Annotated in this window: 47 protein-coding genes and 1 rRNA gene; 24 read left to right on the top strand and 24 right to left on the bottom strand. The window is 50.7% G+C overall.

Going from position 1 to position 57,671, the window contains the following annotated elements:
• The first annotated feature begins 18 nt into the window (after nt 1-18).
• The 3 genes from ACQ4M4_RS12230 to ACQ4M4_RS12220 all read left to right on the top strand — a co-directional run bounded on the left by ACQ4M4_RS12230 (nt 19) and on the right by ACQ4M4_RS12220 (nt 2,794).
• On the top strand, nt 19-1,257 hold the full coding sequence (locus tag ACQ4M4_RS12230) for a GNAT family N-acetyltransferase (protein WP_430684762.1): 1,239 nt from the start codon (nt 19-21) through the stop codon (nt 1,255-1,257).
• 184 nt (nt 1,258-1,441) lie between these two features.
• Complete coding sequence (locus ACQ4M4_RS12225) at nt 1,442-2,287, top strand: hypothetical protein (protein WP_430684761.1); 846 nt, start codon at nt 1,442-1,444, stop codon at nt 2,285-2,287.
• A gap of 315 nt (nt 2,288-2,602) precedes the next feature.
• Nucleotides 2,603-2,794 carry a hypothetical protein gene (locus tag ACQ4M4_RS12220; protein ID WP_430684760.1) on the top strand — a complete coding sequence of 64 codons (192 nt, stop codon included), beginning with the start codon at nt 2,603-2,605 and terminating at the stop codon, nt 2,792-2,794.
• Between the two features lie 101 nt (nt 2,795-2,895).
• Here the strand turns inward: ACQ4M4_RS12220 and ACQ4M4_RS12215 are convergent, their stop codons facing one another.
• From ACQ4M4_RS12215 to ACQ4M4_RS12200, 4 genes are read right to left on the bottom strand one after another with little or no spacing between them, the layout of a single operon-like run.
• On the bottom strand, nt 2,896-3,519 hold the full coding sequence (locus ACQ4M4_RS12215; protein ID WP_430684759.1) for a hypothetical protein: 624 nt from the start codon (nt 3,517-3,519) through the stop codon (nt 2,896-2,898).
• Entirely contained in the window at nt 3,519-4,580 is a 1,062-nt protein-coding gene (locus ACQ4M4_RS12210) for an NACHT domain-containing protein (protein ID WP_430684758.1), read from the bottom strand. Before ACQ4M4_RS12210 ends, ACQ4M4_RS12215 begins: the two co-directional genes overlap by 1 nt.
• Before the next feature lie 31 nt (nt 4,581-4,611).
• Nucleotides 4,612-4,923 (bottom strand): hypothetical protein, encoded by a 312-nt coding sequence (locus ACQ4M4_RS12205; RefSeq protein ID WP_430684757.1) that lies wholly within the window; start codon nt 4,921-4,923, stop codon nt 4,612-4,614.
• A 3-nt stretch (nt 4,924-4,926) separates the two neighbouring features.
• The gene (locus ACQ4M4_RS12200) at nt 4,927-5,337 is read right to left on the bottom strand and encodes a hypothetical protein (RefSeq protein WP_430684756.1); all 411 of its coding nucleotides are present in this window, start codon (nt 5,335-5,337) and stop codon (nt 4,927-4,929) included.
• A 183-nt stretch (nt 5,338-5,520) separates the two neighbouring features.
• Between ACQ4M4_RS12200 and ACQ4M4_RS12195 the strand changes: the two genes are divergently transcribed.
• The 4 genes from ACQ4M4_RS12195 to ACQ4M4_RS12180 all read left to right on the top strand — a co-directional run bounded on the left by ACQ4M4_RS12195 (nt 5,521) and on the right by ACQ4M4_RS12180 (nt 9,563).
• Nucleotides 5,521-6,942: a protein adenylyltransferase SelO gene (locus tag ACQ4M4_RS12195; protein WP_430684755.1), complete on the top strand. Its 1,422-nt coding sequence runs from the start codon at nt 5,521-5,523 to the stop codon at nt 6,940-6,942.
• 74 nt (nt 6,943-7,016) lie between these two features.
• On the top strand, nt 7,017-8,786 hold the full coding sequence (locus tag ACQ4M4_RS12190) for an ArnT family glycosyltransferase (protein WP_430684754.1): 1,770 nt from the start codon (nt 7,017-7,019) through the stop codon (nt 8,784-8,786).
• A gap of 30 nt (nt 8,787-8,816) precedes the next feature.
• Nucleotides 8,817-9,176 carry a heterocyst frequency control protein PatD gene (patD, locus tag ACQ4M4_RS12185; RefSeq protein ID WP_430684753.1) on the top strand — a complete coding sequence of 120 codons (360 nt, stop codon included), beginning with the start codon at nt 8,817-8,819 and terminating at the stop codon, nt 9,174-9,176.
• A 66-nt stretch (nt 9,177-9,242) separates the two neighbouring features.
• The gene (locus ACQ4M4_RS12180; protein WP_430684752.1) at nt 9,243-9,563 is read left to right on the top strand and encodes a hypothetical protein; all 321 of its coding nucleotides are present in this window, start codon (nt 9,243-9,245) and stop codon (nt 9,561-9,563) included.
• Nucleotides 9,564-9,774: 211 nt separating this feature from the next.
• Here the strand turns inward: ACQ4M4_RS12180 and ACQ4M4_RS12175 are convergent, their stop codons facing one another.
• Complete coding sequence (locus tag ACQ4M4_RS12175) at nt 9,775-11,010, bottom strand: amidohydrolase family protein (RefSeq protein WP_430684751.1); 1,236 nt, start codon at nt 11,008-11,010, stop codon at nt 9,775-9,777.
• Nucleotides 11,011-11,610: 600 nt separating this feature from the next.
• Between ACQ4M4_RS12175 and ACQ4M4_RS12170 the strand changes: the two genes are divergently transcribed.
• The gene (locus tag ACQ4M4_RS12170; RefSeq protein WP_430684750.1) at nt 11,611-12,321 is read left to right on the top strand and encodes a hypothetical protein; all 711 of its coding nucleotides are present in this window, start codon (nt 11,611-11,613) and stop codon (nt 12,319-12,321) included.
• Between the two features lie 80 nt (nt 12,322-12,401).
• Here ACQ4M4_RS12170 and ACQ4M4_RS12165 read toward each other — a convergent pair whose 3' ends face one another.
• Nucleotides 12,402-12,587, bottom strand: coding sequence for a hypothetical protein (locus tag ACQ4M4_RS12165; protein WP_430684749.1), 186 nt, complete (start codon nt 12,585-12,587; stop codon nt 12,402-12,404).
• Nucleotides 12,588-12,967: 380 nt separating this feature from the next.
• On the opposite strand from ACQ4M4_RS12165, the gene ACQ4M4_RS12160 reads away from it, so the two are divergent.
• Nucleotides 12,968-13,477, top strand: a complete 510-nt coding sequence (locus tag ACQ4M4_RS12160) for a hypothetical protein (RefSeq protein ID WP_430684748.1) — start codon at nt 12,968-12,970, stop codon at nt 13,475-13,477.
• Nucleotides 13,478-13,545: 68 nt separating this feature from the next.
• Here ACQ4M4_RS12160 and ACQ4M4_RS12155 read toward each other — a convergent pair whose 3' ends face one another.
• The 13 genes from ACQ4M4_RS12155 to ACQ4M4_RS12095 form a co-directional block, all read right to left on the bottom strand.
• Nucleotides 13,546-14,721 (bottom strand): PASTA domain-containing protein, encoded by a 1,176-nt coding sequence (locus ACQ4M4_RS12155; protein WP_430684747.1) that lies wholly within the window; start codon nt 14,719-14,721, stop codon nt 13,546-13,548.
• A gap of 2 nt (nt 14,722-14,723) precedes the next feature.
• Entirely contained in the window at nt 14,724-15,281 is a 558-nt protein-coding gene (locus ACQ4M4_RS12150; protein WP_430684746.1) for a phage tail protein, read from the bottom strand.
• Nucleotides 15,278-17,830, bottom strand: a complete 2,553-nt coding sequence (locus ACQ4M4_RS12145; protein ID WP_430684745.1) for a baseplate J/gp47 family protein — start codon at nt 17,828-17,830, stop codon at nt 15,278-15,280. Before ACQ4M4_RS12145 ends, ACQ4M4_RS12150 begins: the two co-directional genes overlap by 4 nt.
• A gap of 3 nt (nt 17,831-17,833) precedes the next feature.
• On the bottom strand, nt 17,834-18,259 hold the full coding sequence (locus tag ACQ4M4_RS12140) for a GPW/gp25 family protein (RefSeq protein ID WP_430684744.1): 426 nt from the start codon (nt 18,257-18,259) through the stop codon (nt 17,834-17,836).
• The gene (locus ACQ4M4_RS12135; protein WP_430684743.1) at nt 18,256-18,597 is read right to left on the bottom strand and encodes a hypothetical protein; all 342 of its coding nucleotides are present in this window, start codon (nt 18,595-18,597) and stop codon (nt 18,256-18,258) included. Before ACQ4M4_RS12135 ends, ACQ4M4_RS12140 begins: the two co-directional genes overlap by 4 nt.
• 3 nt (nt 18,598-18,600) lie before the next feature.
• Nucleotides 18,601-20,121, bottom strand: coding sequence for a phage baseplate assembly protein V (locus ACQ4M4_RS12130; protein ID WP_430684742.1), 1,521 nt, complete (start codon nt 20,119-20,121; stop codon nt 18,601-18,603).
• 149 nt (nt 20,122-20,270) lie between these two features.
• Nucleotides 20,271-20,975 carry a LysM peptidoglycan-binding domain-containing protein gene (locus ACQ4M4_RS12125; protein WP_430684741.1) on the bottom strand — a complete coding sequence of 235 codons (705 nt, stop codon included), beginning with the start codon at nt 20,973-20,975 and terminating at the stop codon, nt 20,271-20,273.
• Nucleotides 20,976-21,085: 110 nt separating this feature from the next.
• Nucleotides 21,086-22,303, bottom strand: a complete 1,218-nt coding sequence (locus ACQ4M4_RS12120; RefSeq protein WP_430684740.1) for a hypothetical protein — start codon at nt 22,301-22,303, stop codon at nt 21,086-21,088.
• Nucleotides 22,304-22,307: 4 nt separating this feature from the next.
• Complete coding sequence (locus ACQ4M4_RS12115) at nt 22,308-22,760, bottom strand: phage tail protein (RefSeq protein ID WP_430684739.1); 453 nt, start codon at nt 22,758-22,760, stop codon at nt 22,308-22,310.
• 7 nt (nt 22,761-22,767) lie between these two features.
• Nucleotides 22,768-24,018 carry a phage tail sheath family protein gene (locus ACQ4M4_RS12110; RefSeq protein WP_430684738.1) on the bottom strand — a complete coding sequence of 417 codons (1,251 nt, stop codon included), beginning with the start codon at nt 24,016-24,018 and terminating at the stop codon, nt 22,768-22,770.
• 1 nt (nt 24,019) lies between these two features.
• A complete protein-coding gene (locus tag ACQ4M4_RS12105; RefSeq protein ID WP_430684737.1) occupies nt 24,020-24,730 on the bottom strand; it encodes a Pvc16 family protein in 711 nt (236 codons plus the stop codon).
• 401 nt (nt 24,731-25,131) lie between these two features.
• Nucleotides 25,132-25,560 (bottom strand): acyl-CoA thioesterase, encoded by a 429-nt coding sequence (locus tag ACQ4M4_RS12100; protein WP_430684736.1) that lies wholly within the window; start codon nt 25,558-25,560, stop codon nt 25,132-25,134.
• Nucleotides 25,561-26,033: 473 nt separating this feature from the next.
• On the bottom strand, nt 26,034-26,555 hold the full coding sequence (locus ACQ4M4_RS12095) for a PRC-barrel domain-containing protein (protein WP_430684735.1): 522 nt from the start codon (nt 26,553-26,555) through the stop codon (nt 26,034-26,036).
• 577 nt (nt 26,556-27,132) lie between these two features.
• Between ACQ4M4_RS12095 and ACQ4M4_RS12090 the strand changes: the two genes are divergently transcribed.
• The 8 genes from ACQ4M4_RS12090 (at nt 27,133) to ACQ4M4_RS12055 (ending at nt 40,858) form a co-directional block, all read left to right on the top strand.
• Nucleotides 27,133-28,419: a DUF389 domain-containing protein gene (locus ACQ4M4_RS12090; protein WP_430684734.1), complete on the top strand. Its 1,287-nt coding sequence runs from the start codon at nt 27,133-27,135 to the stop codon at nt 28,417-28,419.
• Nucleotides 28,420-28,477: 58 nt separating this feature from the next.
• The gene (locus ACQ4M4_RS12085) at nt 28,478-29,284 is read left to right on the top strand and encodes a potassium channel family protein (protein WP_430684733.1); all 807 of its coding nucleotides are present in this window, start codon (nt 28,478-28,480) and stop codon (nt 29,282-29,284) included.
• Between the two features lie 156 nt (nt 29,285-29,440).
• On the top strand, nt 29,441-30,445 hold the full coding sequence (locus tag ACQ4M4_RS12080) for a mechanosensitive ion channel family protein (protein ID WP_430684732.1): 1,005 nt from the start codon (nt 29,441-29,443) through the stop codon (nt 30,443-30,445).
• A 651-nt stretch (nt 30,446-31,096) separates the two neighbouring features.
• A complete protein-coding gene (locus ACQ4M4_RS12075; RefSeq protein ID WP_430684731.1) occupies nt 31,097-33,550 on the top strand; it encodes an ATP-binding protein in 2,454 nt (817 codons plus the stop codon).
• Nucleotides 33,551-33,656: 106 nt separating this feature from the next.
• A complete protein-coding gene (locus ACQ4M4_RS12070; protein ID WP_430684730.1) occupies nt 33,657-34,901 on the top strand; it encodes a sensor histidine kinase in 1,245 nt (414 codons plus the stop codon).
• An 888-nt stretch (nt 34,902-35,789) separates the two neighbouring features.
• The gene (locus tag ACQ4M4_RS12065) at nt 35,790-36,239 is read left to right on the top strand and encodes a cupin domain-containing protein (RefSeq protein ID WP_430684729.1); all 450 of its coding nucleotides are present in this window, start codon (nt 35,790-35,792) and stop codon (nt 36,237-36,239) included.
• A gap of 951 nt (nt 36,240-37,190) precedes the next feature.
• Nucleotides 37,191-38,906, top strand: a complete 1,716-nt coding sequence (locus tag ACQ4M4_RS12060) for a diflavin flavoprotein (RefSeq protein ID WP_430684728.1) — start codon at nt 37,191-37,193, stop codon at nt 38,904-38,906.
• Between the two features lie 218 nt (nt 38,907-39,124).
• Nucleotides 39,125-40,858, top strand: a complete 1,734-nt coding sequence (locus tag ACQ4M4_RS12055) for a diflavin flavoprotein (RefSeq protein ID WP_430684727.1) — start codon at nt 39,125-39,127, stop codon at nt 40,856-40,858.
• A 208-nt stretch (nt 40,859-41,066) separates the two neighbouring features.
• Here ACQ4M4_RS12055 and recN read toward each other — a convergent pair whose 3' ends face one another.
• Nucleotides 41,067-42,965, bottom strand: a complete 1,899-nt coding sequence (recN, locus tag ACQ4M4_RS12050; RefSeq protein ID WP_430684726.1) for a DNA repair protein RecN — start codon at nt 42,963-42,965, stop codon at nt 41,067-41,069.
• 299 nt (nt 42,966-43,264) lie between these two features.
• On the opposite strand from recN, the gene ACQ4M4_RS12045 reads away from it, so the two are divergent.
• Nucleotides 43,265-43,642, top strand: coding sequence for a cupin domain-containing protein (locus ACQ4M4_RS12045; protein WP_430684725.1), 378 nt, complete (start codon nt 43,265-43,267; stop codon nt 43,640-43,642).
• A gap of 432 nt (nt 43,643-44,074) precedes the next feature.
• On the opposite strand, the gene ACQ4M4_RS12040 is transcribed toward ACQ4M4_RS12045, so the two are convergent.
• Complete coding sequence (locus tag ACQ4M4_RS12040) at nt 44,075-44,254, bottom strand: hypothetical protein (protein ID WP_430684724.1); 180 nt, start codon at nt 44,252-44,254, stop codon at nt 44,075-44,077.
• Between the two features lie 445 nt (nt 44,255-44,699).
• On the opposite strand from ACQ4M4_RS12040, the gene ACQ4M4_RS12035 reads away from it, so the two are divergent.
• Nucleotides 44,700-45,554, top strand: a complete 855-nt coding sequence (locus ACQ4M4_RS12035; protein WP_430684723.1) for a helix-turn-helix transcriptional regulator — start codon at nt 44,700-44,702, stop codon at nt 45,552-45,554.
• A gap of 97 nt (nt 45,555-45,651) precedes the next feature.
• Here ACQ4M4_RS12035 and ACQ4M4_RS12030 read toward each other — a convergent pair whose 3' ends face one another.
• From ACQ4M4_RS12030 to ACQ4M4_RS12020, 3 genes are all read right to left on the bottom strand, one after another.
• Nucleotides 45,652-47,112, bottom strand: a complete 1,461-nt coding sequence (locus ACQ4M4_RS12030) for a lipopolysaccharide biosynthesis protein (RefSeq protein WP_430684722.1) — start codon at nt 47,110-47,112, stop codon at nt 45,652-45,654.
• Nucleotides 47,113-47,200: 88 nt separating this feature from the next.
• Nucleotides 47,201-49,711, bottom strand: a complete 2,511-nt coding sequence (locus ACQ4M4_RS12025) for a glycosyltransferase (protein ID WP_430684721.1) — start codon at nt 49,709-49,711, stop codon at nt 47,201-47,203.
• A 112-nt stretch (nt 49,712-49,823) separates the two neighbouring features.
• A complete protein-coding gene (locus tag ACQ4M4_RS12020; protein WP_430684720.1) occupies nt 49,824-50,789 on the bottom strand; it encodes a glycosyltransferase in 966 nt (321 codons plus the stop codon).
• A 736-nt stretch (nt 50,790-51,525) separates the two neighbouring features.
• On the opposite strand from ACQ4M4_RS12020, the gene ACQ4M4_RS12015 reads away from it, so the two are divergent.
• The 5 genes from ACQ4M4_RS12015 to ACQ4M4_RS11995 form a co-directional block, all read left to right on the top strand.
• Nucleotides 51,526-52,173 (top strand): MerR family transcriptional regulator, encoded by a 648-nt coding sequence (locus ACQ4M4_RS12015; RefSeq protein ID WP_430684719.1) that lies wholly within the window; start codon nt 51,526-51,528, stop codon nt 52,171-52,173.
• Nucleotides 52,170-53,933: a macro domain-containing protein gene (locus tag ACQ4M4_RS12010; RefSeq protein WP_430684718.1), complete on the top strand. Its 1,764-nt coding sequence runs from the start codon at nt 52,170-52,172 to the stop codon at nt 53,931-53,933. Before ACQ4M4_RS12015 ends, ACQ4M4_RS12010 begins: the two co-directional genes overlap by 4 nt.
• Nucleotides 53,934-54,802: 869 nt before the next feature.
• The gene (locus ACQ4M4_RS12005) at nt 54,803-55,546 is read left to right on the top strand and encodes a TVP38/TMEM64 family protein (protein WP_430684717.1); all 744 of its coding nucleotides are present in this window, start codon (nt 54,803-54,805) and stop codon (nt 55,544-55,546) included.
• Nucleotides 55,530-57,077, top strand: coding sequence for a mercuric reductase (locus ACQ4M4_RS12000; protein WP_430684716.1), 1,548 nt, complete (start codon nt 55,530-55,532; stop codon nt 57,075-57,077). The genes ACQ4M4_RS12005 and ACQ4M4_RS12000 overlap by 17 nt, the downstream gene beginning before the upstream one ends.
• Before the next feature lie 469 nt (nt 57,078-57,546).
• Nucleotides 57,547-57,671: ribosomal RNA gene (locus ACQ4M4_RS11995) — 16S ribosomal RNA — on the top strand; the annotation flags it as partial.

Raw genomic sequence — 57,671 nt, 5'->3', positions numbered from 1 at the left:
TTGATTTTTGACGCACGCATGGTTGAGCAGACCCAAACTCGATTTTCGATTCAGTGGATTCATAGTGTGGCAGAGGTTTCGCAGGCAGACTGGGATGCGTTGGCACTGCCGCTGGTGACCCCGTTTTTTGAGTGGGCGTGGCTGCACAATATGGAGTCGTCGGGGAGTACGACGGCCAAAACGGGATGGCTGCCTAATCATCTGGTGGTGTGGCGCGAACATGGGGCCGATAGGGCACATCCTCGGCAACTGGTAGCCATTGCCCCGTTGTATGTGAAGGGGCATAGCTACGGTGAGTTTGTGTTTGATCATCAGTGGGCTGATTTGGCGGAACGTTTGGGAGTTCGCTATTACCCCAAACTGTTGGGAATGTCGCCTGTTACACCTGCGGAGGGCTATCGGTTTATGATTGCCGAGGGCGAGGATGAGGTGGAGCTGACAACGCTGATGGTGAGTGCGATTGACCGATTTTGCTTGGAGCACGGTCTATCGGGATGCAATTTTTTGTATGTGGCACCGGAGTGGCGATCGCTCATGCAGCGGTGCGGATTTATGCCATGGCTGCACCATAGTTATATTTGGCAAAATCAGGGCTTTCAGCAGTTTGAGGATTATTTGGGCGCGTTTAACGCGAACCAACGCCGCAATATTAAGCGCGAGCGCAAGGCGGTAAGTCAGGCTGGGTTGCGGCTGCAAGCGCTAACGGGAGAGGAAATTCCAAAAGCCTTTTTGGGGCAAATGTATGCGTTTTATGCCGATACCTGTGACAAGTTTGGCTGGTGGGGAAGTAAGTATTTAACACGGCAATTCTTTGAACAGCTGTACCCCAACTATTGCGCTCGCACGGTGCTGTTTGCTGCGTTTGAAGCAGGGAATGATCGGCATCCAATTGGGATGTCGATTTGTTTTACGAAGGGCGATCGCCTGTATGGTCGCTACTGGGGTTCTAGCTACGATATCGAAAACTTACATTTTGATGCATGCTACTACAGCCCGATCGAGTGGGCGATCGCACGGGGAATCCAGGTCTTTGATCCGGGATCCGGAGGCCGACACAAGAAACGGCGAGGGTTTCCAGCTACGCCCAACTATTCCCTGCATAAATTTTATGATCCCCGCTTAGCCAAAATTTTGGAAAATTACACGGAGCAAATCAATCGTGCAGAACAGCAAGAAATTGAGTTAATTAATGAGGATTTGCCATTCAAACTCGCTAACAAATCCATGAACGGATGCGATTCAGATGATGTACATTGACTGTTCAAATCCTTTTTCTCTTGCCATTCCAGTTTTAATGTGCAAGAACGTGCTATTTGCCTGAGAGCGGGAACTCCTAAGTGAAACCTGAGGTTGCAAATTTCTAGTTAATTGTCTGTTCCGGGTGCGATTCTGACTCCCATTTTTGATTTCGTTGTTGGTGTTGTCCATTGGTGTTGATGCTATGCGTTGTGTGTTTCTTGCCCTCTCGATTGCGGTGCTGGTCAGTGCCCTGGGAGGTTGCGCCCAAGTCAACCCAAACTCTCGTTCGGAGGCACCTCGGCCAACCCCAACCTATGTGCCACCGCTGCCAGTTGCCAACCCAACGCCGCCGCCGCCGAGTGCCGAGGAGCTATGGCAGGAGGCGATCGCTGAGGCAGGGAGTGCAGCAACGCTGGCAGGCTCGGCCCAGTCGAATGATGACTGGAGTTTGGTGGCCGATCGCTGGAGAGGGGCGATCGCACAACTACGGCAAATTCCCCCTGATGCTCCAAAACATGCCGAAGCTGCACAAAAAATTTCGGAATATCAACGCAACTTAGCTGTTGCAGAACGGCGAGCAAATCAGCCCATTTCGTCGGAAGGGCTGATTGTGGCGGATGCGGAGCCGTCGCCATCGGGTACGCCATTACCCAGCGCAGATGGAGAACCGACTTCGGCTGCAACGGATGAGGGTGCGCTACCCACTCAAGGGCCGACAGGTGAGGCAAGCCAACCAACGGATGAAGAACCGGCTCCGCCCGAAGTGGCCTTGGCCAACCATTTACGCAATTTGGGGGCAAAGATGTACAGCACGTACTGGTGCCAAGCCTGCCGCCGCCAAGAGCAGCTATTTGGAGCCCCAGCGACGAGCCAGTTAAACATTGTGGAGTGCGATGCTCGTGGGGAGAATCCCCAACTCGAGGTGTGCCGTGCCGCGAATGTGGCAGAGTTTCCCACGTGGGAGATTAATGGTGAGTTTTATCGCGGGGTGCAACCGTTGAGCCGCTTGGCAGAGATCTCTGGCTATGAAGGCACACGCGAGTTTTGAGAAATTGTCGCGTTGTTGAACCGGGTGCGTGCGGAAAGCTGCCCTGAGAAATTGTTGATTCAAAATATCCACTGCGCTACATCCGCTGCACCGAATCCGGTGCATTGAGACGGTTGGCGCTATAGTGGAAGGCAATCATTCTGGCTTATATTTCTGCCCGGAGTAATAAATTTGGAAAACTTTGTATTCTTTGATACTGTTTGTGGCATAATTTAGTAGCATAGGATACGGTTTCTAGGTTCAAGTCTGTATCTAAGTGCGATCGCTTGTCGGTTGCCTACAGCTTAATTTGGTAGAGCTTAAAGGAGAATCAGCATGGCAGATTTTGAGTGCAATGTTCCTGTTCCCACCAGTTCACAGGAGCTAGACCAGGCGATTCGAGAGTATCGAAGCAGCGAACTGAATGGACAGGAGTTGTTCTGCCAGTGGCAGGCTATCCGCGATGCCTCGATTCAACAGCCTCAACGGCAAGAGGGCGATCGCGTTCCCGGCGACGAAAGCTATTAAGTCTTACAAAAACTTGTTTGCTACTTAGCTAGGAAGCCCAATATTCCGTGATCAACTTACGGAGCATTGGGCTTTTTGCTTTATTCTTACAAGATTCGAGTTTACTCTTCCAGTGGCATGGCGGCAAAGTGCTCTTGCAAGAGCTTGTGCATAAAGCGATAGCGCCCGCCAATGCGCTGAAGCAGTAACCGTTCAGTTGCATAGTCAAGCAGGCGATCGTACCGAAGGGGAGCATAGCCGTGCCACCACATCACAAACCGCAGAGCAGTGTGTTGTGTTAAAGCATCACCGCCGCCTTGGCTAAAACTGAAGTAAATCAAGGTAAATAAGGAACTCGCAATAATCGTCTCTACTGCCCTAGGCTCAAGGAAGCCTGTCAGTAATGCTTCCAACAACCACCTAAGTGGGAGAGCAGAGACTAATGCAACACCCAGCAGTAACAACATATTTTGTCGAGAGTTTTTGATACCTTGGTTGGGCTGAATTCGGGTTTCAATGTCTACTCTGACTCCCTTGATCAGCCCAAAAATTAGCCCACCAAACAGTCCAGAAATCAGCCCACCAATCAACCCACCAAACAGTCCAGAAGTCAGCCCACCAATCAACCCACCAATCAGCCCACCAATCAGCCCAGAAGTCAGCCCACCAATCAACCCAACAATCAACCCAACAATCAGATATTGTCGCAAAGAGTTGAGAATTTCTCGCCGTGCTTCGCGAGCCATCAAATTTGAATTTTTTCTACAGGCAGAATTTTGCCTGGCCCAACTAACAGCCCAAGAATCAGCCCACCAATCAGCCCACCAATCAGCCCACCAATCAGCCCACCAATCAGCCCAGAAATCAGCCCACTAAACAGCCCAAAAGTCAGCCCACTAAACAGCCCACCAATCAGCCCAAAAATCAGCCCACCAATCAGCCGATAATGCCAGAACTGTTGCTGAGTGAGCAACTGGTAGGGCTGCATCCGCTCAATTAGTAACTCTGTTTCCAATTCTTTTTCTAGAGCTTTGGCCGCAAACACTAGTGAGCGGCGCATCTGTTTACGATTGGGTGGCTCTTTTGTGCCGTAGGTTTTGCTTTTTAGTCCTCGTTTCCGTTCTAGTTCGGTCATCAGTTCTCGCTGCATTGCAGCCTCCCAAAACTGATCCCATAAATACTCCTGTTGTGCTGCTTCTGTTGTGAGCTGCTGCCATGCTGCAACATCAAACAAATGGTGCGAGGCGACAAAGCCAAATACAGAGAGAAACAGTGGTACTTTCAATAATTCTTTAAGGCTGCTACTGGTTTGGGCACTCTGCCAGACTGCTCCTAGGCCAAACTGATGCAGATACGCTTCAATTTGCGCTTTGTTGAGTGGCTGAAGGGCAATGGCTCCATTCAAAAACAAGTGATGGCGCACCACCTTTTCGTATTCGGTGATGCGACAGCACACCACCAGTCCGGCAGGCTGATGCTCTACATCTTCAGTCAGCCAGGTGTTTATGGCAGTGGCGCAGGCTTGTTGGTGCTGTGGGGCAACTTCATCCAAACCATCCAGCATGGGTAAAAGCTGATTGGCCGCTAGCCAGTTTTTGCTGAGTTCTGGCTTCAAACCATACTTCAGCTTAAGTTCTGCCAGTAGCCAGGGCAGAAACGGATCGTCTTTGTCTGTTTTGGGTGGCTTCCAGGACGATAAACTGAGCAGTATGGGAATAGGTTGAGTTGCGCTGGCTTGGGCCTGACTGACCAGGAATTGCGCCAGCTCCAGCAGGGTAGTGGTTTTTCCGGCTCCGGGCTGACCCAAAATCAGCAGTTTGTGGTTTACCTCTTGGGATTTAAAGACTTGGAGTAATGGTGGTTTCGGGTGGCAACAGTTGGGGTGATTTTTCCCGGCTTCGCATTTCCATTTGCCAGGGCGATCGCACTTGATAAGGCTGCGATTCTTTTCCCAAATTAATGGGTGCTGTATTTACGGCTCGGTGGAGTGATTGATCCAGGCGCTCTTTCACCTCTGCCTGTACCTTATCTAACAGGTTTTGCTGTATTCCGTCGCGCTGTTTTTCCGGCTGAGGATTGATATAGAAGTTCCCAGTCGGTTGGTTGAAGATGTTTTGATCGCGCCCGTGGTTTTCGTTTGTCTGATCCATCCGCTACGACCCACCGATGCGAATGTCTCCTTGTGGCTGGTTGAAGATGTTTTGGTCGCGCCCGTAGTTCAGGTTTTGCTGGTTGAACGTGGTGCTCTGGTCTTGAATGTTGATGATTTTCTGAGCGGCTTGCTGTAACTTTCCTCTAAATTCTGGGTCTTCGTCCATTTCTAGATCCAGGTATTTAACCACTTTTTCGAGCGCAGCATCATTTCCCTGTTCAACCTCGACAATGGCAGCTGTGGCGCGATCGTTGCCCTTAAACTTCTCTCGAATCTTGTTTCGTAAGCCTTTTACCAATTCCACTGCACCTGCTACGGTAGCTTTTGCCGCTTCTCCGGCACCAGCTTTCATAAATTCGTTGAAGGCGAGCTTGGCAATTACACCTGCGGTCAATGTGGCGGGATCAATCATCTTTACTAAAGGAAAACCTTACATCTAGTTCTACATTACAATCCCTTGAGTTTTCCCAAGTTTGGGTTGAGTAACTGAACTTTGGGCGATCGCCTCCGTCTGGGTTGTTTGTGACGATGGTTGGGCGATCGCTCCTTTATGCTGGAGGGAGTGCCTGTTGATTGAGATGGGGTGAGGTGATGTATGGCAAATCCGTTGCTGATGTTGGGCTATGAGCCTTCGTTTGAGTCGTTGGGGGAGGATTACTATGATGTCGTTCCTGCGGCGGAGTTTCCTCAGCATGTGCTGCGGTTTCGCAACGATGCGCTGCTGCCCACGCTGGGGCTGGAACCGGATGCGGTGACGGATGAGGATTTTGTGCAGGCGTTTGGTAAGTTTGATGGGCGGCATCCGTTTTTGGCGATGTGCTATCACGGCTACCAGTTTGGGCAGTACAACCCGGCTTTGGGCGATGGGCGCGGCTTTTTGTATGGGCAGGTGCGCGGGGTGGAGGGTGTGCTGTATGACCTGGGTACGAAGGGTTCTGGGCCAACGCCCTATTCCCGTGGGGGTGATGGTCGGCTAACGCTGAAGGGTGGTGTACGCGAGGTGCTGGCGGCGGAAATGCTGCATCGAATGGGGGTGCGCACGTCTCGCTGTTTGAGTTTGGTGGAGACGGGGGATTCGCTGTGGCGGGGCGATGAGCCGTCGCCAACGCGGGCTTCGGTCATGATTCGCATGCAGCGATCGCACATTCGGTTTGGTACATTTGAGCGGCTGCACGCCTTGCAGCGACCGGATCTAATTCGCAAGCTGTTGGATCATGTGATTGCAGTTTACTATCCCCACCTGGCCGGACAGCCAGATGCCGATGCCCGGTTCTATGCAGAGCTGGTGCAGCGAGTGGCGGAACTGGTGGCGCAGTGGATGGCGGCGGGCTTTTGCCATGCGGTGCTGAATACCGACAATATGGCGATTACGGCAGAAAGTTTTGACTATGGGCCGTATGCCTTTGTCGATCGCTACAATCCCGGATTTACAGCGGCGTATTTTGACCATTTTGGGCGCTATGCCTATGCCAACCAGCCGGGAATTTGTTTGTGGAATCTGGCGATGTTGCAGGAGCCGCTGAAGCTGGTGATGGATGCGGCAGATCTGGATGCAGGGCTGGCGTCGTTTGAGGAACACTACTGGCTGGCGTATCGTCTTCGGATGATGCAACGGTTGGGTGTGGCAGATGTGTCGGGAGATGTGGCCGATGAGCTACTCGCGCGGACGGTGCAGTTTTTGGAGGCGGCTCCGGTGGGGTATCACGACTTTTTTGCCATGCTGCGACAACAGTTTTCTCCTATTTGGCGGGAGGATGCGGGGCAGATTTTGGCAGAGGTGGTGTCGCCCAATGCCGAGGTGTTGTTTAGCAGTTTTCGGCAATGGCGAGAAACCTATCACAAAGCGCTGAATGCACTGCCAATGGAGCAAATGGAGCAGGTACGGCAAGCACTGGTGCAGCAAAATCCCCTGCTGGTGATTGTGCGGCCTGAGATTGAAACGGTGTGGGAGGCGATTGCCACAGAGGACAACTGGCAACCGTTCTACGACTTGCTGAAGCGCATTCAGGCGGAGTAGCCAATTCTTCTATCCCAAAGCTTTATCATTAGTGACGCACGGTAAAAACGAAGTTGAACGGAATGAGATCCCCAATGGGTTGGTTGTTGGAGCGTTGGGAAAAACAGCCTGCGCTGATGTGGACGCTATCGGTGCTGTGGGTTTTGGCGCTTTGCTGGTTTACGTTTGTGTGGAATGTGGGCAGCATTGGCCTGGTGGATGAAACGGAACCGCTGTTTGCGGAAGCGGCGCGCCAAATGACGGTGACGGGCGACTGGGTGACGCCTTACTTTAATGAGGCAACTCGGTTTGATAAGCCACCGTTGGTGTACTGGCTAATGGCGATCGCCTACCAAACCATTGGGGTGAATGAGTGGGCGGCTCGGTTTCCGTCATTCTTGTCGGCGATGGTGCTAACCCTGTTTGGCTTTGTCACGCTGCGGCGGTTTGGGTTTGCCACTCCAGCCGATGCAACGGAGGGATCTTCTTCGCGCAAGGTGGGGGAAGGCTTGGTGTGGTCGGCGCTGATTGGCTCGGCGGTGATGGCGCTACATCCCCAAACCATGGTGTGGGCCAGAATTGGCGTGTCGGATATGTTGCTGAGTGGCTGCATGGGCAGTGCGCTGCTGGCATTCTTTTGGGGCTATACGCAGCCTGCAAAGAGCCGGGCAAAGACGGTGTGGTATTTGGCCTTTTGGGTGCTGCTGGCGCTGGCGGTGCTGGCCAAGGGGCCAGTGGGCATTGTGCTGCCAGGGCTGATTGTGGGGGCGTTTTTGCTCTATGTGGGGCGGCTGTGGAGTGGCCTGTGGGAGCTGATGCCGATTCGGGGCATGTTGCTATTTTTGGCGATCGCCGTTCCCTGGTACGTGCTGGTGATTCAGGCAAACGGGCAAGCCTACATTGATTCGTTCTTTGGCTATCACAACTTTGAGCGGTTTACGAGTGTGGTGAATCGTCACTCCGCTCCGTGGTACTTCTACTTTTTGATTGTGCTGGGTGGATTTGCGCCCCATTCGATTCACTTACCTGTGGCGATCGCGCGGCTACGGTTTTGGAAGGTGCGAGAGTGGCAAGAACAACCGCGTGAGGCACAATTGGGAATTTTTGCGCTGATTTGGTTTGGGGTGATTTTTGGCTTTTTTACCGTAGCGGTGACGAAGCTGCCCAGCTATGTGCTGCCGTTGCTGCCAGCGGCTTCCATTTTGGTGGGGCTGTTGTGGAGTCAGCAGGTTACGCGGCGGCCTGCGGTTGGCTGGGGCATGAAGCTCAGCCATGTTCTGAATATTGTGTTGATGGTGGCGTTTGCGATCGCCATGTTTTACCTGCCAGATATTTTGGGGAATGACCGGGCAACGCCGAATTTCCCAGAGGCGGTGCGGCTGTCGGGGGCACCGATTCGAGGAGCGCTGGCCTGGGCCATGGGGGCGATCGCGGGAGTCATTTTGCTGCTGCGTCGGCAGGGTCGCTGGCTGTGGAGTGTGAATGTAGCGGCATTTGTGGTGTTTTTTGCGGTGGCGCTGATGCCAACGCTGTTTGTGATGGATGCCCAACGGCAATTGCCCTTGCGGGACCTGTCTGCGCTGATGGTACAAGAGCAACGCCCCAATGAACCGTTCATGATGGCGGGGTTTGCCAAGCCCAGTATTGTGTTTTACACGCAGCAGCCCGTGATCTTTCGGGGTACGGCGGAGTCGGCTCTGCGACAGTTGCTAGAGATGCAGGCTCAGCCAAATCCGCCGGAGTCGGTACTGGTATTAGGGATTGAATACCGAATTGAGGAGATGAATTTGAATCCGGCGTCGGTTACGCTGCTGGGTGAGGCGGAGCGATTTGACCTAGTGCGGGTCACGCTGCCGCTACGCTAATGCTGTTTAGCCGAGTGTTTGGAAGTGCTTATGTTGCCGTCATCGTTGGTGGGGCTGTATCAAACGTTTGAACAGCAGGTTGAGGAGTTGCGATCGCTGGCTTTGGCGGCAAATCCTGATCCGCTGCGGGTGCAGGAATCTTTTATAAAGGCGCAACAACACTTCCAAACGCACATTGCAACTTCGGGGGTGGCGATCGCCCCAGAGTATGAACCGATGGTGCAATCCATTCAGGTAGAAATTAACAAGCAGCTACGACTGCTCGCTATGGATGTTATGTACTTGCAAACGGCACGGCAAGCCATGACCACCCAAAGACGGCAAGCTCAAATGGGCGATCGCCTTCAGCTCTTGCAAACCTATTGCCAAAATTTGTTGGGATCGGCTTGATCGCGTGCAAGCAGCAACTGGCGTAAGGCCGATAAACCTAACAATGCGCTGAAGGTGACGGAGACTGTGAACTGGAATAAAGTTCACGAATCTGATTTGAAAGGGGCTTTGTTGGTGACAAGAGGTGCAGCATTTCGGGATTTGGGTCGGCTAGATGAAGCAGAAAAATGTGCAGTTCAAGCAATGGAATGTCAGCCTGAGAGCCACCAACCCTATACCTTGATGGGGGCAATTTACTACGATCGATGCGAATACGCAAAAGGAGATCACTGGTTTGATATGGCCGCTGAACGTGGAGCGAATGATACAGATGACGAGATTGAACGAATTGTGAGAATGACAAAAGATAGAGATAAACGTAGAGACGTGGCCAAGTATCTTCTCTAAAAAGATTCAAAGCGCTATGGCTGGGCAGCTTCCTATCTTAAATAGTCAGTAAGCAGCCATCATTAACCCTAAAACTCTAGAACTCTGTGTCGTCCGCTGTGCGGGCGATACAAGGTTCTAGGATCTGGTTTTTAGGGGTGTCGAGGTACTTAGAAAATTTAGGGTTATTGACCTGTTGATTTGGAATGAAAATGTTGCTGGTGTAAGTTCATCATGAGGCTGATGGTTTGAGCCAGTGGCGCTCTGTTTTGCTTTGGACGATGACTTTGCCGTGTTTGATGACGGTGCGATCGCTCGGGGCTGTACCAATCACATCAGAAACCGACTCGGCATTCAGCAGAACTAAATCGGCAATGTTTCCTACATTTAGTCCATAATCCTTAATCCCGATGCATTGAGCTGCATGAGTCGTTGCCATATCTAAGCAAAGTTGATGGCTAGTGGCGGTGCCCATTTGCAGCACCTGAGCCAGCACTGTGCACACTTTTAGCACGTCGCCATCGCCAAACGGGGTAAACAAATTTTGCACGTTGTTGGTGGCGAGCCCAACGGTAACACCATACTGGGCCAGCGTGTGGACAGGAGCAACGCCGCGCCGCTGGTTGTGGGTGTCTTTGCGCGCCATCATGTATAGGTCGGTAATGGGTAAGGCCAAAATTGCGATGCCTGCGGCTTGCAGGTCTTGGGCGATCGCAGCTAATTCTTTTGGGTTTAAGGCGGCTAGCTTTGTCATATGTCCCAGGCACACGCGCCCCTGCCAGCCTCGCTTCAGGGTTTCTTCAATGACGAGGGGAAGCAGTAGCGGTTCATCGTTATCCAAAAAGTCAAGATGAAAGTCGACTGGACAGTCAAATTCTTGAGCAATGTCAAATACGAGTTCGATGTTGCGTTTGGGATTGGGGTCAGTATAGGGAGCTGAGCCAATGACATCTCCACCCATGCGCATGGCTTGGCGCAATTCGGTCTCTAAACCAGGATGATTGGTGATGCCCTCTTGGGCAAAAATTGCCAACTGCAGGGTCAAGCCCCAAGCATACTCGTGTTTGAGTGGCTGCAATGCTTCAACCGATTTCAATCCCATTATGGGGTCCACTTCTACATGGCTACGCATGGCCGTGACCCCAAAGGCGATCGCTCGTTCAATGACTCGTCGCGCCCGCTGTTGAATATCTGCAATGGTGAAGGATTGCTTTAGGTTTAGCGTTTCTTGCAATGCCTCGGCAAAGGTTCCGTCTACTGCTGGAAAGCGATCTAAAATCAGAGCTTTATCTAAATGGATATGACCATCCACGAGCCCAGGAATTAAAAATTGACCCTGCGCATCCAATGTTTGCACAGCCGTTGCAGAAATTGATGGCGAAATTTCTGCAATGCGATCGCCTATGATGCCCACATCCCAGTAACCCGAGCATCCTGGTAATTGTGCTTGCGTAATTTTCAAATCCATTCTGGTTTCCATCACGTTCAATTGATAAGTACCTCGACACCATTCAAAACCAGACTCCGAAACTCCGTGCCGTCCGCAGCGCGGACGGCACGGAGTTTCGGGATTTTATGTTTAATAATGGCTGCCTACTTATTTTGTCGGAGCGTTTCTGCTGAGGGTGGTTCACCCACAACGTTTTCGCAAGCTTATTGAATTGGCAAAGATGTAGAGCTTCTTGAGAAGCCATGCGGCATGGTGCACGATTGAAATTTCAATTCGCCTCTAATTCGGCAAAATTTTTATTAAGTTACATCATACGAATTAACGTGCGATCGCGGAAGTTTGTATTTCTAATTTGTACCGACTCCCTTGCTATCCATTTATGTTAGGGCTTACGCACTTCATCTGAATAACCGGGGGTTTGAAAGATTGTTGGAGCGCTTAGCACTCCAACAATCTTTCAACTGCGTAATTTTTGTATGTATCAAGATACATTTGTCAGCTTGTAAAAGCAGAATTAAAATAGCCTGGTGCAGCATTACAATGATGGTTTAGAGTTACCTTCTAGGAATCTTTCCAAAACAACAGAATGAATAGGGCACCAGAGCCTGGAGCCACTTTATGGATAGTCTTCGGCAACCTCTTCTGTTTTTTGCGATCGCTCTGATGGCGATTGTTGTTGCTGTGGAAGTTGGTGCAAATGCCATTCTTCAAAGCAGTGTCGTCCCAGGCGCGATTGCTGCGACTCCTGTGGTGGGATACGGAATTCCTTATTTAGCATGGATAGATGGATTGGTGCTGTTCACCACGGTATTGATTGGCCTACCGTTGCTGATTACCCATCGGTTGCAGGGCAAAGTTCAAGGGCTTGTAACGTTGATTTTTGCCTTGGTGCTGCTGTTAATGGGTATCCGATTCATTTTTACAACTTTGGCTGCTCTGATTGTGATGGTGACGCTGCTGGTGTCTCCAATTTTTGGAACGATCGCCTACTTTGGTCTTTATGCGGATTTTGATCGGGCGGGGGCAGCGGTAACACTCAGCTTGCTAATGGTGTTAAAGCTGATCGTTGCAGGATGTTTGCTGACTGCACAGCAACGATTTCTTCAGAATACGGGGCTTGTCCTTCTCTTGCTGACATCATTTGTTGCAACTTTGGTGGTTGGCTTCCTGCATGGGTTTGTTCCTACATTTTTGATGAGTATTACCGATGCGATCGCCGGACTTATTGTTCTTATTTTGGCTATGATTTGGCTGATCGTGTTTTTAATTGGCGCGATCGTTTCGTTGATAAAGCTGATTTTGGGTACAGCCACATCAATAATTCACTGATGATTTACTAATGGCTTGAGGAATTTGGATGGCTTGGGAAACTTGGGCTGGTGCGATCGCGCCAATCTAAAATGAATGGACTAAATCACCCCTGCCAAAACTAGAATTGCAAGGACAACAAAGATAACGCCAATCACGATTTCGGAGACTTTGATTTCAGTTTTAGATGCGGGGCGAATGATTCTTACCAGACCCCACTCAAAAATGCCATCTAGAATGAGAGCAATACCAAAAACCAAGCCGAAGATTGCTAATCCGGGAGTCATATTGCCTCCTAATCTTCCTGTTTAAAGGTTACTGATCAATCTCATGAAACTCATGCTGGAGAGAGGCTGTAGCGTTCTATTTCCGTTTAGATCTGTTTGCCTGAAACCTATGTGAAAGAGCGCGATTTTTTGTAAATGTCCGAACCTTGTCGATACAGGGCTGGGCTGGGCAGATATGTAGATTGATGAATGGTTGTGAATTTAGTGGGCAGTTCTCTTGTTCTTGAGAACTAGAGAACTGTTTATCTTTCATTCTAACTAGTTTGAAAAGCAATAAAAACGATGTACATTAAATGTAAAACATAGGGAATATGGATTTCCTGAGAAAAGATTGGATGATAATTTTTGTGTTTGCTCAGATGGATTTGACAAGATAGCAAATGAGTCGTTCTAAGTTGATTGTGATTGGTTTAATTGTCATCGGCCTCCTGTTTTTTGTGGCTTTGGGGTTTGGGTATGGCAATCGCAACAGCGGGGCGACGACAGAGCGGGAGTATGCTGAGCAGGGGCAATTTCCCAATTGGGCTGTTGGCATGGCTGATGTGTTAGCGCCTTTCAGTCCTAAGGTGCAACTTGAGACTGCAGCGGTGATTTTTAAATCGGGGGATGTCTTGAACTTTGCTCCTAATCGGCTGCCAGGTTCCACCTTTACGATTCCGCCGAGCGATCGCCCATTTCGAGTGGCAACTTTTGAGCGACAAGCGGGGCAGTTTCGTTTGGAATATCAAGATAGAACCGATGCCGCAGAACGTTTAGACTTGCAGGAGCAATCACTTGAAATTCCGACTGAGCAAGGGCGCGATCGCGCCTCTTTGGTGGCGATGCAGGCAGGCGGAACGTTGCAAATTTGGTGTGAGGGTGCGATCGCGTGTCAACTCAGTTTGCGGTAGTGCAGAAGACCCACACCACTGTTGCGTTTCGCTTGTCGCGTTTCACTCTTTGTGATGGTGAATGGTTTTTATGGGCTTTGGGGATTCACTCGTCGCAATTCGCGGAGAATATCGGGATCAATTTGACGCAATTCAAAATCAGGAATGATGATTCCCCGACCCGGCATGTTGATTACAACCCCAGAGTCTTTCAATACCACCGTATTTGCCGAGGGAGACGTGCTGACCACGGGTTCGGTAATGCGGGCTGGATCACCCGTCACGTTGCTCAACCTTAGCTCAGCTGTGGACAGGGCTTGAATGGCGGCCTGTAAGCTTTGTCCGCTGACATCGGGAACGGTGGTCGATTCGCCTGCGGCAATGAGTCCAATTTCGGTATTTAGCCCAACGGCCTGACCACTCGGAACTGTTTGCTCCATCACTAAGCCGGGATCGATGTTGAGGGTGGCTCGCGTTTCGGTTTGTGTTCCGATTAGGGAACAATCCTCCAAGATTTGCTGGGCAGTGGTTAGCGGTGGGTTTCCGGTTTGTACATCGGGAACTTGTACTTGGGTTGCTTCGGTTACCACGGATAGTTGAACGACCTCTTCTGGCTCTACTTCTTCTCCGGGTTGAGGATTTTGGGAAGCGATGGTGCCAACGGCGATCGCTGGTAATCCATTGATTCCCGTTGGGTCGCAGATCACCGTGTCTTGGGGCGTTTCTTGAACGGTGAGGCGGCGAGCTTCGAGCTGTTGTTTGGTGTTGGCAATGGGTTTGCCAACATAATTTTCGAGCTCGACTGTTTTGGGGCGCAGGATAAGCCACGCCACCACGCCACCCACGGCAACCAGTACTGCCACCACTGCCAAAATCCACCAGGGAAAGGGCGGTTTAGGTGCAACCGAGGCCGGTACATCCAGCGCCACAACTGGACTATCGGTGTAGACTTCTTCGGGATTGGAATCATCTGCCACCACTAGCTGAAAGGTGTATTTATCTGGGGGGGTACCGGGTGGAATCGTTACATTCACTGTGGCTTGCTGGGTCACGGGTGTTCCGGCTGCGCTGGGAGAAAAGTTGCGAACCACATCTCCCTCAAGCTGAAACCATGATGAGTTGGCGTTGCCTTGTGGCCTGATGTGGAGTTGGCCGCGCTGGAGCTGCTGGGTAAGGTTGGTGATGGTGAATGAAACTTTCCCCACTTTGCCCGGTTCAATGGCAACGGGATCTTGAACGGTTGAGATGTCGAAGATGCGGGGCATGACTAACCTCCTGGAGGTTGGGAAAATACAAGATCGTAGGTGACGTAGGCGGGTTTTTCGAACTGGATGATGCGATGAATTAGGGGTTCGTGAGGTTGAACGGCGATGGGCGCACGCACGGTGAGGTGAAAGGGGCGCGGTGGTCTATTGGTATCGGTCCCGTGTTCAGTGACTTCAAATCCACGGGTATCGGTTGCGGTTTCGAGAAACAAAATTAAGCCTTTGGCTGTGCCTCGCCAGCGCGAGAGGGTGGCGGCGATCGCAATCAGTTCTCGCAGGGGGGGTAGTCCTGTTGAAAGGGGCTGCTTTGCCGCCGAGTTTGCTGGAGAACTTGGGGTTGAATCCAGCACGGGGTCAAGATTGACCCAGCGAGCCAGCAGTGGCACAAAGGCATCGGGGGTGCGATGGGGATCAAACACCGCATCCAGATGGGCAAGGGTTGTTTCGGCAGGCGCGTGCATGTCGGCCATAATCTCCAGCAGGGCCGAGAGTGGACTGCCGGGGTAGAGCGTCCGCTGAAAGACGGTTGGCAAGAGGGTTTGAATCTCGCTAGGGATCATAGGCTAGAGACCTCGATGTCGTGTTCACCAGAGCAGAACAGCCAGGACTGGGGCAGCATGACCGTTTCGGTAAATTCGGCCTGACATGTGGACTGGTAGCTTTGACTGCCATCGATACTGCGGTAAACGCCCTCGGCCCCGCCCGCCAGCAATAGTAGGGAATCGTTGGCGGTAGACCGTCCGCCAAGGGTGTATACCGGGTGCAGCAGGCGCTCTGTGTCGCGAATGGGGAGGCCGCAGTCGAGGGCAGGCGCTTGCCACGTGGCATTGGCTTGGCCAGAGTCGAGGTGCAACACTCCAGCAGAATAGGCGGCGGCATACACGTCTGATCCCTGAAAGGCGATCGCCCTGACACTGCCGCCTGTCCACCCCTGCTGAAAAGGCTGCCAACCATCAGGAGCATTGGGCAGCTCCAATCGATAGCACCCGCGACCAATATCATCGCCAACGACAGTAACGCCAGCCCACACAAACGATCGGCTTCCATCGTGTTGCACCGCCAACACACGAACGTCTTCTCCTTGAAGCCCAATGGGTGAAAAGGTGTTGGGCCTGCCTTCTTCATGGGAAATCCAGATGCCACCCATGCCTTGTGCGGCCACAATCACACTAACAGCGCCTCGGGAACTGACCGATACAGCGATCGCCGCTAGTCCCAGACTAGAGTTGGCCGGATCGACCTGGATCGGGACCAAGTTGGAACCGAGCCGCTTGGGCAATGCATACAGCCCTACGTTGGTTGCCATGAGCAGAATGGGCAATCCACCCGCTCGCAAAATCCAGGTAATATCTTCAACTCGAAATTGGGGCGATGCCATGAGCTGCCAGGATTCGCCACAGTCGCTCGACATGTAGATATGGGAGCTATCGGGTTGATCAATGAGTTGGGTGGCGATCGCCAACAGACCTGGGGCTCCTTCGTGAGCGCGAATGCAGCGAATTTGCTCATTGGGGAATCGAATAATGGTTTCCCAACCGTCACCATCATTCATGGATCGAAACAGCGTGTTCCCCATTCCCGCATACCAGGTATGAGCCTGGGTTGGATCGGGCAATACCGTTCTGACAATCTGATTTGGGGCTTCTTCGACCCCAAGGCGCACCTGCTCTACATGGCTAATTCCGGCCTCGGCGGTGCGCAACAGCTCGTAAACCCGATCCACGCGCAGCGGTTGACCAAATTCCCAGGCCAGCGGATTGATGGTTTGATACAGCCGTTGCAGCACTCGCGCTTTGGCTGCTGCGGGATCTTCGCCTCGATGCACCCACACTCGCGCTTTGACCTTCACTGTTTTGTAATGCACCCAGTTCACTCGGCAGGTGGTGCCCAACGGTCGTCGTTCATCCAATGACTGCTGAATTTGGGTGCGGGCCGCTTCGGTCTCTTGTTGATGAAACTGTTCTGCGGTAACACGCTGACCCTGCTGAAGGGCATCGGGCAGTTGAGGCACCAACAGCACTTCGACTGTCCCTGGCTGGGCATAGGTCCACAAGTCGGCCTGGGTAAAGGCTTTGGCTCGGCCTACGGCTCCGGTATGGCGGAGCGCTAGTAGCTCAAAGTCGCTGGCGGTGACGGCGCGGTCTAGGGCGTGCAGTTCCAATGGGCCACGAATTAGGGCGTTTTCGAGGGTTTCGGCGGGGCGACCGCCGGTTGCGGCTTCGGGATTGATGACCTGGACGCCGGGAATGGGATCTTTGAGGACAGTGAGGGTGTTGGCGGCCACGTTGCCCGCCGCTCCGCCACCCCGTCGATACCACAGTCGAATTTCGCGATTGGCGGATGGAATGGCGGCCAGGGCGGCAGCGGGACTGAGCCCCTGAGGTGCTGCTGTTTGTACCGCTGGTGCAAAGGTGATGACTCCGGTGGAGCGATCGCACATAAACACGTGGCGATCGCTGCCCAGGTTGGCAAAGGTTTCGACTTCGCGCCATAGGCGAAACGGCCGACCCTGCACGTATACGGCCCGTGCGCGATCGCCCAATTCACTGGTATCGGCCTCTACCCCGACGACCAAATCCAACCCATCGCCTGTTGGGGCTACAATGGGAGGCCGACTCGCCATCACCGAGATGCCGGGTAATCCACTGCCCATGCCAGCCAACTCTGCCTCAATCCAGTCACAGTGGTATGCAGTTACGCTGCCTTCGGTTGTTCCTGGAGGCAAGGTGAGCGTTCTGGCGGTCACAAAAATGGGAGGCTCGGCACTACCTGTATTGCGTGCGGTGGTGACTCGCGTTCCTCGGGGAATTTCGACAGGCTGCTCGTATGCACGGCTGAGGCTAAAGCGCAGGCTGACGCTGGCGCTAGTGGGTGGATGCAGCGTGACTCCCATGAGTCTTAAAAATTCAATATAGGCCTTATCTGGCAGGCGGTTGAGCCGATAGATCAAAACTTCGGTTAGGTAGGCAAACACCTCGACCAATGCCCACCCCGGATCGCCCGGCGATAGGTCGGTCCACTCAGGGCAGGATTGCCCAACGCGTTGTCGTGCAGCTTCGACCAGTTGAGCAAAGTCGCGATCGTCCAGGTTTGGAGATGGTAGAGCCATGGCTTACTCTCCGGCAAGGTTGATAGCAAAGGCGAGCGTTTCGGATTGGGGCAGGGTGCGCACGCGGTATTCCAGCGCAATATCGAGCTGAGCTGGGTCATCTTCGTTGCGGTTGGCATCAATACGGATTACTTGAATGCGGGGTTCCCAGCGATCGATGGCTTGTCTCACGTAGTAGATGGCTAGCCCTGCTGTGGTGTCGTCGTTGGGCGAAAACACCAGTCGGTGCAGATTGCAGCCATAGGCAGGGCGCATGACCCGTTCTCCAGGCCGGGTCGATAGCAGTAGCAAAATTGCTTGCCGCACTGATGCAGCGCCATCCACCATGTCGATGGTGCCTGTGGAGGCGATGTGCAACCCTGACAATGCGCCGACTGCATCCAGGTCGGGATGGAAAAACCGCCAAGCACGGTAACGGCGATCGCTCATGACACCTCCTGCACCCACGATTGACCGGGCGATCGCACGGAATAGTTAACCGCACCCGGAGGCGTGCCATCGGTTAATCCTTTGACTGTATCCAGACACACCCGTTTACCCTCAATCCGCAGCAGATCAGAATAGCCCTGCTTGACGGCCAACGTGGTAGTGCAGGGCTTAATGGTGGGGCCAACGTTGGGGCATCCAGCGATCGCCCGCTGTTCGGGATTGCGTGCCACCAGCACCCGCCGACCATTGATGGTGACTAGAGTTTGAGTTGGCTCTAGCTTGACTCGACCCAGCTCGTGATCACAGACCATCACTGCATCTTCCGTTAATACATCCATGGATTAGGCCCTCTCAAATTCAATGTGCTGGCCGCGAATCGTCACGGTTTTTCCGGGTGCCTCTAGGGTTAGGTCTCGCTGGGCATGCACTGTAACCCCGGTTGGCGCTAGCTCAACAAAACTCCCATCTCCGTTTTCTAACCGAAGCTGTTGTTCCACATCATTGAACTGAATTCGCTGTCCGCCGGGGGTGAGCCACGTATGGCGTTTAATGCGACCGGCCTCAATGCCCCAATCGGGAGCTGTTTGCACGCCGTACAGGCTGCCCAACACAACGCCCTGTGCGGGATCGCCCTGGGGGCACAGCACCAATACCTGATCGCCCACATCAGGCAGAGATACTAGCCCCTTTCCGGCCCCGGCCCCCGGCGTGAGGATCGCCATCCAACCCGTTTCAACATCGCGATAAGCCGGTAACGACACTTGCACGCGGCCCAAACCATCGGGATCGTTCACTTGGGTGACGGTGCCGATGGTGGTGCTGGCAGAGGAAACGGGCAATCGCGGCGTGGGAGGGAGGGTCGAAATCTCAGAAACATATCCCTGGACCGGGTTCATGGTGTGGTTGACCGAGGTCAGCACGTATTGCCCGGTTAGATGGGGGGCAACGTTATCTACCGTAATGGGACAACCGGGGCAGAGGTCGGGATTCCCTTCTGCCACACCCTGCAACGTAATTTCCTGTGCCTGACTTCGATCCAGCAGGGCTTGGGCGATCGCGTCAGCCTGCTGATCAGCCTGCACCGTTTGGTTGACTAAGGTGCGCTCTCCGGTGCTGCCTACGTCTTCTGGCGACACATGGGCCGCTACGTCTCTGCCGCTTTGGGCAGCTGTGGCGGTGCCCTGGTGGGTTTCCATGCGCAGAGGATTCCATCCTGCTGTTGCCACCGATCGCACGATCGCATCGCTGTTGACCTCAACTTGTGCTTCGAACAAGGACTCGCCCAGCGTTAGGGGAATGGCGGCTCCCGTGCCGGCCAAGGTCAACAGGTGCAAGGTATTGGAGTGCAGCACCCAATACAGCCCCGATCGCTCTGCCATTGTGGTTAGCAGTTCTAGGTCCGACTGTCGATCTTGAATGAGCCGATGCCAGAGCGGGCCTGTTGCCGCTGCCGATACCACAATGCCCAATGGAGCAACCAATTCTTCCGCCAGATCGGCTACGGTAACCTGAACATGTGCCCGCACCGAATAGGACTTGCGCAATCGATGCATGCGATCGTAGCCCCGTAACCGTATTTGTCGTCCATGGTCTGGCTCGTAGCGATACTCTAATGCGGTCAGTTCTCCTTCAAATAAAGGTGTGGTGCGACCATGCATCCACACTCCTAACGCTACCCCCGGCATCAGCCTAGAATCGGCTCCAAGTGCGCCTTTGGGGTCAAAAAATGTCAATTCACATAATGTTGGTAGTGATAGCCGCTGCTGAATGCGAATACTTCCCAATCGGTAATCATCTGTGGGGGATAAGGCGACGTTGTTGACTTCGACTGTGAGTTTTGGGAGGGTATGAATCGAGTTCATCGGGAACTCTCCAAATAAATAGAGGAATGAATCGTGGATGAATAATTTGGCGGCGTATTGAAACGATGATGATAAATGAAAATTTTACGTTTAGGAAAAAGATTGAAAGGTTTGAATAGACTAAATCTAAGAACGAAAACGTTCGCGATTTAAAGCATGGGCGGAACGCGGATGAGTTGACCGGGTTGAAGATGAAGCGGATCGTCAATTTGGTTGTAAAGACAAATGAGTCGCCACAGGAATGGATTGTCGTAAAACCGAAAGGCGATCGCATCGGGGCGATCGCCTGGCCCCACGACTTCATACACTTGAGTGTCTTGCTCGGATACGTTGGTCACTGTTCGCAGATAAACAGCGGATTGATCGCCGGATGGTTCTGATGACGCTTTTTGAGGGGACTCCTGGATTCGTAAAAACCGCATGCGCACCCACGATCGTCGGGGTACTCCGGCCTGGGTAAAGGTTTCTAGCCGTTCTGAAATGGCTGCAATCACGCCAGGAATATTCCACGATTTTCCCCACACAAATCGCACGACTGAGGGTTGGCCGTAGCCATCTAATCCCGTCCGATTTTCTGCCAAATTCCACAGCGGCTCTGTGAGGTCTCGAACATCTTCTGTGGTAATGCTAGAGCCTGCGATCGCCACGTCAAATACCAGATTGAGCATCAGGTCTGTTGTGCCTCCTCCGGTGTAGAGCAACGTATCATCGGCGCGGGCAGATCCGGTTAAGACTCCATCCAGCGATCGCCGAGTATGTACACCAGCCACTCGTCGCCGTACCAAACTCTCTGGATTTAGCAAGCAACCCAGGCGATCGCCAGTTTGTTCTAATAAAAATGCAACTCGTTCCACAATGAATGTCCCTGCTGTTCATCAAAACTCGTTCAGATTGGTAAAAAAACAATCATGATTTGAAAGTTTTGATTTCGTTTGCTGATCTGTGATCTGTTCTTCGATTCGTTTCAATTGATTTTTTGTTCTCCTTGCTGTTCGTGTTCTAACTTTTGTAAATGCTGCTGCTGTCGAATTTCTGCAAGCCATGGTTCTTGGCTGAATGCGGGTGATTCGTCTGGCAAATTGCTCCACATTGCGTTTGAGGTAGGCCGCTCGTCCTCAACGGCGAAAACTACGGGTTGAAACCATCGCGGGGAATCTTGCGGGGAATGACGTGTCTGCTCAAATTCGCTGGGGCTGTTTTCATGCATCCAACGGTGCGGACTCGGCATCAACGGTGAAACCGGATCATCACCCAAAGGGGCTATAGCGATGGGTTCTGGCTGGTGTTGGGTCGTAGAGACCGTTCGACTGCGAGGCCGCAGGGGTGCCCCTTCGTTGGGGGATGAAACTTGATGAGTTGGCCATGGGGAAGGAGGTGCGATCGCCTCATGGGTAGGTGGCTGGCTGGGTTTAGCGGTGACTTGATGCTCGTTGGCGACAAATGGTGGCTCTTTGGGTGTGGAGTGTTGCTTGTGTTGTTCTAGAGCAGGACGAGGAAGGGGCAACGGTTCAAGGTGATGGGATGAAGGCTGCTTGGATTCCTGTGTGGAGTCGGGGGCGACTGCCGGGTTGCCAACGGTTGCAAGGTTTGCGCTGGAAGAAGGGGTGTTTATCGATGATTGGGGCAATGGCTTTAAACGAAGGGGTGGGCTGGACGTGGGCTGTTTTCTGGTGAGTGGCCCTAGTGCAGGTTCTTCTGTTGAGGGAAATGAAACTGGTGGGCGATCGCTCTTGTGAAGCATCTCTGGAGATGAATGGGAAGAGGTCTGAACTGGATGATCTGTTTTTACGATGGGAGGAATGGGTTGATGGGGCGATCGCACATGCTGTTGAGAATCGGTTGAAGGATGGGGATGGGAACGGAATTGGGAATGGAAGCTGATATCTTGTTTTGTTTCGTTAGCGATATCAGGAAAGGCATCAATGACTGTGGGAATCTCTGAGGTGGGTGTACCGATTGGAGCGGTTACATTCATCCATTGGAATGGACTTTGAGATACAGCCTGTACCCGTGCAAGCCAGTGAGCAGGAGGATTTTGAGAGTTTGCCTTGCTCTCGGGAAGACTAGGTTCTGGTGAGTCTATCTCCTCTGTGGAGAGATGCACTAATGCTTCATCAGCCCACTGTTTGACTCGCAAGAGGAGCGATCGCACAATTCGTTTTGCCCATGGTTGAATGAACACTGGATTAGTCTCGCTTCAACTTCTCAAACACCAGAGTGAGGGACTCAATCGCCACTTCTTGACATAGCGCATCCAATGGTGCGCCTCGCCATTCGGTTGGCCATGCGTTGATCAGGTTCCACTGCATTTTGGGAGTGCTGCCATCGTTATCCAGCAGAATGATGGACGCATTGCGCCGAGTCACTTTGCCCTCTACCAAGTCCATCATCCAATTCCACATATCGCTAGAGTCGGTGAGTCCGTAGCGCAAGGTAATGTCGCCATACTCCACTTGGCCGGGTAGACGAATCACTTCGCCCATGTTGCCACCCTCGGCATAGGCGATCGCGGGTACCTTAACGCGCAAGCCGCTGCACTCGGTAAAGTGCGCCTCGGTTAAGTTGGGCTGAAAGCTGAGCTTAAAGTTATAAGCTCGGTACGGATCGGTACGGTTTCCGGTTCTGGTTCCGTTTGGCATTGCAACATCACCTCATTGCGCCTTGGGGTTCAACCTGGGTATTGGCTACGCCTTGACTCATTCGGAACACGACAAATTCCGCTGGTTTTACTGGAGCCAACCCAATTACAATCACCACCATTCCCGCGTCAATTACCTCTTGGGGATTGGTTTCTTCGTCACACTGTACAAAAAAGGCCTGTTCGGGCGTTCGGCCCATCAGCGCTCCCTGTCGCCACAGCAGTGTTAGATATGCATTGACATCTCGCCGAATGGCCTTCCACAATGTGATGTCGTTCGGTTCAAAGACGACCCAGCGAGTACTGCGGGCAATGGATTCTTCAATCATGTTGAACAGGCGACGCACGTTGAGATATCGCCATTCGCTGCTAGTGCTGGCGACGGTGCGCGCGCCCCATACGCGAATGCCCTCGGTCGAAAAGTAGCGAATACAGTTGACGCCAGCCTGGTTTAGCTCTCCTTGCTCTTCATGCGTAACTTGGTAGGTGAGATCGGTTGCGCCGCGCACCAGTTCGTTGGCGGGAGCTTTTTGCACGCCCCGGGTTCCGTCTACGCGAGCGTAAATGCCAGCTAAATGTCCCGACGGTGGCACATTGACGCGATCGCTCGGTGAGAGCGGATCTTGCACCACAATCCACGGAAAGTAGAATGCTCCATAGCCCCCATCGGATTGGCGCGGACGTAGCCCCACGGCAGCTGGGGCTGTTTCGGGGGGAGCGGCTGGGCCTTCGCCGGTGGCAGCGGGTGCGGGCGGGCGGCGGGTGGCCGATGCGGTTGCCACTCGTTTTAGCAGATCCAAATTTCCGACGACCTGCGGTGGATCTAAAATGGCAACGCGATCGCGCAGTTTTTCACAGTGGGAAATGAGGGCATCGTGCGAGGCCGCATCGGTAAAGCCGGGAGCTGCGACAATTGCCACTTCATCTACTTCTTCCAAGACGGCCAAACCCTTGCGGCCTCGCCCATCACCCACCAGGGTTTCATCGGTGCCAAGGTTGACAACGTAACAGCGGCCACCGCCATTGAGAAAAAAGCCGTATACCGCATGAGATAGAAACGTGCTGGTGGAGCGATCGCGCGATGAGAACTCTCGCAAAAACTGAGTCCAACTGCTGATGGCCACCGCTTCGTGCACATGCGCTCCTGGATCGGGCGCTACCCCGACAAAGCCGGCCGTGCTTGTTCCAACGGACTCAATGGGTCGGGCGCCACCCGGCACCTCTTCGACATAGACACCGGGCGATAGGTAGGTGGGCATATTACGCCTCCGTATCGTGCAATGACGTATCGTGCAGTAAATCGTGTAGGTGAATGATCACTCGTTTTGATGGATCGGATTCAGGCTCAAGGTGAACAGAAAATCGATGCCCTTTTGTGGTGACGTAGAGACGCTGAATGGGGGGATGGGTGGGCACCGCTGCAAACTCAAACTCACCCTTCGCATTTGTCACGGTTGTGCGCTTCAGCGCTGCAAGTTCGACTTGCGCACCCATTAAGGGCATATCGCTAGGGCCAACCACTTGACCTTGCAGCGTGGTACTTGGTGACACTTGTACGTCGGGGGCGACGCGAACTGGAGGGGCGATCGTTTGTGGGCGATCGCGCTTAAGGGGTACCCGCAATACAAATGCCGGACGCGGCACAACGTGAAATGCAACCCATACCGCAACTGGAATTGGTTCGATTTGAACTTCAAAATCGGGGGTTTCAATTGCGGCAAAAATGAGTTTGCCCAACAGGTGATGAGCCTGTTCAGCCGACTCTGCCCAAGTGGTGACCAAGTAGTGCAGCGATAGCTGAAGCGGCAGTCGAAAGGTAGAACTTGCGGAGGGCTTGTAGGCAAGTTCGAGCAAATATAGCCCAACGCCCTGCCCTGTATGAGTGTCGCTAGGAGCAGCAAACGAGACTTCTGCTGATCCCACAACAGAGGTGACCCAATCCTTCAAACTGCGATCGATAAGCTCGATCATAGGAGGTCTGATGAAGTAGGTCGAAGGGAATGTACACTACCTCGTGATTCCAGCTTATTCAGCACAGTCAGTAATGAAAAGAAATTGGTCAGTAATTTTACTTAATTTCATTTAACTAAACATTTTAGAGAAGTGGTCATTTGTGGTCATTTGAGGATGTTTGAAACGTATGAAATGTTTTGCATTTGCTCCTCAACGCCTGTTTTTGACGGGATTTCCGACCCATTTTTTCATTCACGGTTCCCCAAAAATTGGGGGATGCCGGGGGCGGTTCGGGTCGCAACTGGCATTTTTAGATCATCCTCTTAGGGCCACTGCTTTCCTAAAATGTTCTGCTATGGCAGTGGAAGATTTGAGGTTTTAAGGGTTGAGTTGCCGCAACTCAACCCTTTTGTTTCTGCTTATTTTTCTGATGGTAAGAACGCTAGTTTCATTTCGTTTGGAATTTTAGCAGGACGGTTGCGATCGACATTGAAGTAGCACCATTCGGTTCTGGCTCGACAAAGGATTTGGCGATCGCCTATGCGAGTTACCTCCGTGCGACGAGATAGCGTAGTGAGTTTACTGCTTTCGATCCAGGTTACTAGTTGAAGCTGTTCGCCGACAAATGCAGGAGCGAGGTAATCAATCTCATGGCGACGAACGACCCAAATCAAATGTTCGCTATCGGTTTCGCGAGAGTAGCCCCTAGAGTTGTACGCAGCGATTGCCAAATCCTGAATCCACTGCACATACATCACATTGTTTACATGGTTTTGAACGTCACAATGATGGGGCTGTACTTCAATTTCCTGCGTGTAGGCAATCTTGGAAGGGAGTGATTCACACATAAGGTTAAAGCTGCGACAGGTATGCGGTTGAAGAAGAGATGACCTAAGTTTTGAGAACCGCATATGCTTGCAAGTATTTTAATGCATGGCTTTACTCGTTGTCATCTGCGGTGAAAACGGCACGATAACCCCTACTCACGGTATTGAGAAATAATTTGCAGAGATGTTATCTCAGTAGTGTGTGTTAGTAGAGTGCATTACTATCTGCGATTGGTCGCTGAAATCATTCACTTTAGAGTTTTTTTGTTTGTTTACGTAAGATAGAAGCGAATAAACGAGTTAAAAGCTGTAAGCGGTAAATCTCGGTGAATTCTGGCTAAAATTTATCGACAAAAAAGCCTTACTCTACTTATGGAGCAAGGCTTTTAATGAAGAGTCATGCTGATGACATAGATTTAGAACCTATTCATTAGCGAGGGTTGTGCATCTAAAGTGTGAACTTGAACAGTGAACCTAAAGAGGTGACTTGCAGACTAAAGTCGGGATGTCGTGGATCTGCGATCGCGCATCCGTTGTTCATAGGAGCGGAAAGTCGGATCATCCAAGTCGTAGAAATAGGGCTCATGCTGATAGTTATAGGCTTCACCCGCAGGAGGCTGTAAAACTGATGAGCGTGGAATTAGTGGACGATAGGATGAGCGTACGCGCTCTTCGTAATTGTTATCGATTTTCAAATCGTCACTAAATTCGGGCAAGTTTTCAACTTGTTCTTTCGTTAGCCCCGATACGTAAAGTCGCTCTTTGTCGTAATTGAGTTTAGCCATACCCACTGGCAGCAAAACCTTTTTACCAAAGACCCAAAAACCAGTATCTACAATGAAATAACGAAAGCGACCATCCCGCTCATCCACGAGTAGCTCTTTGACAGTACCGACCTTATCTTGGTCGTTATCGCCTGCATCGTTTGCGTAGACCGAAAAGTTGTTAATGTTGTGTCCGCCAAACAAATCTGTTTTGTGATCGGAATAATAATCACTCAGTTTGATCAGTGCCATTTCGCTTCTCCATATATTGTGTTGCTTTTGTTTCACTGCTTAGTCAGATAAACATTCGCATTGAAGCTGAAGCCGCTTTGCTATTGAACCTTTAAGCAGTATCAAACCTAGGAAAATAGACAGGCTTAACTGACTACAGTGACTAAAAACGTGAGTCACGCTTATAACCTGATCATATAAAACAAACTGAGGAAATTCTCTTCAAATCCAGCAATTTGTGCTAATTCTATCGTTCGAAATAGCTCTTTTAGAAGACCCCATTGCTGAATGCAGAGATCTGCAACTATCAATAGTCTTATATTTTTACTTTGGATGATTGAAAATTCGAATATTGTTCAGCTTGATTCGAGTGGGATTAGTCGTTGGAAGGGTTGTTTTCGAACTTTTTCACTGGCTAAGGTGCCCAACTTTGTGAAACAAAATCTCTCCTGTCAGTAAGATACAAGGGAAAGTCTTGCGGGTTGACTCAAGAAATTTATGTTCTGAGCTTGGAATGGAAATTTGCAAATCTGCCTCTAGCTAGAGATCGAATCTCTCCTGAATACGAGATGGTTAGCGGTAGCGGTCGGAGGAAGATATGCGTCAACTTATTGTTCAAGTGCCTCGGGGCTGTGGTAAGCGGATTGTTGATCTGGCATCAACTCATCAAGGAGTGAATTTTTCCCTTGTGGAGGCAAATTCAGAAGGAGATGCGATCGATTTGGTGACTGTGCATTTGCCAAACCGATCCATTGAAATGTTTTTGGAAGACATTCAAGAGTTGCCCAATGTGCACACTACGTTGTTGCCATCTGGTGTGATGGCGCTACGTCCGCCGGCTAGCGAAGCACCCAAGCAGGTCAAACAAGTTCAAATCCGCAGCCCGATCGAGGTCTTTCTTTCGGGATTGCAAAGTGTTGGTTCATGGACTGGTTTTCTCGCTTATGCTGCGGTTGCGGGGGTGGTGGTGTGGATTGGTTTATACACCAATACGAGTTATCTGCTTGTGGCTGCGATGTTGATCGCTCCATTCGCGAGCCCTGCCATGAACACTGCGATCGCCACGGCTCGGGGAGATGGGTCTCTGCTGTGGCGAAGTATTCTGCGATATTTTGCTGCATTGATTGTCACGATTGGCGTTGCTGGAGTTTTAAGCCTTGTTCTGCGACAAGAAATTGCCACTGCGCTAATTGTTGAGCGTAGCCAAATTTCTATGGTTGCGGTGCTGCTTCCTTTGGCTGCAGGCGCAGCGGGCGCAATTAATTTGGTTCAATCCGAGCGCAGCAGTTTGGTATCGGGGGCTGCTACAGGAATGCTTGTTGCGGCGTCTTTGGCACCCCCTGCAGGCATTGTTGGCATGGCGACCGCGATTGGGCGCTGGGACATGGTGGTGAATGGCTTATTTCTGCTGTTGCTGCAACTATTTGGCATCAATATTTCTGCTGCGCTGTTGTTTCGCCTGTATGGGATATCGATCAAAGAAAGTCGCTACAGCCGTGGGAAAAAAGGGATATTTCCCCTCGTTCTGACGATAACGGCGATCGCCTTAGCAGGATTGATGACTTGGCAATTTGCCAATCCACCAAACCTTGAACGCTCTAGCCGTGCCCAACAAGCCAATGCCGAAATTCAAAGTGTCATTCAGCAAAATGAACTCGCGGAGTTGGTTGAGGCCAATGTTCGATTTACCCGCGCCAGCATTGCAGAACAAAACACATTGTTGTGCGTGGTGTATGTGCAACGGGCAGATGGTGTGAATCTTCCTGCTGAGGCAATTCGCGATCGCTTGACGCAAGCGATTCAAACTCGGCTTTTGGAACAGGGTTTTGATGTTACGCCATTGGTTGACATTCAGGTTCTAGAACCTCCTGATCAAAATCTCTAAATCGTATTTGCGCCATTATCTCAATCGTTAATCGTTGACAATCTAACCCATTAATCTTATGAGTCAGCTACATTCTTCTTACAAACGTGCTCTTGAACATGAACAAAGTGAGATTTTGCACCAGCTTGAGGATTGGTTAGAAATTCCGATGCTGATGCTCAGCTTTGTTTGGTTGGCCTTGTTTGTGGTTGAGTTGATTTGGGAACTGTCGCCATTTTTGGATGCGCTGGGCATCACCATTTGGGTGCTGTTTATCTTAGATTTTGGGCTGAAGTTTATTTTGGCTCCTCGTAAGGTCGTGTATCTCAGGCTCAGATGGTTGACTGGATTGGCGCTGCTGCTGCCAGCCCTGCGAATTCTGCGGGTGGTGCGGGTGGCCCGAGCCTTGCAAACGGCTCGCGCTGTGCGGGGGTTGCGGCTACTGAGGGTGATGACGCGCACCAATCGCGGTATGCGGGCACTGGCAGCCAGTGTGAATCGGCGCGGATTTGGATATGTTATGGGATTGACGGCAATCGTTGCGCTGGTTGGGTCTGCGGGTATGTATACCTTTGAGAGGGATATTCCTGAATCATCTTTGACTGACTATGGCTCGGCTTTATGGTGGACTGCCATGATGATTACCACGATGGGTTCAGATTATTTCCCAAAAACGCCAGAAGGTCGAGTGTTGTGTTTGTTTTTGTCTCTTTATGCGTTTGCGGTGTTTGGTTATGTGACTGCGACTCTGGCAACTTTCTTTATTGGGCGAGATGCCGAAAACTCTACGGCAGAGGTGGCAGGCTCTCACGAGCTGGCGGTGTTACATACTGAAATTGCCGCATTGCGAACCGAACTTCACGCTCTTTTGCAGCAAAAGCAGTAAAAAATTGCTCAGGTTTGCGATCGCTCCATGATTCAGCTTTCTCGGTTGCAAATCAGGAAACCAGGAAATTTGTCATCCATCTGGTTACCCTGAGGTAGAGGTTAATTGCACAAAATTTGATTACCATGACCAGCGATGCTTCACCAGAGGGGATTCATGACCATCCAGGTATCTGCGGCGTGGGAAAAAGCGCAGGGCATGCTGAATGATTTGATTGCCCTTTTGCCGAACCTCGTACTGGCACTTATTGTTTTTATTATTTTCTTTTTGGTGGCTGGCACGATTCGGCATATGGTTAAGCGAGTTACTCGCAATCGCCGTCATGCTCGTAATCTGGGATTGATCTTAGGTCGACTCGCGCAATGGACCATCATCCTCATTGGTTTGTTTATTTCCCTATCCATTGTCATTCCAACGTTGCGGGCGGGTGATTTGGTGCAACTGCTGGGAATTAGCGGTGTGGCGATCGGCTTTGCGTTTCGGGATATTTTGCAAAACTTTTTAGCTGGAATTTTAATTTTATTGACGGAGCCCTTTCAGCTAGAGGACCAAATTGTTTTTAAGGACTTTGAGGGAACTGTTGAAAATATTCAAACCCGGGCGACAACGATTCGAACGTATGATGGGCGTCGCATTGTTATCCCGAATTCGGAACTATTTACAAACTCGGTTACAGTCAATACTGCCTTTGACAATCGCCGCTTGGAGTATGACGTGGGCATTGGTTATGGCGACGATATCGATGAGGCCAAGCGGTTGATTTTGGAGGCGATTTATGAAACTGAAGGGGTGTTGCAAGAACCCGCGCCGGATGCAATTGTTGTGAGTTTGGCAGAAAGTACTGTGGAGATTCGTGCCCGTTGGTGGGTAAAGCCGCCCTATCGAGCCGAAGTGTTGAACTTGCAAGATAAGGTGCTAACGGCCATTAAGAATAAACTAACGGCTCATGGGATCGATTTACCGTTTCCCACTCAACAAATCTTGTTTCATGATCAAACTGAAGAGACTGATGGCGATCGCACACAGCAGCGAGAAGGATGGCCTCTGGGCAAGCGTCCAGCGCCAAAGCCACGCAGCATCGGCGGTTCTCTGCGCAAACTAGCCGAAAACCGATCGCAACAGAGTGACGATGGGCATTCCCGCTCTGCCCACCATGGGTAATGTTCTAGACATGTGGATGTGTTTGGTAGCAGGGGTAGTGGCGCCGCCTTGCTACCAAACACATCCATAACCGTGAAACACAATCGTGAAACACAACTCCACCATGTATGAGCATGACGGTCTGCTTGTCTGTCTGTACTGTTGTGTAGGCATTGATTTATATCAATGGTTTTGAGTGGTATAGACAAAGCCTATGCCGCTCAACGTTATGTTTTGTTGAAACTATCATTTTGCAACTAATCAACTAGGGATTTGATTAGCTACTTAATTTGCGATCGCTAGCGGCTAAATTGCAAATCAACTTAATCATATTTCTGCAAAGCCAGACGATGGATTGCAGAACAAATGCACCTATGGGTGAAACCCTCGCATCGTTTGTGCAGCCGTCATTACAGGCGATTAAAGGTACTTTTCACACCAGAAATAAGCGTTGATTTTTGAGTTCGAGCTAAGGCCATATCTCTAACCAGAATAAGGGCTCCTGTTTGCCTTAAATCATTCTTGGGAATAATAAACATATATAGCGCTGCGTACTCTAATGAAGTCTGGATGGTTGTTGGGGACTGCCAGGAGCGCATCACCTATCACAGTTCTATCCCTCACACGAGTAGGAATCGCGATATACGGTCATTGCATTTGTAGACAATTACCATGTCATACCCATCAAACTCTTCTGTAAGTCGTGTTGGCAAAACTGTAGTAGGCTCGAAAAATTCTTCGGAACCAAACGATTCTCGCCTTTCTCGCAGCTTGGTCACCCGTCTCGTTGTGGGAGGGACCGCATTGGCGGTTGGGCTGGTAGGCTACTTCAGCTATCAGATCGTGCGCAACGCGACCTTGGAGAATTTGAAGCAAAATGTGTTGCTTAAGGTCAATCTTGAGGCGAATAGCATCGACAAATGGGTTGCCCTGAGGAAGTCGGAGGCGGAAGCAGTTGCTAATATTCCCATCACGCGGACCATGGATTGGTCATTAATTGCTCCCTACTTTGCTGCCGAACAGCAACGCCTCCAAACATTTGGCACCTCAAGTGGATCATCTTTGGGAATCGTTGATTCGCAAGGCTGGCTTTCGAATGTCGGTCGAGGCAAAACAGATATTAATGTTGGCGATCGCCCTCACTTTCAACGAGGCATGAAAGGGCAATCTACGGTAGTCGATCCGGTTATTTCGCGAGTTTCGGGGGAGCCAATCATCATTTTTGCGTCTCCCATTTGGTCAGGGCCTGTACAAGACAAGGCGAGGCGTCCCCTTGGCATTGTCAATGCTCCCATCAGCATTGAGAAGGTTACAGATGTAGTTCAACGCTTGCAATATGGTCGGGACAGCTATGCGTTTGCACTCAATTCCAAAGGTGCAGCCATCATCCATCCCAACACTGACTTTATGTCGACGCAGGAAAAGCCGGCCCCTAGTTTAATTGAGTCGCAGGATCCGGGCTTGGCGACCATTGCCCAAAAAATGGTTGATCGGCAACAAGGCATTGAACTGGTTACCTTAGATGGAACTCAGCAGTATGTAGCCTTTTTGCCTTTGCAAGAAGCGAGCTGGTCGGTAGCGTTGGTGATTCCCCGGGGAAATATTGAATCTCAGCTCCGGCTTCTCGATGGCATTGCATTTGTGGTTTTAGTCCTGGCGGGCACGCTGATTGGGGTATTGATCTATGTGCAATCCACCGAGCAATCTCAACTGAAAAAATCAAAGCTGGCAGCCGATTCTGCCAATCAGGCAAAAAGCGAGTTTTTGTCCAACATGAGTCATGAGCTGCGCACGCCTCTGAACGGTATTCTAGGCTACGCTCAAATTTTGAGTCGTTCAAAAACCTGGGGCGAGAAGGAGCAACGAGGAATTCAGATCATTCACCAGTGTGGCTCTCATCTGCTGACGCTGATTAACGACGTGTTGGATTTGTCCAAGATTGAAGCGCGGAAACTAGAACTCGTGCCCCAAGCGGTTCATTTTCCTTCTTTCTTGCAAGGTGTGGTGGAAATTTGTCGGATTCGGGCTGAGCAAAAGGGCGTTGAGTTTCACTATGAGCCGGATGCTAAGTTGCCTACGGGCATCACCGTCGATGAAAAACGGCTGCGGCAGGTTTTGCTTAACCTGTTGGGAAATGCTGTTAAGTTTACCGATCGCGGCCGTGTGATGCTTCAAGTTGAGCAGATCGCGGCTCATGCCGATCAAACTGTACAGCTTCGCTTTGTGGTTGCTGATACTGGAGTTGGCATTGCTCCAGACGATATCCATAAACTCTTTCAGGCCTTTGAGCAAGTGGGTGAGCAACGTCGCCAAGCCGAAGGTACGGGACTGGGTCTAGCCATTAGCCAACAGATTGTTCAGCTCATGGGTGGAAGTATTCAGGTCAAGAGCCAGCCGGGAGTGGGTAGCGATTTTTATTTTGAGATCACTGTTCCTTTGTCGGCAGATTGGAGGCAACAAAAGACGGCATCTTTTGGCAAGGTTGTGGGGTATGAAGGCACTCCGCGCCGAATTCTGGTTGTGGATGATCGCTGGGAAAATCGCGCCGTTTTGCTGAACTTACTAGAGCCGTTGGGATTTATGATGGCTGAAGCTGAGCATGGACAGGCGGGCTTAGAGCAAATGCGTCAAACCTGTCCCGATTTGGTGATCACTGACTTGGCGATGCCAGTGATGGATGGCTTTGTGATGCTAGAGCAATTACGAGCAGATGAAGAGTTGCGATCAGTTAAGGTAATTGTTTCTTCGGCTTCGGTCGCTCAACTCGACCAACAAATGAGTTTTGAGGCGGGGAGCGATGATTTTTTACCTAAGCCTGTGCAGGTGGATGACCTATTCCAACTGCTAGAAAAGCACCTTGAACTGACCTGGATCTACGAAGATGCCTCTTTAGCGGGAGCCTCGGCTCAGTTGCAGCCCGCAGACTTGATTCCTCCGCCCTCTGCGGATCTCCAGGTTTGGTTAGAGTTAGCGCAAGAAGGGCGGTTGAAGAAGCTGATTGAAGCAGCGGAACAACTGGGACAGCAGGACTCTTGCTATCAACCGTTTGTGCAGCAAGTAATACGGCTTGCTAAGCAGTTCCAAAGTGAACAAGTTGAACGATTACTCCAGAAATACCTTTCATAAATCCAACATCACCCGTTCAGAAGTCAAAGTTCAGAATTAACAGTGCAGTTTTATGTCGATACTTGCATCTTCTACAATCACAAACTCAATCTCTAACATTACTGGTTTGGTTTTAATTGTGGATGATACGCCAACCAATTTGGAAGTGCTGTCAGAGGCTTTGAATGATGCAGGATTTGATGTGGCGATCGCCACCACGGGCGATCGCGCACTCAAGCAGGTGGAACGGCGCATTCCGGATTTGATTTTGCTTGATGTGATGATGCCGGGGATTGACGGTTTTGAAACTTGTCGTCGATTGAAAGCTAACCCGCAGTTCTGCCAAATTCCGATTATTTTTATGACGGCGCTCTCCGATCCAAACAGTAAGGTGCAGGCGTTGGATCTTGGCGCGGTTGATTACATTGCAAAACCTTTCCACGAAAAGGAGGTTATTGCCCGAGTTAGAACCCATTTAAAGCTGCACTACCTGACCCAAACCTTGGAGACGCAAGTCAGCCAAAAAACTGCTGAGTTACAGGCTTCGCAGTTGAAACTGATTCAACAAGAAAAAATGTCAGCTCTTGGGAATTTGGTTGCTGGGGTTGCCCACGAAATTAACAATCCGATTGGCTGTGTGTTGGGCAATATTACTGCAATACAGGAGAATATTGCCGATCTGTTTAGTGTGATTGATTTGTATCGTCAGCATTTTCCACTGGCGAATCCTGAAATTGAAGAGAAGCTTGAGGAAATTGATCTGGAGTATCTGCGTGAGGATTTGCCTAAGCTTGTGCGGGCAATGAAGGATGGGGGCGATCGCATCAAATCTATCAGCCAAAGCCTACGAACTTTTTCACGCGCAGACACGGATAGTAAACAGAAATTTAATTTGCACGAAGGGATTGATAGCACACTACTCATTCTTCACCATCGCCTTAAGGCAAGTCCGCAGCGCCCTGAAATTGATGTGATCATTGACTATGGCGATTTGCCCGCGATTGAATGTTTTCCAGGCCAGCTCAATCAGGTGTTTATGAACATTCTGGCAAATGCAATTGATGTGTTTGACGAGATGGCAAAAAACCAATCTTTTACAGATATCGCAGCGCATCCTCAATACATCAAGATTCGGACAACAAAGATTGAAGATGCTGTTCAAATTTGTATTCGAGACAATGGCAAGGGGATGACCGAAGAGGTGAAGGCCAAGATCTTTGACCATTTGTTTACGACCAAAGAGGTGGGCAAAGGCACAGGATTGGGATTGGCGATCGCCCGCCAAATCATCCTAGAAAAACACAATGGAACAATTGAGGTGCATTCTGCCCCAGGTCAAGGAACTGAACTGGTGATTCAGCTCCCATGCTGAGTATGACCCAAACAAAGATTTCACAGACTACAACTATGCTCATCATTCAACTGCGTAAGTCTTGACTGATGAAGTGCGTAAGTCCTAATCAGTTACATCTGTGAGATGAGTTTTGTTATTGGATATTCGCATTACCCGGTCTGCACATCCAGAATCGGATCGGTCGTTGGCTGATAGAGCGGAAGAATATCCTAGCTGCGATCGCTTTTCATGAGACAAACACACAGGCATTGGCCACTACCTCGAAGGACATTGCGTCTTGCAACGTTTTAGAGATTGACTTCCCTTCACGTTTTAACTCAAGTTATCTTGGCTGGCTCAACGGAAATATAGACCGCATGCCACTCAAAATTGATTAGTTGCGTATTCCGCAGTTAATCCAATTCTTGTATTTATTGATTTACAGGGCTTTCGTGAGTCTTTTGCTGAGATATGGACTGAATTTGGACTAATTTTTTGACCCTTTTTTAGGCGCTTTTGAGGCGAAATGACGGCGGGCGATCGCCTCGTTTCTACACCTCCATTTATAGCTCACCCCTCCCTACAAATCACCAATCAAGTGTTGAAAAGTATTTCTCAAATTAAGTCTATCAACTCTTTTAATTGGACTCAAGGTAGGAGTTGCTATCTCTTTTTAAGACTGAAAAGAACGTTGTACCGCTCATCTTCACGCTCAACGTCAACACTTTTGTTACACTCGCGGACAACTCTGGCTCAGCGTGATACGACAGAGATATAGATCTGTATCAATGCATGACATATGTGCGTTACATCGCCTCAATAACGCTGAGTCTGCCCTTCAAACCCAATAGGTTTTGTGCTGGCTGTTCCATCTATGCGCCCCAACTCAACGCAGCACCGCAAAACCTGCTTTAACTGGAGGTTTATATGAGTTTAGTCAATCAGATTTCCGTCTTACCTCTGCGCTGCATTCAGCCAGCAGATGGAATTGAAATTTGCCCTGTCGATTCCGTTGGAGTTACAGAATATCGAATTCCCAGCAGTCATGAAACCAACCTGGTGCATATTGCTCCCAACACGGTCGAAAACTTATTTGTGCACCACTTTCAAACTGATCAGCTACTTGTAGTGAAAGGCAAACTAGTTCTGGTCATTCTACAAAATGGCCGCTATGAATATGTCTTGATGAGCGATCGCACACCCAGCGTTATCATTATTCCTCCCGGCATTCCCCATGGAGCTGCAAACCTAACCGATCAGCCCTGTATCGCCATCAATTCCGTCATTCGCCACGGTACTCCCCACCCGTGGGATTACCGTCCCGTCAAGCTTCCCATGCCTTACGACCTGGATACTATTCATAAACTTTTGCTTTAGCTTTGTATTCATTTGGGCATCAACCAAAGTAGCAGCCTAACGTTCTCAAAAAATCCAGCTGCTATTACACATACATGTCGACTCACGATAAATTTTCAATTCCTATCAATCCAACAAATCCATCAAACAATTGATCTTTGGATAAAAAAAGCCCTATTCCATGCTAAGCAGCAAAAACCCTATCTTGATGCATATAGAACTATAGCTTCGTCTTGAATTACCAGTATTCTGATCCCAAAATAAGACCAAAGTGTATTTTTATTGGACTCGTTTTAATACAATTTGGTCTTACTTTGATATTAGTCTGGCGCAGTCAAAAAAATGACCCGTTGCAGCGAGTAGCAGATCTCACTTTGATTCATAATTCGAATCATCAATTTGAGTCTTATGCCGACCTGTATTTGCTAGTCTCAAAATAAGATTATTTGATCTTATTTTGAGACTAAAGTTGAGATTTTCAAGTCTCAAAACTGGAATAAGTTGAGTCCAATAAAACTTGTCTGGAACTTGCTCACAAATTAAGTCAGGTCAGCATAAGCACATCAAATCAACCCTTTGTTTAGGAAACAATGTCGCTGATTTTAGGCTTCATCTCTTACTACAGACTCAATACTCAAATCAACGGCCTTGAATCTGTCTAAAATCAGGTCTCAATAATCTTAAAAATAGTCTAAATACAATACATCTTGGTCTTTTATTGAGACTTTCGGGGGGTTTTGCTTCGCGTGTATGCATCCATATACACATTCATGACTAAGCCTGAAACGTTGTGGCTGTATGGGCGGACGAACCATCGCCTAATGCTTTGATAAGCGATCCATTGATTTGAATTCTCGAGTTATAAGCTGAGTTAATCATGGGCTTAACTTATCAAAAATTTACAAACTCTCGGCTTCTATGGCGATAATAAGGTCATAGGAATTCGCATTTTGATCGCAAGGAGGCGCAGCGATGGTTCTAGCAGTAGAGCGCAGCCAGAAAAGACTTACCCTTCAAACCCTGGATATTGCCGAAAACACCACCGCTATTCGCTCCCTGGATTGGGATCGCGATCGCTTCGACATTGAATTTCCCCTTGAAAACGGCACCACCTACAATTCCTTCCTCATCCGTGGCGAAAAAGTTGCCTTGGTCGATACCTCCCATGAGAAATTTCGCCAACTTTACATTGACTGCCTCACTGGGTTAATTAACCCCAACGATATCGATTACTTGGTCATTAGCCATACCGAGCCCGACCACAGTGGCCTCGTTAAAGACGTATTGCAGCTCAACCCCAACATTACTGTTGTCGGTGCCAAAATTGCGCTCCAGTTTTTGGATGATTTGGTGCATCAACCCTATCAACGCATGTTGGTTAAGCAGGGCGATCGCCTCGATCTAGGCAACGGCCACGAATTAGAATTCATCTCCGCGCCAAACCTGCACTGGCCCGACACCATCTTTACCTACGACCACGGCACCAACGTGCTGTATACCTGCGATGCCTTTGGCATGCACTTTTGCGATAACCACGCCTACGACTTAGATCTGGCTGTTATCGAAACCGACTACAAAATTTATTACGACTGCTTAATGGGGCCAAACGCGCGATCGGTGCTTTCTGCTCTCAAGCGCCTCTCCGATCTGCCCAGCATCAAACTCGTTGCCAATGGCCATGGTCCGTTGCTGCTGCATCACATCGAAGATTTGATGGGTCGCTATCGCGACTGGAGTACCGCCAAAGCCAAAGCCGAAAAGACCGTCGCCATCTTCTATGCCGATGGCTATGGCCACAGCAACCACCTTGCCGAAGCGATCGCCCGAGGCATTAACAAAACGGGGGTCTTGGTCGAACTCGTAGACCTGCTTACCGCCGACCCACAAGAAGTGCGCGTTCTGGTTGACATCGCCGTTGGTATTGTCATCGGCATGCCACCTGCCCAAGCCGAAGCCCAAGCCCTCATTAACACCATTTTGGCCACCACCAATGCCAAGCAAGCCGTTGGTTTGTTTGAAAGCGGCGGCGGCGACGACGAATCCGTTTATCCCCTTCGCATCAAGTTTCAGGAAATTGGAGCCACCGAAGCCTTTGCTCCCATTCTGCTGAAAGAAACACCCACCGATGGTTTGTATCAACTGTGCGACGAAGCCGGAACCGATATGGGACAATGGCTCACCCGCGATCGCAACGTGAAGCAAATGAAGGCACTCGACAGTGATCTCGACAAAGCCATCGGTCGCCTCAGTGGTGGGCTCTACATCATCACCGCAAAAAAAGGTGACGTATCCAGCGCCATGCTTGCATCCTGGGTGGCTCAAGCCAGCAAAGAACCTCTCGGCATTAGCATTGCTGTTGCCAAAGACCGCGCCATCGAATCTTTGATGCACGTCGGCGATCGCTTCGTGCTCAACGTCTTAGAAGAAGGCAACTACCAAAGCCTCATGCGCCACTTCCTCAAGCGCTTTCCACCCGGTGGCGATCGCTTTGCAGGCATCAAAACCTACCCCGCCAATAACGGCTCCCCCATCCTGGCCGACGCCCTCGCCTACCTCGAATGCGAAGTGCAAAGCCGCATGGATTGCAGCGACCACTGGATCGTTTACAGCACTGTTGACATTGGCCGTGTCTCTAAACCTGACTCCCTCACGGCTGTCCACCACCGCAAAGTTGGCAACCATTATTAAGGGTTAGGAGCTAGGGGCTAGGGATTAGGGGGAAGAAGGGAGTCGGGAGTCGAGAATCGGGAATTAGGGCAGAATTCAGACCTTTCGCCTACGGCGAAAATTCTCTTCCCTACCAGCCCTTATTCTCTGCTCCCCACTTGCCGCTACCCCTAGCCCCTAAATCCTACCCCCTAGCCCCTCCCCAACTCCCCCCTCCCCATTCCCTACTCCCTTCAAACATGTCTGAACACAAACCCCGCGATGTGCAAGTCGCTGAAATCGGCTTAAATACTCTAGTGTTGCGATCGCGCACGTTTGATCGCCTCAAATTTGAGATTGAGTACGCCCAGCAAAAAGGCACCACCGCCAACTCCTATCTCATCCAGGCCGACAAAGTTGCCCTCATCGATCCACCTGGCGAATCCTTTACCGAGCTATTTATCGAAGACCTGGCTCATCACGTTTACTTACAAAAAATTGACTACGTCATTTTGGGACATATTAATCCCAACCGCTGCGGCACGCTCAAAGCGTTACTCAATCCCGAAATCGCGTCACAGATCACCTTTGTGTGTACCCGTGCTGCCGAGGTGGTGCTCAGGTCCGCCTTCCCCGAATATAGTCTGCGCGTTATCGTTGTCAATGCAGAAGATACCCTGGATCTAGGCCATGGGCACAATTTGCAGTTCATTCCCACACCCACGCCACGTCACCCTGACGCACTCTGCACCTACGATCCTGCCACCCAAATCCTTTACACCGACAAACTATTTGGGGCGCACGTGTGTGACGATCGCATCTTTGACGAAGCCTGGCGCGAACTCACCGACGATCGCCGCTACTATTTCGACTGTCTCCACGCTGCTCAGTTCAAACAGGTTGAAGCTGCCCTCGATCGCATAGAGCCGATTGCCGACAGTACCCGCATCTATGCTCCGGCCCATGGTCCCGTTGTTCGCTACAGTGCCAGCCGCCTCAACTTTGATTACCGTTGTTGGTGCGAAGAACAACAAACTCAAATTCTTAGCGCCACTCTGCTGTATGCCTCTGCCTATGGCAACACCTCTACCATGGCCCATGCGATCGCCCGTGGTCTTTCCCAGGCTGGTGTTTCCGTCGATTCCATCAACTGCGAATTTGCCGATCCGACTGAAATTGCGATCGCCGTAGAAAAAAGCGACGGCTTTATCATCGGGTCTCCAACCCTGGCAGGCCACGCCCCCACCCAAATCCAAACCGCACTGGGCATGGTACTTTCTGCTGCCCCCAAAACCAAACTGGCCGGAGTTTTTGGCTCCTATGGCTGGAGTGGCGAAGCCGTCGATATTATCGAAAATAAGCTGCAAGACGCAGGATACACCCTCGGCTTCGAGACCTTACGAGTCAAATTCACCCCCACCGACGACATGCTGCACCAATGCGAAGTCGCCGGAGCCGAGTTTGCCCAAACCCTCAAACGCGTCAAGAAAACCCGCACCGCCCGCCAACCCGTTCTCGGTGGCCAAACCGATCGAACCGAACAAGCCGTCAGCCGCATCACAGGCTCACTCTGCGTACTCTCCACCCAAGTCGATAATGCCCCCATCGGTATTCTCACCTCTTGGGTATCCCAAGGCAGCTTCTCGCCCCCCGGCCTCACCATCGCGCTTGAACATGATCAAGCCGACTCTGTGTTGCCTAACCCAGGCGATGCCTTTGTTCTCAACATCCTTAAAGAAGGTCGCAACCTGCGTCGCCACTTCCTCAAGCCCATGCTGCCAGGGGAAGATCGCTTTACCGACCTCGCCACCCATCCCGCCAGCAACGGCTGCCTCATCCTAGACGAAGCTCTCTCCTATTTAGAGTGCCGTGTCCAAAATCGGATGGAATGCAACGACCACTGGCTCATCTACGCCACCATCGAAAACGGCAAAGTTCTGGAACCTGTGGGCGTAACCGCCGTCCAGCATCGCAAATCTGCCAGCTATTATTAATGCTAGGAGAGATGCCTGTCGCAACTTTGTTGGAATTAGCAGTCTTTAATGCTGAACGCAACGGTACAACCGTTGCGTTCACATGTTTGTGTTCTCATGAAGGACAGAATCGTTGAATTCCAGACCCAGCTAATTGCTCAATTTTCTTTCGATCTAGGGTCAGTAATGGTGAGTTTCCAATCTAAGAACTAGCTTGATTTTGCTCCCACTATCGCTTGCGACGGCCGCGCTTAGCAGGTGTCGCGACGGCTGCCTCTTGTTGCGCTGACTCCAGAATTGCTGGGCTTGAGGCTTCCGGCTCTGAAATTTTGGCTTCCACACTTTCCGTTGCGCTTGGCCCATAGTTATTTCTCGTTTGGGCTGCTTGATTCAGCAACGACTCCGCAAAGGCGATCGCCTCCTGATCAGTTCCGCCCACCAACGCTGCGATTTCTCGCTTTCGCTCTTGGTCTGCCAATTCCGTCACCCGTACCACCGTGCGCACATCATCTGCTCCATCCGCCGACTCAGCAGCTTCAGAGCGTTTGCCCCCATTGCGGCTCGTTGCTCCCGTTGGCAAATCGATGATGTGCTTGCCCACCCGGAAGTGTGACGTAGCCATTGCGGCAATCAACGGCTGGTGCGTCACACACAGCACCTGATGCCGCTGCCCCAGTTGATATAGCTTCTCGGCGATCGCCTGCGCCACCCGTCCCGATACCCCCGTATCAATCTCGTCAAATACCATTGTGCCGATCGGGTCTACCTGCGAGAAGCACGCCTTTAGCGCGAGCAAAAATCGGCTCATTTCTCCACCCGAGGCAATCTCCGACAGCGCTTGCAACGGCTCCCCCGGATTAGGGCTAAACACAAACATAATGCGATCGCTCCCCGCTGCGGTTGGGGCAATCGGCGTAATATTTACCTCAAACTGCACCTTCTCCATTGCCAAAGGCTTCAGCTCATCCACCAGCTGCGCCTCCAAAGAGCGCGCCGCCTTCGTTCGCAAATCCGTCATCACCGCGCACGCTTCAACCAATTCCGTTTGCCGAACCTGAGCCTGCTGCTCCAGCGCCTCTAGCGACTGGCCCCCACCCATAATCGATTCCAGATCCGCCTGCAACCGTTGGTAATGGGCGATCGCATCTGCCAACGACGGGCCATACTTGCGACAAATGCCCTTCAGTTGCACAATCCGCTGCTCCACCTCCGACAGCCGATCTGGGTCTGTCTCCAAATCCTCACCATACGCATTGATTTGTCGGCCAGCCTCCTCCACCTGAGACATCGCCTCAATCACCATCTCCAAAATCGGCTGTAGCTCCGTATCGTACTGCACCATCTCCGTCAGTACCGACTCCACCCGACCTAGCAAATCCGAGCAAGCCTGGCCCGCGTCATTTTCGTATAGCGCCTGATACACCTCATAGCTTTGCTGCTTTAGCTCTACCGTATGGCTTAGTCGCTGCCGCTCCTGCTCCAGCTGTGTCAGCTCATCTGGATGAGCCAAATTCGCAGCTTCCAGCTCCTTTAACTGGTACTCAAATAAATCCAGTTGCTGAAGCCGCTGCTGCTCCATCTGCCGCCGCTTTTCCAACGCCTGGGCCGCTTGCTGATAGGCAGCGTAAGCCTTGGCAATGACCTCTCTCTGCTGCAACGCCGCCGCTCCACCAAAACCATCTAGCCATTCTCGCTGCAAGCTTGGCTGCCCCAACTGTACCGTTTGCCCCTGCGCCGTAATTTCCACCAAGCGATCGCGCAACGACTCCAGCTGCTGCTTATTCACCAGCACCCCGTTCACCCGCGAGCGGCTACGCACACTGCCCTTATTCGCCGTTAGCTCGCGACTGCATACCACCTGTGGCTCATCCAGCACATCAATTTCCTGAGCACCCAGCCATTCCTCCAACGATGCATCCAACGCAAACGTCGCCTCAATCAGCGCCCGATTTTCCCCAGCGCGAATTGCTCGCCCGCTCACCTTGCCACCCAAGGCTGCATCCAACGCATCCAAAATAATTGACTTGCCTGCGCCCGTTTCACCCGTCAGCACATTCAGCCCAGAGCCAAAATCCAGCGTGAGTCGGTCAACAAGCGCAAAATTTTCAATATGAAGAGAGATCAGCATAGAGGAACGCCATCATCAGAAGGCTAGAACATCTGAATTACTAAATAGCCTTCACTCCATCAGTTTAGAGTCTATCTCAGTTCTTCGAGCGACGCCGAAGCAAACTCAATGCCGAAAAGGTAGCGATCGCCCTGTCCAACCAAGCTCATCCTCCCAAAATTTGCTCAGCCCCAAAGGGCCAAAGCCCGAGTACCCGTTAGGCCAAGCAGCATCGCGACAATCACCCAAGCAGGTGACCCAACCAACCTTAAAAAATGCTGTAAATTCAAGGGTTTAAAGCCGAAACAACTCCCACTCCCATGGCCAAAAGCACTATCACCTATTGGAATCCGTTGGTATTACAAAACCAGGGCAAATGGCAGCCCATCCCCGGACTGGAATCCATCGCAGAACAGTTAACGCTCAGCATCGACACCGAAACCGGCGAATACACCCGGCTCACGCGATTTTTGGCTGGAGCAGACACCACACCCATGGGCGACAAAAGCCACCCCTACCCCGAAGAAATTTTGATCATGAGCGGCCGCTTGTATGATGCAGCCTTTGACATGTGGCTAGAAACTGGGCATTACGCCAGTCGTCCACCCGGCGAAGTCCACGGCCCCTTTAAAACAGATATTGGATGCGTCGTGCTAGAAATTTCATTTCCCAACCGGGTTGACGAGCCCATGAGCTAACCGATTTGACCGATTTGACCGATAGCAACACCAAGCTTACTTGTTGCGCGAAGCCCACACACCCGACACCAGCATAAAAAAAGCGCCCGCAAAAATGGCGATCGCAAACCCTGCTGGAATTACATTTCCCCAGTCCACTATGTCCATTTTCTATCCACTTGGTGCTCAACTCATTCCTTGCACAAGTGTATCCAACAATCCCCCTGCAAATAGCATGTCTACCAGAGCTTAACTACTTTGTACGAAAGCTTGAGTGTGTTGAACAACATTGCGTGAGCCAACCCCACAAAGAATCATCCAACTGAGTCAGCCCCACCTGCAGGTTTTATCCATCGCGATCGCGCTCCAATTTGCGGGGGGATGATCTGTTGTGAAAACCCTTGTTTGGCAAGGGTTTTCACAACAGATACGAGCTAGCACAGCGCGATCGCGCTACGGGATGTCCTTACTGCCTGCCTTGTCTGTTTTCACAACAACACTAATTCCAGTTCCCAAATACTTGGCGATCGCCTCTGCAATTTCCTTTTCTGGAGTTTTCTTGGGTGGCGGCGGAGTACGAATCGACGACAGCAAAAACGCGAACACCATCAGCGAAACAGCAATCACATCCATAAAAAAGCCTGAGGTACGGTGAATCTTTTAACGTATTCAACGGATTTATCGCTGCATTTATGCACAGCGCCATATCCTAACCCAACAGCTCTAGCTCGGTTTTAGAACATATTTGTCCGTACGCTTTTGTCCTTGCATATGCAGAACAACGGGTATCATCAACTCCCCAGCCCATCCAGACGGGAGCTAAGCAGAACACACCACCTCGAATGCATCAACACGCATCAAAAACGATCTAAACTCGATACCGTCCAAACCAGACATTGCGCAAACTAGCTATCATCAAACCCCAACACAATCCACACAACAGACGAACAAACCCATTCGCGAACGATAGAAAAGTTGGATGAACCAAAGTCAGTGTCCGTATTTTTCTTTGTAAGCCTATAATGGCATTAATATTTCTCTCGGTCAAGCTATTTACGGCTATTTTGTCCGTGCATATATGAGTCGCAAAGGCCAGTCGGTTACGCTGTCAATTTCCGAGGATGATAAACGCCAGCTCATGAGCATCGCCCAGGAACAGGGAATGCTTTGGGGCGACAAACCCAACATTTCTCGCTTGGTTGAAGCGATCGCCCGTCAAGACCTCTTGATTGCGCGCAACCATGATTGGTCTAGCGATCGCATTCGAGCCTTGCAGCAAGCCATTCGCGCCCTCATCGACTCCGGCCAAATCGAATATGCACGGACACTTACGGAACTGCTGATCGAACGGCGCGAAATTTCGTCTCCCCTCCGGGCAGAGCTACAATCCTCTCTCCAGCGCCCCATCGCTCCCTGGCGCATCGCAATCGACCAGTATATTCAGCGGCAAATTCCCTTTGAACTGGCCTATCGAGATGCCGCCGATCGCGCCTTTCGATACACCATTCACTTTGCCCAAATTTGCTTTCGCGAACGCCGCGAATACCTAGAATGCTGGTGCGAAGAAACCGAAGGCAACCTGGATGTGCCCGAACTCCGGCACAACTGGACCTTTCGCCTCGATCGCATTCCCGATGCAGCCCTGGGCACTACCCGTGGCAAATGGCGCACCACAGGTCTCGACAAAATCACCGTAGAAATGCATCTCTCAGGCCGTCTCGCCTTCGCATACGAATCCCGCCCCGAGGATATTGTGAACGAGTGGATAGAAGACCAACCCCAAGTACGCCGAGTTGTCCGCAACATTGCCAACACCTTTTGGTTTTATCGAGAAGTGTTGCCCTACGGCGAAGACTGCGTCGTCGTCTCTCCCGACCCCGTGCGATCGCGCCTACAAGAAAAAATTGCCGCCCTGAGCGATCGCTACGCCTAGATACCAGCTGCTCCCATCGGTCGCAGGTAATTCACTTCTAACCCCTTCAAACTTACAAAAGCGATCGCTCAGAACTTGAGTTCACCTTTCAATCACTCTAGCCCTGTGCCTTTGGCCTCGACACCACAAGTCGTGCAATCCCGATCGCTTGCTGAAATAGCTTTGGAGCCCACAGCCAAATCATGATTAAGTACACAGCCGCACCAAACAGCGTGCAAACCACCAGCAAACCCAACGGATTGAGATATTGACTCAGCGGCTGCTTCACCGCATAAATTGCCGTCGCCATGGCGATCGCACTCCCCAACGGCGCAATAAACACTCGCAAGTATTTACCCAAACCTTCCTGGATGAGTTTGCTAACCGCTAATTGACCAATCGGAAACACCACATAAGCTCGAATCACCGATGCCAGCGTTACCGCAAAAATGCCCCAGCGAAATGCGATCGCAAATCCCAGCAAATTCAGGGTCGCATTCAGCGCACTCAGCCAAAACCACCAGGACGGCTTGCCCATGGCAATAAAGACCGAGCCCTTAAAAAACGTAATCGAGCGCAGCATCCCCATCAAGGCCAGCACTTGCATCAGTGGCACCGCAGGCAACCACTGCTCCCCAAAGAGCACAACCACCAGTTCTGGTGCCAGCACCGCCATTCCCAAAAACGTCGGAAACGCGATCGCACTGGTGAGCTGCGTTGCAGTATAAAACGCCCGCCGAAACCGTTCCGGATCTTCCTGCAACCGTGAAAACGTCGGCAGCGCCACATCGCGGCTGGTGCGTACCAGCATTTGGGTCATCACATTCAGTACGCGATACGCCACGCTGTAATATCCCAAAACCGCAGGCGTGAAAAAATACCCCACCAAAAAATCGTTTGCCTTCGTGTTCAAAAAACTGAGGTAGTTAAACCCCATAATGTGCATGCCCACGCCAAACAAATCGCGAAAGTGCCGCACCGATATCTTCAGTCCAGGTCGCCACTCACTGCATAGCCACAGCGTCAGCGTTCCCAATGCTGCATACACAATCTGCTGCGCAACCAAACTCCACACCCCAAAGCCCAGCAGCGCCATGCCAATGCCAACCACTCCACCCGCAAACGTAGCCACCAGCCACCGAGCCGCGATCGCCTTATATTCAAACTTGCGCTCCAACAGGGACTGCTGCACCTGCCCCAGTGCCGTAATCACAAACAGCACCGAAAAGCATCGCAAAATGGGCACCAGCTCCGGTTGATCAAACGAACGAGCAACCGTACCCGCAACACCCATCCCAATTAGCGACAACCCACAGCCAATCGACAGGTTAATCCAAAACGCGGTATTAAGATGCTCAGGTTCCAGATCCTTGCGCTGAATAATTGCTTGTCCAAATCCCTGTTCCAAAAACAGCTGCATGAATGCCAGAAACACATTCGCCAGAGCCACCAAGCCAAACGCCTCTGGAGTCAACAGACGAGCCAGGATGAAGAAGATAATGAGCGTGCCAGCCTGACTTCCCCAATTTTGAACGGCAGACCAAACAACCCCTTGAATTGCCTTCTGTTTAATGCTCATCTGCCTGCCAATCTCTCTTACAACACCGCCGATGTACACCCACCAAAGTTCAAAACCGGGTCAGGAGTTCCCAACCCGTTTTGACCGTTTAAGTCGTTTTGCTCAACTCTGGCTGTGCGCCCGGTTCTGGCGATGATTCTGGCAGGGACTCTGGCGATAATTCTGGCGATCGCACAAGTGCTTGAGCCGAAACTCCTGTAACTCGCTGCTGCAACCGAGCATGGCGTCTCGTTAGGTATTGATTCAACTTCGGCTCAAACTTAGCCAACGCCCGCACCATCAGCGAATTTCCACGCCCCAACGTTAGCCGCCGCACAAACGGCTCAATAATCGTCATATTGCGACGCCAGCCCAGCTTCTTGTACTTACTTTTAAAGTAGCCATCCTCCGCCAAGTTCCACTTTTGGCGCAAGTGAGTCAAGCTATCCACCGTCCACTGATTACTCCAACGCAACATGTAGTAATGCAAATCGCCCCAATTCATCGGTGGCCCCGGCACATACGTGACCAAACACGCTGGCTCAAAATACACCGACTCACCTGCCTGCCGCACGCTCATGCAAAAGTCCAAATGCTCCTTCGTGTTGAGCATGTTTTCATCTAATTGGCCCAACTGGTCAAAGATGCGAGTACGAACCAACACACAGTGAAATTCGGCCAATTCGGTTTCATGGCGCACTAAGCGATCGCGCAGTTGAGTAACCTTGCGCCCCTGCTCATACATCTTCTCGCGGAGCCGCCGCCGCCCAGTTTTATCCACCCACACATGCGACTCACCCCCAGCAAAATGAACCTCCTCATGAATCGGCTCATATTGACACATTAAGGGACCAACCACCGCCGCATTTGTCTCTTCAGCGCAATGCACCAAAGCCTCTAACCAACCTGGCGACACAATCACATCATTATCAACAAACACTAAATATTTCGTCTTAACTGCCGCCAAGCCAATATTTCTCGCCTGGTTGGGATATAGGTAGTAATTCTTGCGAATCAGCTGGAAACCGCGAGCTTGAGCCTGCTCTTGCAAATAGTGCTGAATCGGCTTGGGTGAGTTGCCATCCACATACACCAGTTCAAACGGCAGCGTCGTATGTTCATAAATGCTTTCAAGCGATCGCTCAGTGAAGCTAAATCGTTCCCGGGGCACTACCACAATCGTTACATCAGGCTGTTCACCTTGGAATTCCGACGATGAATTAATCGGCTTCGTACTAGACTCCATCGCACCTTCCGGCAAGGGGGTAGTGTTTACGTCCGTGCTAGATAATATCTGTTCACCCAACTGCTCACCCATTTTTTCTCCAGTATGTTTTATATAGAATTCACCAGTCGATTCACTCAGCGTATTCTGGGCTGGGAAATGCAATTGCTGATAGCGTTCCACCAGCCGATCATTGAGAAGACACAAATTATATTCCGTTTCCACCGTATGCCGTCCGGCTCGACCCATCTCTTTCGCAAGCTCTGGACATTGAATAAGCGCTTGCAACCGATCGACCAATGCTTGCACATTCCGTTCCGGCACCAAAAAACCATTCACGCCATCTTTGACCAACTCAGGAATGCCGCCATGCCAGGTACTCACCACAGGCAACCCCATCGCCATCGCTTCCTTCAACACATTCACCGGAGCATCTTGATTGCCATCTCTAGCCGTAACACTGGGTGCCACAAAGATGTCTGTATCATGCAAAATATCTGCAATTTCCTGTTCATTCTTCCAGCCCAAAAGCTGAACTGCATGCCCAATCTGTAGCGTCTCAATCAGCTGTTGAAACGTCTCTCTCAATGACCCATCGCCAATAATCCGATACCGTAGATCCGGATAGGTCAACAGCAATTGCGCTACAGCCCGAATCGCGTACTCAATTCCCTTCTTTTCCACCAGGCGACCTGTTGTTGTTAGATGCACTCCTCGTTCGGAGGGACGCGATCGCACCACAAACGGAAACTTGCGCAAATCCAGCCCAGATTGGTGCACAAAAATTTTGTCGGGGTCGCATCCCAGTTGAATAGCCCGCTGGCGAAAAAATTCACAGTTGGCGAAAAACAAATCTCCAGCATGAAACAGCTCAGCGTAACTATCAGCCCCATGTTCTTGAACATAAGTGCTGATGTCGTATCCCCGAAACGTCGTCACATGTTTGGCCTGAGGTGCCATTAATCGAGTCAAACACATGCCAACAAAACCCTGCGTACCAAACTGGCTATGCACAATGTCATAGGGGCCTTTATCCAAAAGAACCACCGCATAGTAGACCCATCGAAATCCCAAGACGCTCATTCCATACCGAAACACATTGAGCGATCGCAGAAATAGCAGCGGATTACGATATCCATAGCGCAGCAACAACCAGCAGCCAATCAACATACGAAGTAGCAGCGATCGCGGCACCTTTGGCAGCTGATAAGTTCGCTCCGTCAACCCATAGGTTTGCACATCAGGATGAGCGTGGGCCGAGGGATGAATGCGATCGGTGTAAATATCCACCTCATGTCCCCGCTCAATTAAACCAGTTGCTTGGTTCAAAATAAACGTTTCCGATAGCATCGGAAAATCATGAACTACAAAAGCAACTCGCATCGGTTTTTTCATGATCTTGGGTTCAGAGTTTGGTCTCATGTCTCACGCTTGTTGACTCAGGAAGGCTTATCAACTGATTGCAGAGCAGCATTTTTTTGCAGAGTAGTATCGACAGCCGATCGCATTAACCGCGCCGCGCTTTCCCACCCAGCTTGAGCCGAATCTTTTCACGAACACTGACGTATTTCATCAACAAAACAATTCCAATAACCTTTAATCGAGTCTGAAAACAATTCAAGCGATCGCTGCGTAAAACCGTGGCAACATCATGTATCAAATGAGTCATCAAATCGTCATAAATTAATCGTAAAAAGCGTTTATTTCGTTTCCACCAGGATTGCTCCTGCTCAATATACATATCGTATACGCCACCCACCAAACGAATCATTCGCTTGCGGATTTGTTCCATCGAATACCGGGCAGGATGGGCCACGCACACATCATCTGCATAAATTTGGGCATAGCCTGCGGCAAACACTCGGCTTCCCCACTCCAAATCTCCATGGGATTTCATCTGCGACTTAAAGCCACCAACCTGCTCTATCACTTGTTTCCACGTCAAAACATTTGCGGTAGCCGCTCCTCTGCGCTTTTCCAAAAATTCCTGCTGAGGGAATCCCATCACAATTCCGTCATACAACTCAATTGCATTCAAACATTCTGGATCTTGAAAAAAGATATCGATCTTACCCGCAACCAAACCGCATTCAGGATGTCCAAGCAAATGACCGACTCCCTTCTCAAGCCAATCAGCAGATGGAATACAGTCCGAATCTGTGAAGGCAATGACATCTCCCTTCGCTAAAGTTAGACCCTTGTTACGTGCTGCATATGAGCTTGGAGTCAATTCCTGAGCACAGATAACGCCCTCAAACTCAGAGGCGATCGCCGCAATCTTGTGTTCCGGATCTGAGCCATTGTCTACCACAATCACTTCATAACGGTCAGCCTGATAAGTTTGTTGGGCCAATGAAGTCAGACAAATCTTCAAGCGATCAGCATCGTTGTAAACAGGAACAATCACTGAAACAAAAGGAGCTACGACTGTTGCCGCAGGCTTTACTACCGGATCTGAATGAATGCTAAGCACTGCTCACCTCATTGTTTAATGAATCACAAAGCATCAACACAAAAAAGCAATAGAAACAGCTTGTGAACAGTCTTTAAACTGAAAACGCAATGCAAACAAAATCAAAAACTCATGGGCTTTCCCCGCAGAGATGTTAAGCGATTACCACAATAGATCTATAGATAAAGGATGATATTTTTACGGACTCTTTATATCTTTTGTCAGGAATTAAGAGTGATTTCATCTATCAAAAGGTTTAATCCTCCGAAATTAAGAAAACTCTCATGAAAGCATGTATTCTGGGCTACATTTGCAGTCTAGAATTTCGTAGGATCTCAATATAGAATCTCAATTTTGAAGAAAACTTTGAGGATGCAAGAAGATAAATTTCTAGGCCTTCAGCATGGCTTAAATTGGAAGCGTTATAAAAATAATACTGACAATATAGAAACGAAAGATTGGAAGATATTTCGAATCGTGCTGTGAGCCAACACAACGATATCGCGAACAAAATAGGGCTTCTTTATCTACTACAGAAGCATCATTTCTAAGCACACCAGTGCAGCATCACAACTAGTTTTTTGGGTAAGCCCCACAGAAAATTATCCGAAAACCGAAGGTTGGCAAACCCCTGGATTCCGCAAATCCCGCTATTGATCAGGCCTGCTCGCAACATTCTCCTACACTCAAAATTACACTCAAAATTCCATCTCTAGCTGTTATTGACAATTCCTGTTGTCAAAACTAGCATGGGTGCATGAACACATTGCAGCAAATTTCCCAGCAGAACTCCAATTGGTCTTTAGAAGAGCTCGTTGCGATCGCCAACGAGCTGCTTCCCCAATTTCTGCCAGAAGAAAAGGCCCACACCCGGGTGCGAGAAGAAGTGACGCCTCGGCTTGTCCGGCATTATGCCAGCCAAGGCATGCTCGACGAGCCGCTCAAAGAAGGACGGGAAGCTCGCTATACCTACCGTCACTTGCTGCAACTGCTCTTGGTGCGACGGCTGTTGACCGAAGGGTACGGCGCTAGCGTCATCGACACTCTGGCCTGTTCAAAAAGTAATTCTGATTTGGAGGCTTTACTGCAAGGGGGGGTGCAACTAACCCTTACTCCAGCCAACCCCGCCCTGGCATTTTTGCAACAAGTGCAAAAGCGACAACCAAACATGGCTCATTCCAGTTCCATGAGCCCGATTCCGCCGCCACCAGTGTCGTCCCCCCCATCTGCTCCTGCCCCCGCAACGCAGTGGAGTCGCCAGGAAATTTTGCCAGGACTAGAACTTCACGTGCGCAGCGATTTTGTCCCTCCTACAACCACCCAGGAGCAGCAGAACCTACTGCAACGCACCCTACAAATCCTCACCTCACTCTCACCATCCAAACGGAGGTCTTTGAAACCATGACGCCTCACATTGAGCTGATTCCCTTACGCGGTGCCGTTTGTTCTCATCAGGCAACCACGCTAGATGTCGTTGTGCGCATTACGCCGCCGCCAGCGCCAGTTTCAACCGGCAAACGCCCTACTTTAAACATTGGCTTTGTCATTGATCGCTCTGGCTCCATGGCAGATCGCAAAAAGATTGATTACGCCAGAGATGCGGTGTGTTATGCGATCGCCCAACTCTTACCCAGCGATCGCCTCAGTGTCACCCTGTTTGATGATCGAGTCGATACCCTCATTCCAACTACGCCAGCGAACAATCCCGCCAGCTTTACCCGATTAGTTCAGCAAATACAGCCGAGGGGCAGCACCGCACTCCATGCCGGTTGGCTGCAGGGAGGCATTCAGGTTAGCCAAGTGCTCACCGCAGAGCTAAACCGGGTCATCCTCCTCTCCGATGGGCTGGCGAATGTTGGGGAAACCAACCCCGATGCGATCGCCACCGACGTGCATGGATTGGCGCAGCGCGGCGTTAGCACACCCACCATGGGCCTCGGCGACGACTACAACGAAGATTTGCTGGAAGCAATGGCCCGCAGTGGAGATGGAAACTACTATTACATTGCCTCTGCAGAACAACTTCCCAGCATCTTTGAGCAAGAGCTACAAGGGCTTGCCGCCACCCTTGGAAAAAACGTAGCGCTTGCAATACAACCCGAAGGCAATGTAGTTGCCGCAGACATATTGAACGATCTAGATGTTGATGATCAAGGCCGATTCAAGCTTCCCAACCTTGTTTTTGACAGCCCCATTGATGTTGTCGTTCGCCTCAACATTCCAGCCCTGACCAATGAAACAGAATTGTGCCGTTTCCACTTAACCTGGACGGATACAAACCAGCAAACCCAAGAAGCCACCGCCGTACTCAAACTTCCTGTTGTACCCAGCAGCCAGCTTGAAGCGTTTCCGCTCAATCAAGATGTGCAGCAGCAAGTAGCATTAATGACAACAGCACGTGCCAAAAAAGAAGCAGTGCGACTAGTCGATCAAGGCGACTATGGAACGGCTGGTCAAGTCTTGCAGCAAACTCGACAACAATTGCTGGACTTTAACTTGCCCATGTCTGCCCCAGAGGCCGCCGCGTTGGAAGACTTGCATCAGGAATTGCGCGATCGCAAATTGGCCAGCTACCGCAAAATGGCGTCGCACCAGTCCTACACGCGCAGCAACCGACGCAGCAGCGGCCACACCAACTTAGTTTATGCTTTTGATCGGGGTCCCAAATTGGGCGACATTACCCAACAAGATACTGATGCCATCGTCAATTCTAGCGATCGCCATCTCTCCAACAGCGGCAACCTTTCCAAAGCGATCCATCATGCGGCCGGTCCTCAACTATTAGACGCGTGCCGCTTATTAAACGGATGTGCCGCAGGAGAGGCAAAAATCACTCCCGGATTCAATCTGCCTGCCCCGTGCGTCATCCATACCGTATGTCCAACCTGGCAAGGCGGCAGCCACAACGAAGAAGACACATTAGCCCAGTGTTACCGCAGCTGTTTAGAACTTGCCGCTGCTCAAGGACTGCGTTCCATCACCTTTCCGGCACTCGGTGCGGGCGGCCTTGGCTTTCCACGTGCTCGGGCCGCCCACATTGCATTCGAAACGGTGAGCCAGTATCTTTTGAGCCATACTGCAATTGGAACTGTTCGGTTTATCTGTTTCGATCAAAAAACCTTAAAGCACTACGAAGCCGAGTTTCAGCGCGTAGCCGGATGGTAGCGTAGCCTCGGTTTCTGATCGGTGAAAAGCAAGAGCCTCCCAACGTCATAACAACAGACCTCCTGCCCGGACCGCTTTTTGAAGCATCCATCGTTACGTAGCGTCGCTGTGCAACGATGGATGCAATACGTTAAATGCTGCGGCATTGATGCAGCCCACGCATAATCACTCCACCCTTAAGTCCGTTGAGGTTGTGCCTCAGGTCTAACCCTGATTGTCTCTTGCATCCTTGAGGCAGGCCGCGATCGCTGGAACAGTACCACCCGTCGCCACAAATTACATCATCGTCTCGCAATGATAGGTTGCAATCCTCATTCCTTCTTTTGATTACACGCGCATTCAGATTCGATTCACACTGCTATTCAGGGTTGATAAATCATCGCTGCATCTGTCGTGCAAAACTCATGCGGGATCACATCCACCACTACAGGACTGACGCAGTTGAATGATCTTTCGGATGCAGTGCGTAAATCCTAACTATCGTGCGACGGTTGCAATTTGGGTACGAGCCTGCTGCAATTCCAGCGCCGAGCCGCGAGTCAGATTTTGTTTTTGAAACCACACCTGCCCCGCATCGGGACAAATCAAGTTACAGCAAACAGCTCAAGAACGTCGCCTTTCCCGCACCACGCGATCCCAACATGGCCGTAAATGTATAGGAAAGATCTTGAAGCTTAGATTTCGTAAAATCGCCTGATCTCGCGAATAGGATTTGCTTAAATTTTCAACCCGAATCATGCATAGAGTCCTTCTTATTGGGTAATCAAATTAAAAGCTTGTTGCACAAATTATCAGCAAAAACTCATTTAAGCCTCATCAAGTTGTCTTAACTTCAAATCATGCAAAATGCTGACGCATGCTAAATCACTATGGCGCGATCGCAATTCACACAGCCCAAGTTTTGGCTCAAATTGCTCCTTGGAGTGGGGTTGGGAATCGGAGTTGCACTTGCCTTGCCACACAACCATCTTCAATCCATTGTGCAACAAGCACTGTTATGGGTTAAAAACCTAGGCCCCGGTGGCATCATCGCCTTTGTTATTCTCTACAACCTTGCCACAGTGTTGTTCATTCCTGGTTCGTTGTTGACCTTGGGCGGTGGTGCATTGTACGGCCTGTTGTGGGGCTCAGTCTACGTGGTGATTGCCGCAACCCTAGGCGCGATCGTTGCCTTCTTAATTGGTCGCTACTTTGCTAGAAACTGGGTCACTCAACAATTACTCGCCCATCCCAAATTTCAAGCCATTGACAAAGCGATCGCCCACGAAGGATTAAAAATTGTTCTTCTAAGCCGGCTTTCCCCTATCCTTCCATTCAATTTGTTGAACTACGCATTTGGCGCAACCTGTGTTTCTCTCAAAGATTACGCGATCGGGTCAGTTGGCATGATTCCTGGCAGCGTTATGTATGTTTACCTCGGCTCCTTAGTTGGAGATATTGCCCAACTAGGCATGCCGCAAGAACTGAACTCTCAAGCCCAACTAGCCAAATGGGGTGTCAAAATTGTGGGTTCCCTCGCCACCATTGCAGTCACACTCTACATCGCCCACATTTCAAAAAAAGCGCTCAACCAAACTATCGTATCCAAACCGAACAATGACACCTTCCATTAAGCAAGAACCTGCCCTCCAACCGTTGGATGAATACAATCAAGCTCTCATGTCCCACGTTCATCCACCGGACTGGGTCAACCCCAAACCTACCGCCTGTTACGACTTAGTCGTGATCGGAGCTGGTACAGCCGGGCTGGTCGTCGCCGCTGGAGTCGCTGGCCTAGGGCTAGGGTTAAAAATTGCACTCATCGAGAAAAATCTCATGGGTGGCGATTGCTTGAATGTTGGATGTGTCCCCTCAAAGTGCATCATTCGCTCTTCCCGAGTTGTTGCCGACATCCAAGATGCAGAACCCTTTGGCATTCACCCACCCCATACACTCGATATCGACTTTGCAGCAGTTATGCAACGCATGCGACGAATTCGCGTAGGCATCAGCCATCATGACTCAGCCGAACGATTTCGTCGATTGGGAATTGATGTTTTCTTAGGAAGCGCACAGTTCACAAACAATGGTGCGATCGCCGTCAACGGTAACCAGCTCCGCTTCAAAAAAGCCATTATTGCAACAGGAGCCCGTGCAACCCGTCCCAAAGTACCCGGATTGGCAGAAGCGGGGTACTTAACAAATGAAACCGTTTTTTCCCTCACCAACCGTCCACACCGTCTAGCTGTTATTGGTGGCGGCCCCATCGGGTGTGAACTGGCCCAAGCATTTCATCGATTGGGGAGCCAAGTCAACTTGCTACACAAACATGCACACTTGCTCGATCGCGAAGACTCCGATGCCGCCGAAATTGTGCAACAAACTTTCCTCAAAGAGAACCTCAACCTCATTCTGGGGTGCTCCTTAGAAAAAGTTGAAAAAACGAACCTAGGCAAAATCATCCACTATCGCCAAAATGGCGAAACCAAGACAGTCGTTGTGGATGAAATCTTGGTTGGAGCAGGGCGCACTCCCAATGCTGATGGGCTCAACCTAGAAGCGGTTAGCGTTAAATATGATGCCCGCTCAGGGGTCGTCGTCAACGACTATCTTCAAACCACCAATCCCCGCATCTATGCAGCAGGCGACATCTGCATGAACTGGAAATTCACCCATGCCGCCGATGCCGCTGCCCGTATTGTCATCAAAAACACGTTGTTTTCACCCTTTGGCTTAGGGCGCAGTAAGCTCAGCAGTTTAGTCATGCCCTGGGTGACGTACACCGATCCAGAAATTGCCCATGTTGGTTTATATGAACAGGAAGCACAAGAACAAGGCCTAGAAACAAATACGATCAAAATTCCTATGTCAACCGTCGATCGTGCTCTAGCAGATGGCGAATCTGAGGGTTTTGTCAAAATCCTACACAAGCGAGGTTCAGATCAAATCCTCGGAGCAACCATTGTGGCGCGCCACGCTGGAGAAATGATCAGCGAACTCACATTAGCCATCGTCACAAAACAGGGGCTCAACGCTCTCTCTGGAGTGATCCACCCCTATCCCACCCAAGCAGAGGCCATCAAGAAAGCTGCAGATACCTATCGGCGATCGCTCTTAACTCCTGGTACCAAATTCCTATTAAAACTGCTAACCAAGCTGAGCTAGCAACGCTTCAGCCCTTCACTCCTTCACTTAACTCAACTGCCATCGCCCCTCAAGCCCCTAATTTTCACGAACAGCAGCGGTTCTCAGGAGATACAATTTTTTTTGAGATCAAGGGGGTTTACAAGAAGGGATGGGAGTTGATATAGTGGCAAAGCGCTCGAAGAACGGCCCACATATACAGCGCCCTAAGAGCAGCCCAAGCGCTATAGATGGTGTCATGCCTTTTGTAGTAGAGAGGGAGCGATTCACGAACTGTGAATGATTAGGAAACAGGGTCAATGCCAAGACCCAGAGTCAAGGCGAACGAACCTAGACAACAGAATAGTTTGAAAGCCAAGCGAAAACCAACCTCGTTAAAGAAACTGAGAAGGTAGTTTGTTGATTGAACTACCTTTGAATTGAGAAAAACGAAAAAGGGCTTCAACGCGATAGGTGTTGAAGTTCAAGCCAAGAGACACATCTGTGGAATAACATGGAGAGTTTGATCCTGGCTCAGGATGAACGCTGGCGGTCTGCTTAACACATGCAAGTCGAACGGACGTTTTCGGACGTTAGTGGCGGACGGGTGAGTAACGCGTGAGAATCTGGCCTTAG

Source organism: Leptolyngbya sp. AN02str, from assembly GCF_050565595.1.
GTDB lineage: Bacteria > Cyanobacteriota > Cyanobacteriia > Elainellales > Elainellaceae > Kaiparowitsia.
This window is presented reverse-complemented; position numbering and strand designations above follow the sequence as displayed.

Excerpts from the sequence above, each read along its gene's own strand:
- ACQ4M4_RS12230 (WP_430684762.1), top strand. The coding sequence starts at position 19 with ATGGTTGAGCAGACCCAAACTCGATTTTCGATTCAGTGGATTCATAGT.
- ACQ4M4_RS12225 (WP_430684761.1), top strand. The coding sequence starts at position 1,442 with ATGCGTTGTGTGTTTCTTGCCCTCTCGATTGCGGTGCTGGTCAGTGCC.
- ACQ4M4_RS12220 (WP_430684760.1), top strand. The coding sequence starts at position 2,603 with ATGGCAGATTTTGAGTGCAATGTTCCTGTTCCCACCAGTTCACAGGAG.
- ACQ4M4_RS12215 (WP_430684759.1), bottom strand. The coding sequence starts at position 3,519 with ATGGCTCGCGAAGCACGGCGAGAAATTCTCAACTCTTTGCGACAATAT.
- ACQ4M4_RS12205 (WP_430684757.1), bottom strand. The coding sequence starts at position 4,923 with ATGGATCAGACAAACGAAAACCACGGGCGCGATCAAAACATCTTCAAC.
- ACQ4M4_RS12200 (WP_430684756.1), bottom strand. The coding sequence starts at position 5,337 with ATGATTGATCCCGCCACATTGACCGCAGGTGTAATTGCCAAGCTCGCC.
- ACQ4M4_RS12195 (WP_430684755.1), top strand. The coding sequence starts at position 5,521 with ATGGCAAATCCGTTGCTGATGTTGGGCTATGAGCCTTCGTTTGAGTCG.
- ACQ4M4_RS12190 (WP_430684754.1), top strand. The coding sequence starts at position 7,017 with ATGGGTTGGTTGTTGGAGCGTTGGGAAAAACAGCCTGCGCTGATGTGG.
- patD (WP_430684753.1), top strand. The coding sequence starts at position 8,817 with ATGTTGCCGTCATCGTTGGTGGGGCTGTATCAAACGTTTGAACAGCAG.
- ACQ4M4_RS12175 (WP_430684751.1), bottom strand. The coding sequence starts at position 11,010 with ATGGATTTGAAAATTACGCAAGCACAATTACCAGGATGCTCGGGTTAC.
- ACQ4M4_RS12170 (WP_430684750.1), top strand. The coding sequence starts at position 11,611 with ATGGATAGTCTTCGGCAACCTCTTCTGTTTTTTGCGATCGCTCTGATG.
- ACQ4M4_RS12165 (WP_430684749.1), bottom strand. The coding sequence starts at position 12,587 with ATGACTCCCGGATTAGCAATCTTCGGCTTGGTTTTTGGTATTGCTCTC.
- ACQ4M4_RS12160 (WP_430684748.1), top strand. The coding sequence starts at position 12,968 with ATGAGTCGTTCTAAGTTGATTGTGATTGGTTTAATTGTCATCGGCCTC.
- ACQ4M4_RS12155 (WP_430684747.1), bottom strand. The coding sequence starts at position 14,721 with ATGCCCCGCATCTTCGACATCTCAACCGTTCAAGATCCCGTTGCCATT.
- ACQ4M4_RS12150 (WP_430684746.1), bottom strand. The coding sequence starts at position 15,281 with ATGATCCCTAGCGAGATTCAAACCCTCTTGCCAACCGTCTTTCAGCGG.
- ACQ4M4_RS12145 (WP_430684745.1), bottom strand. The coding sequence starts at position 17,830 with ATGGCTCTACCATCTCCAAACCTGGACGATCGCGACTTTGCTCAACTG.
- ACQ4M4_RS12140 (WP_430684744.1), bottom strand. The coding sequence starts at position 18,259 with ATGAGCGATCGCCGTTACCGTGCTTGGCGGTTTTTCCATCCCGACCTG.
- ACQ4M4_RS12135 (WP_430684743.1), bottom strand. The coding sequence starts at position 18,597 with ATGGATGTATTAACGGAAGATGCAGTGATGGTCTGTGATCACGAGCTG.
- ACQ4M4_RS12130 (WP_430684742.1), bottom strand. The coding sequence starts at position 20,121 with ATGAACTCGATTCATACCCTCCCAAAACTCACAGTCGAAGTCAACAAC.
- ACQ4M4_RS12115 (WP_430684739.1), bottom strand. The coding sequence starts at position 22,760 with ATGCCAAACGGAACCAGAACCGGAAACCGTACCGATCCGTACCGAGCT.
- ACQ4M4_RS12110 (WP_430684738.1), bottom strand. The coding sequence starts at position 24,018 with ATGCCCACCTACCTATCGCCCGGTGTCTATGTCGAAGAGGTGCCGGGT.
- ACQ4M4_RS12105 (WP_430684737.1), bottom strand. The coding sequence starts at position 24,730 with ATGATCGAGCTTATCGATCGCAGTTTGAAGGATTGGGTCACCTCTGTT.
- ACQ4M4_RS12100 (WP_430684736.1), bottom strand. The coding sequence starts at position 25,560 with ATGTGTGAATCACTCCCTTCCAAGATTGCCTACACGCAGGAAATTGAA.
- ACQ4M4_RS12095 (WP_430684735.1), bottom strand. The coding sequence starts at position 26,555 with ATGGCACTGATCAAACTGAGTGATTATTATTCCGATCACAAAACAGAT.
- ACQ4M4_RS12090 (WP_430684734.1), top strand. The coding sequence starts at position 27,133 with ATGCGTCAACTTATTGTTCAAGTGCCTCGGGGCTGTGGTAAGCGGATT.
- ACQ4M4_RS12085 (WP_430684733.1), top strand. The coding sequence starts at position 28,478 with ATGAGTCAGCTACATTCTTCTTACAAACGTGCTCTTGAACATGAACAA.
- ACQ4M4_RS12080 (WP_430684732.1), top strand. The coding sequence starts at position 29,441 with ATGACCATCCAGGTATCTGCGGCGTGGGAAAAAGCGCAGGGCATGCTG.
- ACQ4M4_RS12075 (WP_430684731.1), top strand. The coding sequence starts at position 31,097 with ATGTCATACCCATCAAACTCTTCTGTAAGTCGTGTTGGCAAAACTGTA.
- ACQ4M4_RS12065 (WP_430684729.1), top strand. The coding sequence starts at position 35,790 with ATGAGTTTAGTCAATCAGATTTCCGTCTTACCTCTGCGCTGCATTCAG.
- ACQ4M4_RS12060 (WP_430684728.1), top strand. The coding sequence starts at position 37,191 with ATGGTTCTAGCAGTAGAGCGCAGCCAGAAAAGACTTACCCTTCAAACC.
- ACQ4M4_RS12055 (WP_430684727.1), top strand. The coding sequence starts at position 39,125 with ATGTCTGAACACAAACCCCGCGATGTGCAAGTCGCTGAAATCGGCTTA.
- recN (WP_430684726.1), bottom strand. The coding sequence starts at position 42,965 with ATGCTGATCTCTCTTCATATTGAAAATTTTGCGCTTGTTGACCGACTC.
- ACQ4M4_RS12045 (WP_430684725.1), top strand. The coding sequence starts at position 43,265 with ATGGCCAAAAGCACTATCACCTATTGGAATCCGTTGGTATTACAAAAC.
- ACQ4M4_RS12040 (WP_430684724.1), bottom strand. The coding sequence starts at position 44,254 with ATGGATGTGATTGCTGTTTCGCTGATGGTGTTCGCGTTTTTGCTGTCG.
- ACQ4M4_RS12035 (WP_430684723.1), top strand. The coding sequence starts at position 44,700 with ATGAGTCGCAAAGGCCAGTCGGTTACGCTGTCAATTTCCGAGGATGAT.
- ACQ4M4_RS12030 (WP_430684722.1), bottom strand. The coding sequence starts at position 47,112 with ATGAGCATTAAACAGAAGGCAATTCAAGGGGTTGTTTGGTCTGCCGTT.
- ACQ4M4_RS12025 (WP_430684721.1), bottom strand. The coding sequence starts at position 49,711 with ATGAAAAAACCGATGCGAGTTGCTTTTGTAGTTCATGATTTTCCGATG.
- ACQ4M4_RS12015 (WP_430684719.1), top strand. The coding sequence starts at position 51,526 with ATGAACACATTGCAGCAAATTTCCCAGCAGAACTCCAATTGGTCTTTA.
- ACQ4M4_RS12010 (WP_430684718.1), top strand. The coding sequence starts at position 52,170 with ATGACGCCTCACATTGAGCTGATTCCCTTACGCGGTGCCGTTTGTTCT.
- ACQ4M4_RS12005 (WP_430684717.1), top strand. The coding sequence starts at position 54,803 with ATGGCGCGATCGCAATTCACACAGCCCAAGTTTTGGCTCAAATTGCTC.
- ACQ4M4_RS12000 (WP_430684716.1), top strand. The coding sequence starts at position 55,530 with ATGACACCTTCCATTAAGCAAGAACCTGCCCTCCAACCGTTGGATGAA.